Consider the following 57,671-nt stretch of genomic DNA (forward strand, 5'->3'; position numbering starts at 1 on the left):
TGAATATTTCATCAATAATAAATGATTTTCAATCACATTTTTGTCGCCCGAATGATAGGGACCAATCAGCGGATAATAGTACGATGCAATTTCTCTTCGATTATTTGCTCCTACATTATTTGGATTTTTGTTAGCCATTGTCCAGTGATATCCCCATTTTTTATCGGCACTGCTTTCATTGGTTTCAAACCAAGGCATATAATGAACGTAGATTTTGGTGCTGTTTGTTTTTTCAATGGCTACAGGAGCAAGTGTTTCTGGCTCTATAGGCTTATCTGGACCTTTATTATCATCACCGCTGCACCCGGCGGCGATCAAAATATTCACGATCCCGAAAAACAATAAGGTGATAGATCTTTTCATATTAATTAATATTTTTATTTATGCTTTCTGGATGAATTATTTCACGCAGATTTAAAAAGATTTAAGCAGATTCTCGCAGATTTATTATATTAAATTAAATCTGCCAAAATCTGCAGAATCTGCGTGAAATAATTTTTTTATCATCTTGAGAATATTAAAACATGTCAGCCTTCCACGACTAACCAACATGGAAGACTGACATTCAATGACCTAATACCCAGGATTCTGTTTTAGGTTTTTATTTGTTGTTAAAACGGTGCTAGGAATTGGGAAAATCGCTCTGTATTTTTCTGTAGTTCCTTTTTCCCACCATGGCAAGAAGAATGTTCCAAAACGAATATTGTCTGTTCTTCTTCTTCCTTCAAAAGTAAATTCCTTCAATAATTCCTTATCGATAAATGCAAGATCAATAGTTGTTGGCATTTCCTCACCAGCACGTGCTGTAACTTGTTGTAGGAAAGGTTTAGCCAAATCTGGAGAACCCAGACGAACATAACATTCTGCTTGCATCATCAAGATTTCGGCATAACGAATCACCACTAAATCATGATCACGCTCCCAAGTTTCTCCTTCTTTCATTTCATATTTTCCTAAACGAACTCCTTGGTTTTCTTTGGCGTCAGCAACACTATTCACTTCTTCAGTATAAGTTAGTTTTTCACCGTTATCCATAACGATAACTTGTCCTGTAGCTTTGTTAATTTGATCTCCGGCAACCATACATTTTTTTCTTTTATCTGTATCAGCAAAAGTTGAGAATACTCCTGGCTGTGCACACATTCCGTTTGCGCTCCAAGGATAATCGCCAGTTGCAGAAACGGTTAATTTATGCAAATAGTGGCAAGACATTGAATTCATGTAATTTCCAACAGTTCCCGCTTTTGAATCGTAAGGAATTGCAAAAATGATTTCTGGTGATTTTTGATTCTCAGTAGCGAAATTGGCAAAGAAATCTGGCGTTAATGAATAACCCGAAATTTTTTGGCACATATTAATACAATCCTGCCAACGCGCTGTTCCAATAAAAGCTTCAGAATTTAGATATAATCTTGCCAATAAAGAATAGGCGACATTTTTTGTCATTTTAGAATACACCACATTTGCATTTAAATGTGGAAGAGCATCTGTCAATTCTTTTTCGACAAAATCATACACTTGTTTTCTTGTAGAATTTGACGGAAGCGAAGTGTCTTCAAAATTGGTTACAATTGGCACATTTCCGAATAAATCTAAAAGATTATAGTAATAGTAAGCTCTCAAAGCTTTTAATTCGGCATAAATTGGTGCTTTTGAAGTATCAGACAAAGACGATTTATCGATTTGATAAATGATCGAATTGATCTTTGCAATCCCAGTATAATTGTAACGCCAAGCCGAAAGAATCATTCGGTTATCTGCTTTCCAAGTATGTTTCTGTGCATCCTGATATTGACCGCCATCGTACCAGTTTGTCCCTCTGGTAGGAATTGTCGCCTCATCAGAAACTGTTTCAGTTAAAAAGAATACATACTCACAAGTTGGGTAGTTGTTTGATATTCCGTCAGCGAATCCTCGTAGAGAAGAATAAGCCCCTCCAACTAATGCATCAACTTCTTTGGAAGTATTTCCAAAATTTCCATCCTCTACTTTATCATATAAATCTTCACTTAAATCTGTACATGATATCGTAAAAAGCATGCTTATCAATATTGCTGCTGTTATTTTGATTTTCATTTGTTCTATTTTTGAGTTAATTCGCTTAGTTATTTAGCGAGAAATTTAATCCAACAGAAATTGTTGTTGGTCTAGGATAATTGTTATATCTGTCGATACCCGGAGATGCTAAACCTGTTTGATCAATAACACCATTTACTCCATTTTGCGCATTTAAGCCAATTTCTGGATCAACACCTTTGTAACCTGTAATTACAAAAAGATTTTCTCCCATTAAATAAAATCTAAGTTTTGATTTTTGTTGCGTACCAAGAGGCATCGTATAACCAAAAGAAAGTGTTTGAAGTCTGAAGAACGAAGCATCCTCAATCCAGTAATCAGAATATTTAGGCGCTGATGTAATACCGCTTCCCAAGAAATCATCTGGAACATTGTAAGCTGGCAATCTTGTTGGATCATTAAGCATCATATTTGTTGCATTTAATGCTTTTTGGCCAAACATTCCGTAACCGCTGATACCAAGATCAAATTTTCCGTAAGTAAAGTTCATCCCGATTCCTAATGTTAAATCTGGCTGAATATTTCCTAAATCTGTTTTATCAGCATCAACTAAAGCGCTTTCTGGAACGATATCTCCAGCTGCATTGTAGTACTGAATTTTACCAGCTGAATCAAGACCAGCATTTCTGAATCCCCAGAAAGTTCCAACAGGATAACCCTCAGCAATAATTTGAGAATATTGTCCAGACATACCTGCTAAACCGTGTAAAGAACCGCTGTAAATAACATCTGTTTTATACGTTGGGTTTGAAAGTTTTTCGATTTTTTGAACGTTGTGTCCAAGCGTTAAATTAGCATTCCAATTGAATTTTGGTCCTTTGATGATATCGGCATTCAAAGTAAGCTCAACTCCTTTGTTTGACATTTCACCAACGTTTGCCAACATAGTTCCCACTAAATAAGGTGGCTGAGGCACTTCATAAGTGTATAACAAATCTTTTGTTTGTTTAGAATACCACTCAAATGAACCTGAGATTCTGTTGAAAAGCGTAAAATCAAAACCAACATTTATCTGCTCAGTTGATTCCCATTTCAAATCCGGATTTGGATTTTGTTGTGGCGAATAAGCCAAACTCCAAGTTCCTGTAACTGGATCATAGTAACTGTCGTTTCCAACTCCTAAAATAGAAAGCGATTTGTACTCTCCAATTCCATCTTGATTACCCGTTACACCATAACCTACTCTCAATTTCAAATTGTCAAGCCAGCCTTTTGTACCATCCATAAATCCTTCATTTGAAATTTTCCAAGCCACAGAAGCTGATGGGAAAGTTCCCCATTTATTGTTTTCTCCAAAACGGCTTGAACCGTCTCTTCTTACTGTTGCTGTCAGCAAATATTTTCCGTCATAAGAATAATTGGCACGAGCATAAAATGAAACCAAATTTGATTTTCCTTTATACGAATACACATCACCCAAACGATATTTGTAACCTGCACCTAAATTATTGTAGCTAAAAGCATCTGTTACGAAACCACTTCTTTGCGCTCCAAAACCTTCATAGATATTTTCTAAATAAGAATATCCTCCAAGCGCGCTAATATTATGTTTATCAATCACTTTAGTATAATTTACATAAAGTTCGCCTTGCGCATTTGTATACTCTGCGTATGTTCTTTGAGCGTAACCACCTTCTGTAGTTCCTTCTAGAACAGCATAACTTGGTTTGTAAGTACCTCCTTTAACTGCATTATGTTCTAAAGAAATATTAGCAACAGCCAGGAAATCATTTAAAAACTTAACCTCAGTTTTAAAATAGCCTAAAAGTCTGTGTCTTTCATTGTCAACTGTTCTGTTTGTCAAAAGCTCAACTGGATTGTAGTATTGATTGCCTGCTACAGATGAAAATTCTCCTGTTGGTGTATAAACCGGAATTGTTGGATTCAAGTTGTAAGCATATTCAAATATTCTGTAGTCAATTGGGTGCCATTTATCGATATTAGCAAATAATCCCATGTCGAATTTTACATCTTTATTATCTCCAAGATATTGATATGCTGTAACGTTTCCGCTAAGTCTTTCTAAACCAGAATTTTTAATAACTCCTTCATTGTTTAAGTATGAAAGTGAAGTTCTAAAGCCACTGTCAGCTTTACCTGAATTGATAGTTAAAGTGTGAGATTGTGAAATAGCTGTTTGCTCAATTGCTTTTTGCCAATCTGTATTTGCGCCGTAATCAACTGCATCTTTATTTCCTGTAGTACGAACATAATTTCTCCATTGATTTGCTGATAAAAGATCTAAATTATCATTTACATAACCAATACTTGATAAACCACTGTAAGTAACAGAAACACCTTTTGTACCTGATTTTGTTGTAATGATGATAACCCCGTTTGCTCCTCTAGAACCATAAATTGCAGTTGCCGAAGCATCTTTTAAAACATCAACTGTTTTAATATCTGAAGGTTGTACAATGTTGATATCAACACCAGCAATTCCATCAACTACAATTAATGGGTTGTTGCTTGCTGTTAAAGATGTTCCTCCACGAAGTCTTAAAGTAGAACCCGCCGCTGGATCACCAGAAGGACGAATAACATTTAAACCAGCTACTTTTCCTTGCAAAACCTGCTCTGTAGAAGAGATTGTTCCTTTTACTAAATCATCTGCTTTTACAGTTGAAATTGCTCCTGTTAAATCAGCTTTCTTTTGAGTTCCGTAACCAACGGCTACTACTTGAACTTCTGCCAATTGATAACCATCATTTTGCAAACGAACATCAAGATTTTTAGTTGCTGAAGTGATTTGTATTTTCTGATTTGTTGATCCAATAAATGAAACTTCGATCGAACCTCCTACGGCTACCGTCAAAGTGAATTTTCCGTCAAAATCTGTTGTGGTTGCATTTTTTGTACCCACCTCAATTACCGAAGCTCCTGGCAATACAGTGCCTGTATTGTCATACACAGTTCCTGAAATCTGCTTTTTTTCTTGCGCAAACATTCCTGCCGAAAGAAAAAGCATGAAAATCATGAATACTGCAGTTTTAGTAGTCCACATTTGATGCAGGACTATTCTTTTATTTTTACTATTCATATGTAGCTATTTATTATTTTTTATCGGTCATATGTAATTCGCATCTCAAATATTGGTTTTATGACCAACTTTTTGTTTATGCTCATTTCATTAGAATTGATGTTTTAATTTGATAGTGAATTATTTGTCTAAAGTTTTAAGAGGAATATTGGTATCCGAAATTGTTTTGTCTTTGTTGTCTTTTACCAAAACATGAATCTCCGTTAAACCTTGAACACCATTTAGTTCTGAAACTAAATTGACAAATCCCTTTATCTCAGCCGTTCCTCCTGAAAACTCACCAGATATTGTTTTGCTTCCGGCTGTTATAGTGTAAATAAGTTTGTTTACACCCACTTCATTGTTTTTTCTAGACATTCCAAGGAAATCTTTTTGGCTGATAACCGTTGGGAAAAAACTGAAACTTGGCGGTGGTGGTGGAATAAATTCACCAGCGTAAATAATTTGGTCCCCAGAATTAGTTGTCCAATCTTTTGCAACCATCAAGAAAGTGATGTTTTCCATCACAAAACCTGCCGGAGGATTGTAATATTCTTGTGGAATCAAATCCATTCTATAGAAACCATTTCCAAGATCTTTCAATTTTGTTTTTTCAGATACTTCTGGAATCCACGCTTGATATTCCTGCAAAACAGCCCAGTTGTTTAAACCTGAATGAAAATGAACGCTTGGAACACCTGCAAAACCATCTTTTAAATTTGAATTGAATAAAATACTAACCGGTTTATCGATCAAAGGTTTTGTTGGGTACGATCTGATTAATTCATTTGCCGTATAAAAAGAAGAAAAATCAGTGTAAGGCATATTGGCAACATCAGTTTGCTTAGATCCGTTTTTGTTTTTCAAACGAAACCAAAACCCTGCGCTTGCAGCAATTTCTTCTGGAGTTTTAGAGAAATAAAGTGTTGGTGTTAAAGTAAAACTCCAAACTTTATTCCCTTCATATTTAAGTTTTGCAAAATCTGATGAATTTTCCCAGTGGCCAGCATCTGGTTCAGATGGCGACCAAATCCAGATATAAACATCTTCGGTCTCTGCAAACGTAGTTCCCGAAAGATCAAAATACCACGTCACTTTTTCATCATATTTGTAAACTACAGGAAATGATGACATACTGCCTACGGCTCCAGCGGCTTCTTGCGCCTGCGTAAAATTAGGAGCCATCAAAAGGGCAAGTAAAATTGTATATATAAATTTTTTCATATTACTTTTTATTTAATAGCATTTAATTTAAACACATAAGACACGAATGCAGAACCTCCAGAGGAATGCGTTAATTGGAATTCCATTTCATCACTGCTTCCTGGAACTGATGACAATTTTAATTCGTCTGTTTTTTGCGTTTTTTGCGCATCACTAAACAAATAAATTTTTGTTACGCCAAGATTTGTAGGCTGGAAATCTGAGCTTAAAGCCCAATATCCTTTTGGCGCAAATAATGGAGGCACATTTCCTGTTACCTCGTAACTTGTAGGCTGGTTCTTTTCATCTACGTTGAATTTAATTTTAAAATCTTCATAGTTAAAATACGTGCTCAAGTTTTCTTCGCTTGGTTCGATCTTATTTGCTTTTGCAACTTCATCAACCATTTTCAAGTTTGTCAATCCCCAATTTCCATTTACTTTCTCATAAAGGGTAATCGGATCAACGTAGCTTCCGTCGTCTGTATTATCACAGCCAGTGGCCATTAAACCCAAAACAACAGCTAACCAATAAATACTTTTACATCTCATAAATTTGTGGTTTGTTTGTTAGTTTTTCTGTCTCGTTAAAAGACATGACGAAACTAGATGTTAAATAAATCTAAAAAAAAATGTCTGAGAAAAATCAAGATATAATTGAAACATTTTTAAACATAAATAATTAATAATCAGTATTTTAACTATTTTTGATAATTCAAAAAATCAAGATGCTGTTTAGACTAAAACGAACCTAAAAATGATGGTAAATATGACAATATGAAAATTAAATAGTATATTTTTTTCACTATGCATATATATAATTGGTTTTTATTGTATAATTGCAAATAATTTGACAACTTTTAACATTTATGTCTTATTTTTGGATGCTCAACCTAAATTCATAGCTTTGTTTTAACGAAGTTTTAAAGATCTAAAAAGTTGTTTCATAAGCCCGCTCAAGCTTATCCCGAATTAAAAAACGAATTAACTCGAACAAACCAAAAAAAGATTTTTTTACCCTAAACCAACAAAAAACCATGCAAAGAATTTTAATTCTATGTTTTCTTATTGCAGGTTTTTCTCTCGCTGCGAAAGAGACAAATCCTGTTTTAGAAGAATTAGATAAAACGCTTCTCAAAAAAGACGTTTATTTGAAGCAGAAATATCGAAAGATTGAAGCTTTAAAGCGAAACGTTTCAAAATATACCGTGAGCCAAAACAGCGAAGGCCTTTACAATACTTATATGTCACTATTTGATGAATATAAATCGTTTAAATATGACTCGGCTTATTATTATTTGGAAGAAGCAAAAATCAAGGCCATAGTTTTGAAAGATCCAAAATTTTTGGCCAAAAGCCGAATCAAAGAAGGCTTTGTACTTCTTTCTTCTGGATTATTCAAAGAAGCCATTGACACTTTAAATGTTATTGACGATCAAAAATTGGATATAAAAAACAAATTTGAATATTACAACATCAAAGCCCGTGCTTATTATGATTTAGCCGATTATAATAAAGATCAGCGCTTTAATATTCATTATGTGCAACAAGGAAACCACTTCTTGAAAAAAGCTTTGGAATTAATTGGAACCAACAGCAATGAATATTGGGCCGCTGAAAGCTTGAAAAGATTAAAACAGCAAGATTGGCGTGGCGCTGAATTTGCATTTAGTTATTGGATCAATAATTATAACCTTCCGCCAGATTATTATGGAATTGCAACTTCAAGTCTTGGCTATATTTATTCTGAAAGAGGTTATACAAAAAAAGCCATTGAATATTTAGCTTTAGCTGCAATTGCCGATGTGAAAAATGCAACAAAAGAAACCGTTGCACTCCGAAATCTAGCCAATGAACTCTTTAAAATGGGTTATTTGGACAAAGCCAATGAATACATCAATATTGCAATGGATGACGCTACTTTTTACAACGCCAGACATCGCAAAATTGAGATTTCGTCGATTTTGCCTATTATTGAAAAAGCTCAGCTTAATAATGTAAAGGAAAAAAATGACAAACTGGAGCGAATCATTATTTTGCTTACGATTTTGACTTTTATAATTGTATTGTTCTCCATTATCATTTTCAAACAATTAAAAGAAAGAAACAAAGCCCGAAAAATAATGGCTTCTTCCTATGCACAGCTTCAGGAAATGAACGTTAGCTTAAGCGAGGCAAATGCAATTAAAGAAGAATATATTACCTATTTTATCAAAGCGACCTCGGCATTCATTAATAAGATTGATCACATTCAAAAAAGTACGCTTCATAAAATCATCACTAAAAAAACAGATGAAGTTATTGCGAGTTTAAAACGCTATAATGTCAAGGAAGAACGTGAAAATCTGTTCCATCAATTCGATGAAATTTTCTTGAAACTTTTCCCAACTTTTGTGACTGATTTTAATAATTTGTTTCCAAATGATCATAAATGCATCGTCAAAAAAGGCGAACTTTTGAATACTGAATTAAGGATTTTTGCGCTTTACCGATTAGGAATTCAAGACAGTAATCAAATGGCTGAATTCCTTGAACTTTCTGTAGCTACCATTTATACCTACAAAACCAGAATCAAAAGCAAATCAGACTTTAAAGATACTTTTGAAGAAAAGATTATGGCGATAAAAACTATATAAGGTACTAAGGTGCTGAGACTCTAAGAAACTAAGTTTTTTTCACTACCAAAACGACAACAAGTTAGCAAGCTAAATCAGCAATTATACAAATATTTATCAGAGCTCCAGAGGAGCAAAATATTTATAGCACAATTAAAATGAAGTTAATTAAAGCTCCATCGGAGCGAAATATTTAATAAGAACTTTGGGTAAATTATGTCGCTCCGATGTAGCCCTTTTGGATAATGAACGTTTTTCTATAAATATTTCGTCCCTCTGGGACTATTTTTCAATAAAAAAGCGACATCTAAAGTGTCGCTTTCTTTTATCTTGATTCTTTGCTCTAACTTTATTCTGAAGATTCCAACTGCAAAATCATGTTTTGGTAATATTTGCTGAGCGAAAATAATTGTTCCGCAAAAATCATTATTGCAAGCGGAATAAAGAAAAACACCATCAAATTTTCTTCATACAAAAAGAAAGTTGTAATCATGAGAATTCGAGCGTATTCTAAATAATAAATCCATTTGCGTTGTTCTAGCAAAGCACCGCAATTTATTAATGTGATTATGATAACCGACAAAACAAAAACTTTATCGAGCGTATTCAATAAGTCAAAATAATACGTAAAAGCAGTCAAGATTAATGTGCATATTCCGAGTTGGATATAAAGATAATTTCGAAAGCGAAGCCGTTGATTTGGATTACTTTTATCTTGCAGAAAACGCTTTTCTAATATTGGTCGAATGTCTTGATCCATATTTGCCGGACTTCCAAAAACGGCTTTCCATCTTGCTTTGAAACCTTTTGAACGCTTCCATAATTCATAAATCTCAAAATAATAATGAAAGTGTTGCCAAAGAAAACTATAGCTTTTTAATGGATGTGTCAAACCGTATTTGGGTTTTTCTTCTTCTTCTTGGAAAGTTCCAAAAAGACGATCCCAAAACGTGAACATATCACCATAATTTTTGTCCAGATATTTCTCGTCAGAAGCATGATGCACGCCATGAACAGAAGGCGTTACAAAAACATATTCCAGCCATTTTATTCTGCCAATTACCTGTGTATGGGTAAAAAACGAATAAGCTCCGTGCACAATCAACATGGTAATAACCATTCCTGGATGAAAGCCAAAAAAGGGAAGCACACACCAAAAACCAGTTCTGATTATGGCCTGAAAAGTGGTAATTCTGGCGGCGGCTGTAAAGTTGAATTCTTCGCTATGATGATGCACAATATGTGCGGCCCAGAAAAAGTTGACTTCGTGCCCTAATCTATGATACCAATACCAAACAAAATCTGTTGCGAGAATGAGTCCCAGCCAAACAAAAACATTGCTCGGAATATCAAAAAGCTTATAATTATTATAAATGAAATAATACAGCTGATAAAAACTTGCTGCGATAAAGAGATTAATTAAACGCTCTGCAATACCAATACTGATATTAGAAACCGAACTTTCATAATTGAAAATTTCGGGTCTTTTTTTGTGCTGAGCCAGCTTATATTCTAAAAACAAAAACAGAAAAAAAGCAGGCATTGCAAAAGCAAGAAAATTAATGTGTTCCATTTTTTAAATTTCTTTTTATTCTTAAAAAACCAAAATACAATTCGTTATAAAACTAAAGATAAAGGCGTTTTCGTATTTCGATTCATTTTTAGATGATACCAATTGGAAACGACCTTTATCTTTACAACCAAACCATTAATTTTGCTTAAATTTTGGAGCTTCTAACGCTACTTCTTTTACAGACTGCGTGTCAGCAACTTTTTGCAACGCGAGAATGTACGCTGCGATTCTTGGCGTAACATTATGCTTCAATGCCGTTCTAAAAACGGTTTCAAAACCTTTTTCTAAAATATCTTCCAAACGTGTATTGATTTGATGAATTCTCCAAGATTCTAAAAGGGAATTCTGAAGCCATTCAAAATACGAAACTGTAACACCGCCAGCATTGGCTAAAATATCAGGAACTACCAAAACATTGTTTTCATGCAGAATTTTATCAGCATCAGATGAAACTGGTCCATTTGCACCTTCAACAATAATTTTTGCACGAATAGCCGCCGCATTTTGTTGTGTAATTACATCTTCTTTTGCCGCTGGAATCAAAACATCTACATCTAAAAGCAACAATTCTTCATGCTTAATCGCAACCGAATTTGGATATCCTTTTATGCTTTTGTTATTCAGATTATAATACAAAATCAATTCCGGAATATTAATTCCGTCTGGATTATAAAAAGCTTCATTGACATCACTTACAGCCACAATTTTTAATCCTTTTTCGAATAAAAACAAAGCTGAATGCAATCCGACGTTTCCAAAACCTTGAATTGCAACTGTCGATCTAGCTGGTCTCAATTTTAATTTTTGAAGCGCCAATAAAGTGATAATGCTCACACCTCTTCCCGTTGCTTCTACTCTGCCTAAAGATCCTCCTGAATGCAAATGTTTTCCTGTTACTACGGCATGAATCGTTTTGCCGTGAACTATTGAAAATTCATCCATCAACCAGCCCATTTCATCTGGCCCGGTTCCCATGTCTGGAGCTGGAACATCTTTTTCTGGTCCAAAAATATCTGACAACGCTTTGGTATAAGCTCTTGTAATTCTTTCCAATTCGGTTTTAGAAAGCGTTTTTGGATCACAAATAATACCGCCTTTTGCTCCTCCAAAAGGAATTCCCGTTACAGCCGATTTCCAAGTCATCCAGGCTGCTAGAGCTTTCACTTCATCAAGATTTACGGCGGTATCATATCGAATTCCTCCTTTTGAAGGTCCTAATGCCGTATTATGAATTACGCGGTATCCCTCAAAATTCTGCTCTTTTCCATTATCTAAAGTAATCGAAAAATTCACCACAATTTGTTTTTCAGGACGTTGCAGTTTCAGCCTTATTGATTCTTCTAAATTAAGAATATCGGCTGCTATATTAAAACGATCAATCATCGATTGAAACGGATTCTGTTTTATAATTTCTGAACTCATCTTTTTAAGTTTTAAAATGTTAGTTTTTGATTTGGGGCATCAAATTAAATTCTCGTGAAATAAAATCGGCAATAACTGCAGGTACAACACGGAATTTTCATCAAGCAACAATGCATCATAATATTAGTGTTTCGATTTGATCTCATATTTCATGGTTATTACTAGTTCTAAAAAAAAAGCCTTTCATTGGTGCATGAAAGGCTAAAAAAAAAAAATAACTAACAAGTACTTTCTCTATTAACGCCATTTCATCGCATGGTTTGACATGCAGCACATCGTCAAGCTGCACATAAACGGGATGATATTTAGACTATAGTTTTTCATTGTTGAAGCAAATTTATAAATATATTTTATAAATTCTATCGAATTAGTAGAGTTAATTTTAAAAACTTTTGAAAATATTTTTAAAACACTTGTAAATTAAGGATTTACGGATTAAAAAAATATCAGCTTAATTGCGAAAAAACAATAAAAACAATTGCAACTAAAGCCAAAGCAATGCCAATAAAGTTGATTTTTGATAATTTTTCTTTGAAAAAAAGCAGACCAACGAGACTTCCCAAAGCAATTACGCCCATATTCATTCCAGCAAAAACTGTAGATGGATTTTCGGCGAATGCTTTATGTGCTTTTAAATAAAACAATATATTTCCGAAATTGAAAATTCCGACCAAGGCGCCAAAAAGAATATTTTTTGACTGAAGTTTTACCTTTTTTAGAACAACATCATAAACCACAACTAATAAAGAAATAGCCAAAGAAATATCAAAAACCATAAACAAAGAAGTGGTATATGGCAAAGCAGTATAAAGTGCGATTTGTTTAAAAAGGATATCAATTACGCCAAATCCTATAAATACTGCTGTAGGATAAATCCACTTGTTTTCAATATTTGCAGATTGCTTTTTTAAGATGAATAAAAGCGCTACAAACCCAATTATCAATCCGATGACTTTATACGAATTGAATTCTTCTTTAAAAATAAGCCAAGCGGCAATTATTGGGATGAAAAGTGACAAACGCTGCGCTGCATCAGTTTTGACGATTCCCATATGTTTTATGGAAGAAAACAAAAACAAAAAAACAATTGGCAATAAAATTCCAACCACAGCATAAATGTTCCACGGTACATTTGCAGGGATTGCGGTTAAATCTGGACTAAAAGTAAAGTAGCAAAGCAATAATGCAATCACGTAATTGAAAGTAATGATTTGAATAGCATTTGTATTGTATTTACGCGTGATTTTGAAGATTACGCCAACTGTCACACTACACAAGATGCTTAAAACAAGGAATAACATAGGGTTGAATTTTGATTACAAAAGTAGGCTTTTAAAAATAGAAACCCGACAGGTTTTAAAAACCTATCGGGTTTAATAGTTTTAGAAAAATCAATTAATAATTTATAATTAACAATTTACAATTTACTAATATAACTTCCGTACATATCTTTAAACTGATGTCCAGTTGCAAAACGGTCTTTGCTTAGTTTTTTATATTCTACTAAAGCCCATAAAACGAATTCTTTCACAAAATATTGATCTTTTTTATCCAGTTGGGGCTGATATTTCTTAATTAAAACATCTAATGGAGTTACTTCATCTAAAATTTGTTGATATTCCTTGTCTGAAGCATCATCCAATAATTCAAAACCGCTTTCGGCAAAAAACCATTCAATAATATCTGAATAAGGTGTTTTTTCTCCAGGTTTTTCTAATTTTTCAATTTTCGGGAAATATTCAGAAAATAAAGTTCGGATTGCCGAGCCAATTAAATACTGCGCCACAACTGCAGCTCCCTCCTGCTCGCCTTCGTAAACCAACTCAACTTTTCCAGTAATCGCTGGAATTATTCCCATAAAATCTGAAAGTCGTAAAACCGTTTTATCAACTCCCGATTTTAATGCACGTCGTTCCGCAGTGCTGATTAAATTTTCAAAAGCCGTAATACTCATTCTGGCACTCACACCGCTTTTATTGTCGATATATTCACTTTCACGAGCTTCAAAACTAATTTGTTCCAAAATATCTCTGGCTAAACTTGGCACATAGACTACTTCACTTTGGCTTTCGTCCAATTTTGCTTCTTGTTCTGTAATTGTTCTGGCAATTTCAACAGTTTCTGGATAATGCGTCAAAATTTGTGAACCAATTCTATCTTTCAAAGGCGTTACAATACTTCCACGATTGGTATAATCTTCTGGATTTGCAGTAAATACAAACTGCATATCAAGAGGCATTCTCAATTTGAATCCGCGAATTTGAATGTCACCTTCCTGCAGAATATTAAACAATGCAACTTGAATTCTGGCTTGTAAATCAGGTAATTCATTAATTACAAAAATACTGCGGTTTGCTCTTGGAATCATTCCGAAATGAATTACGCGATCATCTGCATATGATAATTTTAAATTCGCCGCTTTAATTGGATCAACATCTCCAATTAAATCAGCAACAGTAACATCTGGAGTTGCTAATTTTTCAAAGAAACGCTCATTTCTGTGCAACCAAGAAATTGGAGTTTCATCGCCTTTTTCATCAATTAAATCTTTAGCAAAACGCGAGATTGGATTTAGCGGATCATCATTAATCTCTGAACCCGTAACAAACGGAATATATTCATCGAGCAATTCGACCATTTTGCGCGCCAAACGTGTTTTTGCCTGACCGCGAAGTCCTAATAAATTAATGTTGTGACGAGAAAGAATCGCGCGTTCTAATTCTGGAATTACTGTGTTTTCGAAACCATGGACACCTTCAAAAACCGGTTTTCCCGATTTGATTTTTTCACGAAGATTATTTCGTAATTCGTCTTTAATACTTGTGCTTTTATATCCAGAGGCTTTTAATTGTCCTAATGTTTTTATAGTAGTTATTTCCATATTGATGATTTAAAAATTGAAAGATTAAATGATTTAAAAATTCAATTTGTTATTGTTTTGTTTTTTTGTAGATGATTCGCGTTGTGTCATTACTTTGTGTTAGGCGCATTAAAATGCGTCTCTACGGCAAAACCTTTGTCCCTTTGAACCTCTGCAACTTTGAACCTATTTAACGAACTCTCTTTTTCCTATTCGTTTCATAATCTTCAAAAATCATTTCGCCGAGACCTTTTAAGCCTGTATAAAATGCTTTTCCTTGATTTGCTTCTGTAAAATGATTCACAAAGCGTTGCAAATACGGATCATTTGCAATCATGAAAGTCGTAATCGGAATATGAAGTTTTCTTGCTTGTTGCGCCTGTGTATAACATTTGTCAACTATATATTCATCAAGTCCGTTGCTGTTCATATAATATGAACCATCGCGCTCGCGGACACAACTTGGTTTTCCGTCAGTAATCATAAAAATCTGCTTGTTGGTATTCCGTTTTCTTCTTAGAATATCCATTGCCAACTGAAGTCCGGCAACCGTATTGGTATGATAAGGTCCAACTTGAAGATATGGCAAATCCTTGATTGGAATTGTCCAAGCGTCATTTCCAAAAACTAAAATATCAAGCGTGTCTTTTGGATAGCGTGTTGTAATCAATTCTGCTAAAGCCATTGCAACTTTTTTTGCAGGCGTAATTCGATCTTCGCCGTATAAAATCATACTGTGGCTGATGTCAATCATCAAAACGGTACTCATTTGCGCCTTGTACTGCGTTTCTTCAACTACCAAATCATTTTCAGTTAGCATAAAACTTTCAACACCATTGTTGATTTGTGCATTTCGAAGGCTTTCTGTCAAAGAAATTCGCTCTAAACCATCTCCAAAATTAAACTCGCGGAATTCTCCCGTATGTTCATCACCATTTCCGGCATGTTTTGTTTTATGATTTCCGTTTCCGGAACGTTTTAAATTTCCAAAAATCTGGTCTAATGCTTGCTGACGAATTGCTCTTTCTGTTTTTGCTGTAATGCCAAAACCGTTCGAGCCGTCTTCTTTTACCTCGTCTTTTATGTAACCTTTCTTTTTTAAATCTTCGATAAAATCATCGATTGTGTAGTTCTCGTCGGTCAGTTTATATTCTTTGTCCAACTCACGAAGCCAGTTGATTGCTTCATCAAAATCCCCTGAAGTATGGGTGATCAGCTCTTTAAAAATGCCAAATAGTTTCTCAAACGGAGACTGAAATGGGGCTTCGTACGACTTAAAATAAAAACCTTTTTTAAATTCGTTTTTCATAATTTTAAAATTACATCTTTTTAGAATTATGAAAAACGAATCGTTTATTAATTTTTAGTTAAAATATCCAACCAAAATCAGCGACTAACAGTGTTAGATATAATAATTATTCAAACTTTCCATCAACATAATACCATGCATCATTTTCAAATTTAAAAGTCGAAAATTCATAGTGCGTCTGCGGCTTTTGATTGGCATCTAAAAAATAAGCTTTGAATTCTACTGTATTTTCAGTAAAACTCAAAATTTCTAATTTTTGCCATTTATTTGCTGTCGCCCATTTCAGAATTTCAGCTTTTGAATACAGTTTTCTTTCAGAAATATAAGTAGTTTCTAAAAGATAATCAGCATTGTGCTTTGCGTATGCAGAATATCGGGAACGCATCAAAGCCAAAGCTGTCGGGGCTTTTTTATTTTGTTGAAGATACAATCCGCAACAGTTTTCAAAAAGCAATCCAGTGTCGCAAAAACATTTATGACTCGTCATCGACTGCTTCTTCTCCATTAATTTTTACATGAAGCTGATTCAGCAAAACTTGATATCTACTGATTTCTCTCACTTCCTCATCTTCTTCAGCAAAATCAATCATTTCGTCTAATGTTTCACTTACCTCAAGCAATTTGTTATTTGCTTCTCTGTCGTTTTTTGCAGCAATCAAATCAATGATTTCTTGAACGTTTGCTTTTAAGGTTTCAAATTTACTATTCATATATTTTATTTTTTCGTCACAAATTGCACAAATTATCGTAAATTTTTAATCTCCATTGAACACAAATTTTAAAATAGAATTCGTGCTAATTCGTGAAATTCATGGAAACTTTATATTTACTCTTTACTTTCGTTGAACTTTTTCATTATTTCTTTGAGCTTTTCTTTGCGCGAAACCTCAGCCTGTTTTGCTTTCGCTTGGGCTTTGTGCAATTTATCGTTGTGCTTTTTGATATTTCTTTCATTATTGCGTCCCATAAATTTCTCTTTTAATTTCTTCTAAACTTTTTTCTGTAAAAATCAATTCGGTTATGATTTGCTTTCTTAAATCATCAATATCATCATAATCGAAATGTTTTGCCCAAGATGTGAGTTGCTGCAGATTCCGAACTTGTTTTAATCTTTTTGTAGTTTCAAAACTTGTTCTTAAAATCGCTTTTCCATCATATTCAGGATTATTTTTATGCTGATAATTGGCAAGATTTTTATCGAAATAAGCTTCAATATAATAAAGCTTTTCCTCGGCATTATCAGGATAAAATTCGCTCCATTTTGCAAAACCAATTTTCGTTTTCGATTCTCCCGAAGCTTCGGGATCAGGATCAAGCGCGATCAAACGCCATTTACTGTTTGCTAATCTTCCCCAATGATTCGAAACTCGATACATGCCTTCTTCAGTATAATAGTAAACACTTCCAGCTTTGCTTTCGAATTGCTTTTTCAATCCTTCAATTTTATCCGGAAGCACTTCATGAAAAGCACAAAATGTATTTTTAAAAGAATTTGGATGTGGCTTAAAATTTTTCTGCATGTGCAAATATACTGAGATTACGGCGAACTCCCTAAACCAAACCTAAAATGCTTACCTTTGCTTCTTCAATTTAAAATAAAAAAATCATGTCTAAAGATGCACAACAAAAAATGCCGCAAAAAGGAGTTTTTACCGGTATTATCGAAAAAGATGAAAACAACAACTACTTCTGTGGAGAATATCTTTTAGACTATAAAATGGTTCAGAGTAATTTTAAAGTTGGCGATTGGGTTACTATTAAATCTGTAATTGAAAATCCAAGCGACATTAGCTTTAAACAATATCCAAAAAAATCCAGAAACTTTGATAAGGCGAATCATAAGCCGGAATAAGTTTTTTTGTTTCAGGTTTCAAGTTTTTTGCCGGGATGGTTAGTTTTAACCGCAAAGAGCGCAATGTTTTACGCAAGGTTCGCAAAGTTTTTTTACAAAGCTTTGCGAACCTTGCGTTTTATAAAACTATTCACATAAAAAAACTTGCGCACTTTGCGGTTAAGTTTTTATATCATTCAGAATTTTTTTAGTTGAAAACAGAAAAGTTAAAAAAAAGTGTACCTTTGCAAAAAATTTGTCGATTTGAACTAATTAATATCGATTTCAAACTAATAGACAAGTAGTTACCTTTTATTTATGAAAAAAATAGTTGAATACCGCAAGTTACTAAACGTAGAAAAAACTGCAGAGCTAAAAGATTTAAAAACAATTTATCGTAATGCGATGAAAGAATCTCATCCTGATAAATTTGTTGGAAACGAAGCAGGTTTAAAAGAGGCAGAAGAAAAAAGTAAAACAATCATTGAAGCTTACCACTTTTTAGTAAGTATTCATCCTGATACTATCAAACTTAATTTACCTGAGTACACAGAAACAATTACAACTTGTTCTATTACAGATTTCAAATTTGTTGAAGGACGTTTGATTATTGATTTTTCTAACGGAAGTGTTTACGAATACATCAGTGTACCAAAAGCAACTTACGTGAAAATGGTAAATGCAGATTCTCCAGCAAGATTTGCAAAAAGACATATCTTAAATGCTTTTACTTGGAGAAAGAAAACAAACCAAGAATAGTTTTTGCATCAAAAATATACCTAGAAGCACTCTTACAAAAGAGTGCTTTTTTTGTGCCTAAAAAATGCTAAATTGTTTATTTTCATTCAAAATAAAGACACAATTCATAGTTCTTAATTACATAAAATCGTCAAAACACTTGATTTTAAAGACTTTAACACCTAAAAAACTATAACAAAATTTTAGGTTACAAAATTCTTGATGTTCTATATTTTTAAATACTTTTGTTGCACAAATCAATTAACTAATTAATTTTTATAATGAAAAAAATATTTTTTTTACTTACAGCTTCTGTAGCAATTATTTCATGCAGCAAAGTTAAAGACGGAGAGTATCTAATTACAGGAACTGCAACTGGAATTGCGAACGGAAAAACAATCATTCTTCAAGGTCAAGATCCAGTAACACATATGACAGTTGCTCTTGATACAGTAAAAGTTGAAAACGGAAAATTTGAAATAAAAGGAAAAGTAACTGAACCAGCTTTCCATACTTTAATTCTTCAAGATGCTAATGCTCCAATTCCATTTATCTTAGAAACAGGAGAAATTGCAATTGCAATTGATAAAGATAGCATCCACAAATCAAAAATCACAGGAACTTACAACAACGAAGAGTTTGTAAAATTCCAAGAGGAACTTAACAAAACTTCTAAAAAATTAGTAGATTTCCAAAAAAACAATACTACTAAAATGCAACAAGCTCAACAAGCTCAAGATACAGCAACTATCAACGGTTTGATGAAACAATACATGGAAATCCAAACAGAGGTTCAAGCAGATACTAAAAAGAAATATATCACTTACGCTGAGTCTCACCCAAAATCATTCATTTCTGCTTTAATCGTAAAAGGAATGTCTGAAGACCCAACTGCAGATGCTAAAAAAGTTGAAAGCATTTATAACTCTTTAGATGAGTCAGTAAAAAACACTACTCCTGGAAAAGAAGCTAAAACAAAAATTGGTCAAGCAAAATTACCAACTGTAGGTGCATCAGCAGCTCCAGTAGGTAGCGCTAAATGAAGAGCAGATTTTTCAGCTCCTAATCCAGAAGGAAAAATGGTTTCGCTTAAAGAAAGTTTAGGCAAAGTAACCATAGTTGATTTCTGGGCTTCATGGTGCGGACCATGCCGCAAAGAAAATCCAAATGTAGTGGCGATTTACAAAGAATTGCATTCAAAAGGATTAAACATTGTTGGTGTTTCATTAGACAAAGAAGCTAGCAAGTGGAAAGAAGCTATCGCAAAAGATGGTTTAACTTGGACGCATGTTTCTAACTTGAAATTTTGGGATGAACCAATTGCTCAGCAATATCATGTTGAGTCAATTCCCGCAACTTTCATTCTTGATGCATCAGGAAAAGTAGTAGCTCAGGATTTAAGAGGTCCAGAATTGAGAGCAAAAATTATAGAGCTTTTGGCTAAATAATTCCAAATATACTGTAATAAAAAAATCTCCCTAGTGGAGATTTTTTTTTGCTCAATCATTAAATTTTAAGACAAATCAATTTCTGCGCAAAGAAAAATTAGATGATTTTTGGAGCAAAATTTATTTTTTTATCAATAAAAACAATAGCTGACGGCTTTTGCAAATAGAAATCCAGAGTAAAAACGAAAAACGCAACGAAAGAATAATCTTATTTTTAAAAATAATCAAACAAAACTTATTCGAAGCCTATTTTTATTTTATTCAATTCCAACGAATTAAAAAACAACTTTAAAATAACTTAAAATTAAGTCGTTTTTTTGTTTGGAAATGTAGAAAGAGTTCCTATCTTTGCCACCGCTTAGAACAACAAAGCACAATAAGCTGAGATCGGGGAGATACTCAAGCGGCCAACGAGGGCAGACTGTAAATCTGCTGTGTGAACTTCGCAGGTTCGAATCCTGCTCTCCCCACAAAAAATCCTAATCATTTGATTAGGATTTTTTTTTGCATTAACGTTAATGAAATTAGTCCCTGATGATTCTTTGAATTAGCACATTTTTTATACTTCTTTTCATATTTTTAAAACCCAATCAAAATATCTATAACAAAGTCGTAGCAAAAATTCTATGCTTGATTTTGGACATGTAAATTATTACATCAATATTTTATCTTATAAAAAAATCAGCGCCAATGTCTTTTATTTTAAAGATTTGACACATTATTATTTTTATACTTTTTACTAATTGGAAACTCCGCTTTAAAATCAATTTTCAAAACCGTTCCATTATTATTCTCTATTTTGAAACTACCATCTATATCATCCGTAAGACCTTTAATCAGACTCATGCCAAATGATTTAGTTTTTTCGTGGATGACGTTAGAACCAATACCAACTCCATTATCAGAAATAATCAATTGATAACGGCTTTCAGCAACACGCTGAAGTGAAATAACGATTACTCCTGATTTGTCATTCGGAAATGCATATTTCAAAGAATTGGTAATCGCTTCATTCAATATAAGACCGATTGGCACTGCTTGCACTACATCCAGTTCCAGCGGATCTATTATTACTTCAAAACGCACTCTTTGTCCTAATGAGAAAGATTCTTTAAGATACCCCACAAGCTCTTTAATATAATGCTGCATGTTGATTGTCGACACATTCTCGGCACTATAAAGTCTTTGGTGAATGAGCGACATGGAATGTATTCTATTTTGGCTGTTTTTTATTGCCGAGAGCGCCTTATCATTATCCAGATATGCTGACTGCGAATTCAAAAGACTTATCACTGTTTGCAGATTGTTTTTTACGCGGTGATGAATCTCCTTCAAAAGCCATTCTTTTTCATCCAATAAATGACTCAAATTGATGTTTTTCTGATTGATTTCCTTTTCTTTCTGTTCCAACTTGGCATTAGTCTTTTGTTTTATACGATACCTATTAAATAAAAGACCAATAACAGCGAGTAGTAAAACTAAGCTCCAAATCGATACTGTATTTAAAAGTTGTGATTTTTGAAGTTCTCTCTCCTGTAATTTGGTTTGATCATTCAATAGTTGTATTTTTTGCTTATTATTTTTCGTTTCATAAGCAATTTTAAGTTCTTCAATCTGTTTATTTTGCGTACTATTAGAAACTGAATCATATATGTTTTTATAATTCTGGAAATGGGCCAATGCTCCTTTATAATTCCCCTTCAGGGAATCTGTTTTTGACAGCAAAATTTGAAACATTTCTGAATTATATGCTTTTTGATGAATCTTGCCCAATAAGAAAACTTTATTAGTATAATACTCGGCAAGCTTAAGGCGATTTGTTTCGGCATAAAACAAAGCCATTTCTGTATATGCAATAGCAACGTCATTAAAGGTATAGGAATCTTTCAGTTGTGTAGCATAGTAATCCATTTCTTTAAAATATTTTTCAGTTTGGATAAAATTTTTCATCCGCATATAACACACAGCTGTCCGATAGGCAAGCATCATTTTGTCAAATGTACCTGTTGGTGGATATTTAGTTTTTATCGAACTAATAAAATCAAGAGCTTCCCTATTCTTTCCCTTATCTGATATGGCATCAATTGCACTAAAAATACTTTGATACCAAAATCCATTATTTAGGACATCCTGACTTACTTCAATACTTTTTTTGAACATTTCCAAGGCTTCCTCATTATACCCCATTGTGTTGTAGACGTCACCAAGCCGCAGATACATAATATCTCCTAAAGTAAAATCTTTTTCATCTTCCATTCTTTTTACACTTTTTAAAGCATAATACAAGGCACTTTTATTGTTGTGTTGATACAATTCTATAAATGCAATAGTATTTTCTGTAAATTGCTGATGAGAGAAACCAATTTTTCTCAAGTCTATCAGATCTTGATAAAATCTTTTTTTTGCTATATTTATTCTTCCTGTCCAAAAATAAATAGTGCTAAGTCTTTGCTCGCTATCAATCCTTTTTTCCTCTAACCCTAATGATGCGTATAAAAAAGCTACTTCTTTAAAAATTTTTTCTTTTTCAGGATCGAAATTGGTTAAAAGATTCCCATAACACTCTAAAGCATAAGCAAGAGTAATCTTATTATTTTCCTTTCGGGATTCATTAATAACTTTTTCAAAGTATTTTTTACCTGTACCTTCATTATTCGCTTGAAAATAATATCTACCAAGCAAAATTTCGCTTTGATGCTGCCATTTTTTTATTTTTAGTTTATTGCTCTGATCAACAGCATCTTTTATATAGAAAAAAGCATTCTGCAGATCTCCAGGTTTGGTTCCAGGCTTAAAGAGATAAAAACTCCCAAGCTGCAGCAATAATTTAATCTTTTCATCATCTTTAGAACTAGCAAGGAGTCTTTTAGCCGAGCTAATATTTCCTTTATCAATTAAGTCCTGACCAATCAAATATGAACCATCATTATAACCTTCATCATAAGCTAAAGAAACAGGCAACTTATAAGCTTTGCTTGCTAACACTACGGAGCTGTCAACATCTATGGCGCCTTGGTTGGTTCCATACAGAAAATTGGCACAGGATTTAATTAAATATCTTCTTTTAGGTAAATCGTACTTACTTACCGTCGGTGACAATTGAGCTGAAGAAGTTATTGAAAAGAAAAATAATAAACAAAGTTGCCTCATATAGTTATGGAATTAATTTCTTTAAATTATAGCGGTTAAATTAATCAAAAAGGTTGTTTACACTGGTTGTAAATATCAGAAATTTTCTCATAAAACCATTTTATTTGTTATAAAACCATCAAATTACCCCCTATACACCGAAACACCTAAACCACTACATACCAACACATTAAAAACAAATCAAATCATCATTGGCTTCATTTCCACTCAATAAAACGATTTAATTTCCATAGTAACATCAAGCTGATACAACTTAAAAAAAATAAAGTATACAAAATGGTTATGAACTTAAAGCACAACTCTCCTATCTCCAAAATAAAAGACCTGCTAATCTTAGATTTGCAGGTCTTTTGTTTTATAACGTCCTTTCTGATATAAAAAGCATTATTTTAGATCGAGTTAATCAACTCCATTCCGGAAACTGAGTTCGATTTAAATCAAGCTTTTCAATCGCTTTCATATCGGCATTATCAAGCTTGAAATTAAATATATCCAGATTTTCTATAATATGTGCTTTTTGTGAAGATCTTGGAATGGCAACAATACCACGCTGTAAATGCCATCTCAGACTTACTTGTGCTGTAGTTTTGCCATACTTTTTAGCAATTTGGGTTAATACTTCATTCGTAAAAAGACCATTGCGTCCTTCTGCAAAAGGTGCCCATGCCTGCATCTGAATATTATGCTGCTTTAATACATTATAATCATTCGTTTGCTGAAAATAAGCATGTGTTTCAATTTGATTTATTACAGGTTTTATCTTCGCATAAGACAAAAGATCTGCCACTTGAGCAGGATCAAAGTTACTTATACCGATAGCTTTAATTTTTCCGGCTTTGTAAAGTTCTTCCATTGCTTTCCAAGATCCTTTCACATCGCCTCTTGGACGGTGTATCAGGTAAAGATCAAGATATTCAAGTCCTAGTTTTCTAAGTGTCTCTTCAAAGCCTTTTTTAGCATTTTCATAGCCAGCATCATCGACCCACAGTTTTGAAGTAACAAAAAGTTTTTTTCGGTCAATACCGCTTTGCTTTATTCCTTTGCCAACCGCTTCTTCATTTCCATATACTTTTGCAGTATCAAGAAGACGATATCCCGCTGCGATAGCATCCGCAACTGATCGCTGGCATACTTCTCCACTGAGTCCGTATGTACCAAATCCTAATATTGGCATTTTCAGACCATTATTTAACTTAATATCTGGAATGCCATTAGTATTTTTATCTGGGACAACATTAGCGAATAATTCAGGCATTCCAAATGCGCCTAAATAAATCCCGGCGGCCGCAAATTTTGCAGTGGTTTGTAAAAATTTACGTCGGTTTATTTCATTTTTTTGGTTTTCAGAATTCATGTTTTTGTTTGTTAGTCAATTTAAAAATCAATTAATAAAAATATGCATTATTTTTAAATAAATTACTCAACTAAAGACCTCATTTAAAAATTATTTAGTATAATTAAAAAAGCCAGAAAAAATTATTTTCTGGCTTTTTAAAACTTTTAAAATGAACTTCAAAACTTATTCTTTCTGATCAACAAAAACGTATAGCTTTTGAATTTTAGCATTTTCAATCACAAACAAATCCATACCACTTACAACAGCCGGTTTTTCTTTTGATCCAAATTGCCAATACAATCGAACTATATTATGATTGGTCTCTACTGATTTTGTAGTGAATTTAAAATCAGGATTTTTGGTTTGAAGCTCTACAATAAATTTGCTTATATCGTCAATTCCTTCAGCAATAAAATGGCGATCTACCATTTCTACATTAGAAGCGTAAACCTGATTTAATAATACTTTACGTTTTGCTTCGTCTTTTTCATTCCAGATTTTAAGGTGGTTTTCGACAACTATTGCATTTTTTTTAGAATCGAAATCTTCAACAGAAGCCTTTTTCAAAGTTGCATTTTTTGGAGACCATAATATCGTTTTTGGATTTGCTTTTTCATACCCTTTCCCGTTTGGATACGAAACCAATTCCATTTTAGAACCCCAAGGCGTTTCAAAATAAACCCAAGTTTCTCCAGCTGTATCCCCAGAAGGTGTTACAAATGGCTCTCCAATTATTTTCACGCTTTTGCTTTTTAAATATTTCACCGCCGCATTAATATCATTTACATAAAAAGCGATGTGAGATGCTCCGATATCATCGGTATTTGGATGCGTTTTGCTTCCTTTATTATCAGCATATTCAAATACTTCAATACTTGCTCCGTTTCCTGCGTTGATCATTTTTATGGTAACGGCACCAGTGTTTGGATTAATATGATTTAATTTTTTCCAATCAGCGTCAAGCGGAATTGGCCCTAATTGTGTTACGGGTGTAAAACCAAGTACATCGTTAAAAAATGTAACCGCTTTATTGAGGTCCGGAACATTGATTCCGACATGATCTATCCCAACAATTCCTGCACTAGTTTGCGCCACTGTTTTTTCTGAAGCAGAAAAGAGGATTAATAAATTGAGCATTGCAGCTGCTGAAGTTTGTACTTTTTTATTTGATTTTTTATGAGTTGTTTTCATGGTTACTTTTATGTTTTTATTATTCAATATTTTTAAAAAATTAATTAGTGTAAGCTGCTACCCATTTTGCTTTAATAGTAGCGCGAGCTTCTATAAATTCTTTATCCGTTCCTTGAGCAATGGCATCAAGAGGGAAACGAAGCGGTCTCTCGCCTTTTTTCATACTTACCAATTCTAGAATACCATTAGCAATAGTTTGCGGATTCATATCAAACTGAGCCATTTTTCCAAATAACGCAGTTCCTAAAGCGTTGAATTTTTCTGTTGCAGCGTCGCCGTATTCTTCAACAATTTCTGCTTTATCAGCGTGAATACCAGCTTTAGAACCGTTATTCATTTCTGTTGGATAAACTCCTGGCTGAATGCTTACGTTTTCTATTCCGTAATCTGCAAGTTCATCTTGCAATCCTTCTGTAAAACTTTCCACCACAAGTTTTGATGCGATATATGGAACCATAAAAGGAAGTGTATGTCCGCTTGCTCCAGTTGTAATATTAATTACGAGTCCGTTTTTTTCTTTTCTCATAGAAGGAAGAACCGCTTGATACATACGAAGTACGCTGTAAACGTTTACATCGAACATTTTACGAACCTGATCAATTGAGTAGCCTTCAAGCAAACCAAAACCACTTACTGCTGCATTGTTAATTAGAACATCGATTTTTCCGTATTTAATTAATACTTTTTCGATCGCTTTATTTACCGATGCATCATCTGTAACATCGATATCTACTACTTCAATATTTTCTATTGCTCCTAATTCTTTTGCGACAGCGGCATTTTTATCATTTGTGTTGCGCATTCCTGCAATTACTGAGTGACCCGCATTTGCTAATGTAATAGCTGTTAATTTTCCAAAGCCTGTACTTGTTCCTGTAATAAAAATTGCTTTTGACATGATTTCTAATATTTAAATGTTTATAATGTTTGTTTCTTTTGAACATTACAAAGTTGCGATGAATGCAAGACCTGCACATTGATTAGAAATAAGTAAAAACTTGATCTAGATCAAGAGTTTGAAGAAGGCATAAAAAAAGGAGCCTTAAAAGCTCCTTAATAGTTTATTTCTTTGCCGTTTGTTTACGAATACGGCTTAATGTTTCTGGTGTCATGCCAAGATACGAGGCAATCATGGTTTGAGGAATTCTAGAAGCAAACCCCGGATATTTGTTTACAAAGTTCAAATACTTTTCTTCTGCAGTAAGAGTGAGTGAAGCCTGAATTCTGTTTTGAGCCGCTATAAAACTTCTTTGCAAAATAGTATTGACCATATTATTAAACGCTGGAATTTCTCTACAGAGCAATTCAAAATTTTCATGAGTAAAAAGCACAAGCTCTGTGTCTTCAATAGCATCAATATTAAAACGAGATGGTTGTTGCATCATTAAGCTTTCACGATCTCCCGTCCACCAATTTTCGATACTAAAACTATTTACATGTTCGCTTCCTTTTTCATCAACTGTATAAGTTCTAACACAGCCTTGCGTGATAAAAGCATCGTATTTCCAAACATCTCCTTCTTGAAGCAGATATTGTCTTTTGCGAAGTTTTTTAATAATGGCAAATGATTGTATTCGTTCTGATTCTGCTTGTGTCAGTTCAGCTTTTTCTTCTAGATACTTTTGGAATATTTCATACATAGCATGTAAAATTATACAAAAGACAACTGAAGAGCAAATTTTTGAAATTTTATAGCCTCAATAAAACACCATTTTTCTCTATAATTTTATAAAGAACCAGCTTTCACAAAAGTTTGCCAGCCTCGCATGGTATCAATAAAGCGTTCGCTAAGTCCACCTTGACGCAGATAATCTGCCATTACAGGTAGCTCTGGACTATCATATAATGGATTTGCTTTTACTTGCAGCGGAAAATCACGTTGTAAAATAGCCCCACGAGCAATAAGCACAAAATCACAACCTTCATCAAGAAGTTCCCCTGCGCGTTGTGCACTCATAATTTTTCCTGCAGCACCTAAACGCACGCCTTTGCGAGGAATTTCAGTAAAAACACTAAGCATAGTTTTTCCTTTAAAAGTACCTTCACGAACTATTTGGGCAGAATCCCAAAGGGCCAAATCTAAATAATCTATTAATTCGCGATCAAAAATAGCCGCAGTAACTTCTCGCAGCTCTTCCAATAGCAATCCATAGCGCTCGATTGACAATCGCCAACCTATTTGAAAATCAGGACCGCAAGCTTTGCGGATTCCTTCGATAACTTCAATGGTAAAACGACCACGATTTTCTAAACTTCCTCCATATTTATCTGTGCGATCATTCAAATTTGGAGACATAAATTCTGAAAGAATCCATCCGAAAGCGCCATGTACCGAAATCCCATTGAATCCCGCCAATTGTGCTCTTTTTCCTGCAACAATAAAACTGTCTCGAATTCTTTCTACTTCTTCAGTTGTAATTGCTTTTATTCCCTCTATTGTTTTACTAGATGCCGGAGCGGGAATTCCTCCAATCAAAGGTTTGGCGCGATGCCCAGCATGATGAAGCTGTACAGCTGATAATGCGCCGCCATCACGAATAACATTTGCTATTTTGGTTAAACCTGGCAAATGATCATCGCTATGAATGCCTAACTGTCGTTCAAAGGCTATACCTCCTGCTTCAACGGTCGCAGCACTGGTTTGAATCAATCCGTATCCGCCTTGAGCAAGTTGTTCCATCCAATATTGGTCGTATATAGATGCAGTACCGTCAAAATTACTTTGCTGACTTGTTAAAGGAGCCAACATAAAACGGTTTCTCATTGCTGGACCATGCAGCATCGTAAGAGGTTTAAATAAATCAGAAACAGACATTAGTTTATTTTTTTAAGTTTACTTAGATTAATAATTGGAGGCAAAATTGCACTGATTATCACTCTTTAAAAATGGATGATTTTTACTTTATAATGGACGTTTTACTATTTAATAGAAAAATTAAAATGAAGAAAAAATTCTCCATTATAAAGTAAATTTCATCCATTCCCTTGCAGTCATTACCGTCAGATCTTTGCCTTGTTAATAAAAATTATTCAAATGAAAAAAACAGCTATTATTATTCTTTCTGATCCAAAAGCAGGTTCAGAGGAAGCGATTGGACGTGTATTTAATGCTTTAGCATCGGCATACGAATTCAAGCACGAAGGCGAAGATGTAAAAATTATTTTTCAAGGAACAGGCATAAGATGGCCAGAACAGCTTGAAAAACCTGAGCATCCTGTTAATGCTCTTTATAAAGAAGTGAAAGATCACGTTCATGGTCTCTCAAAAGGATGCGTTGCTGTATTTGGAACCGAAATATCGGGTTACGATTTATTAAATGAAAATGAAGTTCCAGGAACTCCCGGTTTGCCAACTTTTGTTAATCTTAAAAAAGAAGGTTACGATATTTTGATTTTCTAAATCGGTTCGTTAACTGTCCTCTTGATTGTTTAGAGGACAGTTTTTAAATTTCATTCAACTAAAAAAGGTCATAATAAATGGTGATTTTTTTGAGTAATTTAGCTTTAGATACATTCATCAAATAGACAATTAAATTAAAAATTATGCACGAGGATTTTCAATATTATATGAGTCAATGTTTGGATCTTGCCAAAACGGCTTTAAAAGTCGGCAATCCACCCGTTGGCGCATTGATTGTTTTAGATGAAAAAGTGATTGGAACTGGTGTTGAATCTGGCAAATCAACCGGAGATATTACCAATCACGCCGAGATAATTGCTGTTCGAGATGCCATAAAAAATGGATACTCAGACAAATTGCATCTTGCGCGTATGTACACCACACATGAACCGTGCATAATGTGCTCTTATATGATTCGGCATCACAAAATCTCTGAAATCATTTATGGAACATCAGTTCCTTATGTAGGCGGTTTTACTTCAAAATATAATGTTTTGTCAGCTGAAGATGTACCAAAATGGGGAAACAAACCAAAAATAATCAGCGATGTGTGCGTTGAAGAATGCAACGACCTCAACGCTCAGTTTTTAGAATTATTAAGCAAACTATAGATAATTATGTTATCGCAGTCCGTATATACGCTCGTTAATCAACAAAATGGAAACTTGTCTTTTAAAGTTTTTAAGTTTGACAACAGCAGTTATTTCGATCATATTCAGCGAAATAACTATTTTACTTTAATCATTATTATTTCGGGAGAAGGCTTAGCCAAAGTTGATCTTTGCGAATATTCGTTTAAAGAAAATACGATGTTTGCTTTTTATCCTTATCAACCTTTTATGCTGGCTTCAGAAGGAGTGCTGACTGGTATTGCGATTCAGTTTCATCATGATTTTTTTTGCATATACCGACATCATAAAGAGATTGCATCAAACGGAATTTTGTTCAACAATATTTACCAGCAACCTTTTATTCTTCTTAATCAAATCAATAAGGAAAAGCTGATGAATATTGTAAACGAAATTGTAAACGAATTAAAAATGGAAGCTTTACGAAAAGATGAAGTTCTTGTTTCGTATTTAAAGATATTCCTAGTTCTTGCCACACGAATAAAACTCGACCAGCAATCCATCAAATTGGTAAATACCAATGAAAAGCAGTTGCTGATGATCCAAAATTTAAGAAACGCGATCGAAGATAATTTTAGAACAAAACATTCTGCGAGCGATTATGCAGATATGTTGCACGTAACACCAGTTGTTCTTGCCCGTGCCGCAAAAAATCATTTCAACATGACCCTTTCGGATTTGATCACAGAAAGAATTATTGTCGAAGCCAAAAGAGAATTGTATCTTACAGATAAAACAGTTAAAGAAATTGCCTATGAACTTGGTTACGATGATGAATATTATTTCAGCAGAGTTTTCAAAGGTAAAACTGATATATCTCCGCAATTTTACAGAGACACTATTGGTTTTAATAGAGGAGTGTCGTAATCTAAATTAACTTTAAAAATCTAAAATCTTACAAAGATTCAAAAAAATCAAAAGCTCTTTTTTCAGCATACGAATACATGGAATCCCGAAGCGGAAAAGCACAATGCCCGCCATATTTTGGCGTCTCCAGATAAACATATCTACTATTCTTTGCAATAGTTCTTGGATAACATCTTTCACCCAAAAAAGGATCGTCAAGCGAATTGATAATTAAAACCGGAGTCGTAATATTTGGAAGTGAAAATTCGGGAGAAACGCGCTCATAATAATCTTCTCGACTTGCAAAACCGTGAAGTGGCGCTGTAAAGTATTGATCAACTTCATCAAAAGAAGAAATTTTATCGATTTGATCTCGGTTTACGAAATCAGGAAATTGAGCCGCTTTGTGTTTCAGTTTTCTTTTAATATCAATGGTGAAATTTTTTAAATACACACGGTTAAAACCTTGTTTCAATACTTCTGCACTTGTTGCGATATGGGTTGGCACTGAAATCGAAACCCCAGCTTTTATGCGTTCATCGATTTTTGTCCAGCCTAAATAATTCAGAAGCTGCACTCCACCCATTGAATAGCCGATCAAATAAACTTCTTTAAATCCTTTTTTTAAAGCAAACTGCACAACCTCATCAAGATCGTCGACAGCACCGTGATGATACAATCTTGGCAATCGATTCATTTCACCACCACAAGTTCGATTGTTCCATGCAAAAATTGAAAAACCTTTGTTTTGGAAGTAAGCTGCACAACTATTATTGTAGGTTCTGCGGGAATCGCCTTCTAAGCCATGACACAAAATCACAGCTTTTTTAGAATCATTTATAATGAAATCAATATTGATGAAATCGCCATCCTTCAATTCAAGTTTCTGCCTAGTATATTCGGGAACCTCAAATTTTTTAAACAAAGCGGCATAAATAGTCGAGACATGCCTATTACGATGAATAACAGAAGGTGAATTATATTCTGATTGCTCAATTATTGGCATAATAACAAGTTTTGTGATACTTATTACAAATCTAAGAAATCAATCAATATGTAGTGTAATACTGTCAATTTATATTTTGCTTTTTTGGAAAATAACAATTAAAAGACTTAAAAATAGGAATGTTTACAGTAGAATTTATTTTTTTTCAAAATAAAGATAATTAGAGCCATTGCCATCACGCAATCGAACTTGCGAATTATTAAATTCAAATAATTTCCAGTTCTCATTTAATTTTTTAAGCGGTTCAGAATTAAAATTCACTTTTAGTTCCCTAACATTATTTTGCAAACTAGTTTCCCATTGACCTGTTTCTGAAGCTGATCCTTTTGTAGCGACTACAGTTTGATCACTTTTAAAAACAAATGAATAATCTGTGTACAATGAAGTTTTGTCTGAATCACTAAAAAAGTACGGTATTTTCCAAGTTCCTTTTGTTATAGCCGCAACAAAATCAAGTGTTACGATATTATTTTCAGGACAATAATCAATAGCATATTTGATTGCATTTTCGAAATCTAAATTATTCGAAATTGTTTTTGTTTGATTGTTGTAATCAACTATTGAGATTGGATATTTCAAAGAAATATACTGACTCGCATTTAGATTTTTTATGAAATTAAAAAAAGTCTGATCGCTTATAATTGTTGTTGAACTCGCTATTTGGTTTGAAGTATTGTAAATATTAATGGTGATTGGATAATTAATATTTAAGCCATTAATTTTAGATAAAAGATCAGGATATTGATTCCAATAATCGATTAGTGAATTAAAATCGGCTTCATTTGGAATATTTTTCTCGATGTAATTATAATACACCATTGTCACCGGAAAATTTATTTTTACAATGTCGTCGTCAGAATTGCTTGCATTGATATTATCAATTACTTTTTGATAATCTGCTGCACTGTTTATCGCAATTTGAGTGTTGTTGACTGTTACGGTGTAAGGAGGTTTTATGGTACAATATGTTGAGCCGTCGATTACATTATCCTGAACGGTTGGAACCATTGCAACTCTTTGCAAATACAATGTTAGCGGAGAAGAATTTGTAATTGTTCCCTGCGTATTACTAGTCTGTTCGTCCATTTCATTCTGACATGAAAACAAGAACAAAACAACGACTATTGATAAATATTTTTTAAACGGGAACATACTCATATTTTTACAAATGTAATAAAATTTAAGAAACTGTTTTTCAATAAATTCGGCATTACGGTTTTTCATTTTTCTTTTGTAAAGCTCAAATATTGCTCGAAAATAACATTTTATATATCTATAGAACAATCAGCCTCACTTTTACCCTACTTAATGTAAAAACAAATACTTTTGTACGATACCAAATTGAAATTCTAAATGCCAACTAAAAACGAATCAAACACTTGCGATGAAATTGTTTTCTCGTCTTTCTTTAAAAGCCACATTAAAGCGCTTAGAAATTTTCTTTTTTACAAATTTGGCAATCTCGATCAAGCAGATGATATAGCACAAGAAGCATTTGTAAAACTTTGGCAAAACTGCTCACAGGTACCTCTCGAAAAAGCAAAATCATATCTTTATACGATTGCCAATAATAGCAGTCTCAACCAAATTGCACATCAAAAAGTTGTTTTGAAATATGAAAAGAATTTCACTGGGTTGGATAAAACCAATGAAAGCCCTGAATATCTTTTGGAAGAAAAGCAATTTCAATCCAAACTTTTGAAAGCTATTGAAAACTTGAATGAAAAACAGCGTGTCGCGTTTTTGATGCATCGAATTGATGGAAAAAAGTATAGTGAAATTGCACAGGATTTAAACATCAGCGTAAAAGCGGTCGAAAAACGCATTCATTTAGCTTTATTAAGCTTGCGCAAAGAAATTGATTTATAAAAGTAGGGTAAACTAAGTTCCAATTGTTTTAATTATAGAATACAAGAAAATGAAAAAAAATCGCTTATTAGCAAAATGGCTTAACAATGATTTGTCTGAGGACGAATTAGCAGCATTTGAAGCAAGTCCCGATTTTGAAAAATATCAAAAGATTAAAAATTACACGGATCATTTGGCAATGGATGACTTCGATGAAAGTGCTATGCTTTCTACTATTTTGAAACAGAAAAAAGCAACTCCAAAGGTGGTTCCGTTGTACAAAAAATGGGCTTTTCGAGCGGCAGCAATATTTGTTTTAGCCTTGGGAGTTACGTTTGCATTTAATTTTTTCATACCTGAAACACACGCAGCTGGTTTTGGAGAGAAGACTTCTTTTTCATTACCTGACAATTCTGAAGTAGTACTAAATTCAGGCTCTGAAATAAGTTATAAAAAATGGAACTGGGATAACCACAGAAGTCTTGACCTGAATGGAGAAGCCTATTTTAGAGTTTCCAAAGGAAGACGCTTTGAAGTACACACTCGTTTAGGAAAAGTTACTGTTTTAGGAACACAATTTAATGTCAAAGTCAGAAAAAACAGATTTGATGTGGTTTGTTATGAAGGGCGCGTAAAGGTAAATTACGCAAATTCTCAAATCGTATTGACGCATGGCCAAAGTGTTAGTTTTGAAAATCAAAAACAAACCAATATTAACGTAAATGCGTTGAAACCTGAATGGGTTGACAATCAAATATGTTTTTATAAAGAAAATATTCGAAGCTTGCTAGACGAAGTTGAAAGACAATATAACATCACGATAGAATTAAATACAAAAGACACAACATCTTTATTTACAGGAAAATTACCGGCAAAAGACTTAAATGTAGCTTTGCAAATTATTAGTACGACATATCATTTAGAGGCTAAAAAAGTATCAAGGAATAAAATAATATTTGACGAAAAGTAAATGTTGCTCCCCAAACAATTTCGTTTTTTGTTTTTTCACTTTTTTATGGTCCTCACTCTTTTTGCGCAGGACCAAGGAAAAGTCATGCCCATTAAAAAAATCATATTCGAAATTGAGCAACAACATCAAGTAAGCTTTAATTATACGGAAGACAATATTTCTGGGTTAGAATTAATTCCTCCCAAAAAAACACTTTCGTTAGAGCAAAAACTGGAATATCTTTCTAAAAACACCAATCTTTCTTTTGAAAACATTGGAAACAAATTCATTAATATTTACAAGAAAAATGAAGAACCCCAAATGGTTTGTGGCTATGTTTTTTCTAGTGTTGACAAAAAGCCTATTGAAAATGCCAATATAAATTTGCCAAACAAAACGCAAACGCAAACAGATTCAAACGGTTATTTCGAATTTAAAAAAGAGCAAGTAAATACATTCTTCGTTACTCATATTGGTTTTGGAACCAAAAAAATTACGGCTCCCAATACTAATTCTAAAAATTGTGCTCAAATATTTTTAGACCCTGAAATCACAGAACTTCATGAAATTAAAACCAATGCTATTTTAGCTTCAGGAATTTCGAAAAATGTTGACGGCTCATTTGAAATCAAACCCAAGAAATTTGGAATTCTTCCTGGACTTATCGAACCAGATGCATTGCAAACTATGCAGCAAATTCCAGGTGTAAACAGCATTGATGAAAGTGTTTCGAGCATAAATGTGCGTGGCGGAACGCATGATCAAAATTTGTTTTTGTGGAACGGAATCCGGATGTATCAAACGGGGCATTTTTTTGGATTAATATCTGTTTTTAATCCTAATTTGGCACATACAATTTCTATTTATAAAAACGGAAGTTCTGCTTTTTATGGCGAAAGCGTTTCAAGCGTTGTGGCCATTTCATCAACTCCCGAAACGGCCGAAAAAAACTCTTTTAGCGCCGGAATAAACATGATTAATGCTGATATTTATGCAAAATATAATCTTTCTAAAAAAAGTTATATCGAAATTTCAGCACGCAAATCTATTACTGATTTTGTCGAAACGCCAACCTATAAAGAGTATTTCAACAAAGTATTTCAAAACACTACCATTACTGATTTTTCAGATAAACAAAACGTCGATTATCGGAGCGATAAGAAATTTGGTTTTTATGATGCAACGCTAAAATACGCTCAAAAAATAGGCGAAAAAGATCAAATCATTCTGGATTTAATTACGATTAAAGATAATTTGGAAGTTTTTCAAAGTGCCACTGTATATGATATTTTCAGATCAGAAAACAACACTTTGAGACAGCAAAATTATGGAGGAAATCTGGCTTGGAAACGAAACTGGAACCGCTTTAATACGACTAAAATTAATGTCTATAATTCGGCTTACGAACTTTTGGCCGATCAAAAAACAACTTTTGGAAATCAAATTGTCATTCAGGAAAACAAGGTCAATAATAACGGAATCAATTTAGAGAACAATCACATCATCAGTTCCAAATTCATTTTAAATGATGGCTATCAGTTTAACGAAATTGGCGTTACAAATCTAGAGGATGTTACCAATCCCGATTTCTATCGAAAAGTGAAAGATGTTTTGAGAACGCACGCCTTAATTTTGGAAGGAAAATATAATGACACACTTTCAAGAGTCTATTTTAAAGCAGGAGCCCGACTTAATTATATTGAAAAATTCAAGAAATTTATTGCTGAACCTCGAATTCAGTTTGGTTACGGCATTACAAGAGATCTAAATTTAGAATTGCTAGGTGAATTGAAAAGTCAAAATTCGCAACAAATCATTGACTTGCAGAAAGATTATTTTGGCATTGAAAAAAGGCGTTGGATTATTTCCAACGACTCAACAATTCCAATTCAAAAAAGCAAGCAGCTGTCTTTGAACTTATCTTACGAAAAAAAAGGCTGGCTGTTTGATATTGAAAATTTTTACAAAAGAGTTTCTGGAATTACAACTTCCAGCCAAGGTTTTCAGAATCAATTGGAATTTGTAAAAACGACTGGCGATTATGAAATTTGGGGAGCCGAAATGCTTGTTCAGAAAAAAATGAATCACTTTTTGACTTGGTTGAGTTATACCTATAATCACAATAACTATCATTTTGCCACTTATGAATATCCTGTTTTTCCAAACAATTTTGAAGTCATGCATACGGCAACTTGGGCAGGAATTTATGAGAAAAACAATTTTAAAATCGCGTTAGGCACAAAATGGACTTCGGGTCGACCAAAAACTTCACCAGACGATTCTCAAATTGACAACAATAATCCTGTATTGATCTATAATAGGCCAAATAATACAAATTTGCACACTTTTGCGCAGGTGAATTTTTCCTCAACTTATAAATGGGAAACTGAAAAAGGAATTCAGTACAAATTAGGGATTTCAATTTTAAATATTTTAAATAGAAAAAACGAAATCAGCGAATATTATAGAATAAGTTCGCTGACAAATTCTATTGAAGAAGTAGAAACTTTTTCACTTCAAAGAACTCCAAATGTGAGCTTTAGAGTTTCATTTTAATCTTCTTCCTACTTGTTTCGTTTAGAAACTATGTATTTTTTTACTTTTTTTTCAAAAAATATCAATTCTTAAGGTAGGGTAAATTACCTCGATACTGTTTTACTATTGAATCTTATCAAAATAGTAAAATATGAGCCCTTTAAAAAACTTGAAATTATATCCGCTTGGCTATTTTTTCTGCGACAGTTCATAACTCCAAACCATTGAACAAAATGTCCTTTAAAATCAAGCCCAAACCTTGATGTTAAAAATTTAAACCAAAAAGACTTTACGGTTTTGTAAAGTACAATTTTTCCATTTTAACATAACTTAAATCAAAACAGCAATGAAATTAAAATCAATTAAATTCGCGACAACTATACTTGCAATCTCAACATTTTTTTTAAGCTGCAGCAGTGATAATGGCAATGATACCACTACGCCTACTCCAACGCCTATTCCCGAAACAAAAACAGAAATCAATCTTTCAACAAGCACTTCACTCGGATCTTATCTTTCAGATAAAAGTGGCAGATCATTATATTTTTTCGCAACTGATGCAAATGGACAATCTTCATGCACGGGAGGATGCGAAGCATTTTGGCCTGTATTTTTTGTAGATAATTTAACCACAGATAAATTAGGAGCTGGATTAACATTATCTGATTTTGCAACCATAACTACTACTTCGGGCAAAAAACAATTAACCTACAAAGGTTGGCCTTTATACTATTATGCACCAATGTCTACAGGTGGTGCATATGGCGGTGCCGGTACAAACACACCAGAAGATCCTGGAAAAACATCTGGCGACGGAGTTGATGGCACTTGGTTCATAGCAAAACCCGATTATTCGATCATGATTGTGAGAAGCCAGCTTGTTGGGCACGACGGAAAAAATTACAAATCAGATTATACTGTAGGCGACGGCGCAACAACTTATTTTACAGATGCCAAAGGATTGACATTGTATACTTTTAAAAACGACAATTTCAAGAAAAATAATTTCACAAAACAAGATTTTTCAAATAATGCGGTATGGCCAATTTATGAAACCGACAAGATTGTTGTTCCTTCTATTCTTGATAAATCAAAATTCAGCTCGATTACTGTTTTTGGAAAAGTACAACTGACTTATAATGGTTGGCCTCTGTATTACTTTGGACAAGATGCTGGCGTGAGAGGCGCTAATAAAGGAATTAGTTTTCCAAGCCCAGGAATTTGGCCTGTTCCAGTAAAAGACATACCGCTTGCGATATAAATCATCAAAACGAGAAATGAAAAGAAAAATCAAAATAATCATCTCGATAGTTTTAGTAATTGGGCTAATTGCTTTTTTCGGCTATAACTATGTTATGCATGGCGGTGCTCGGAATTTGGCAAATGAAAAAACAGATTTCACTGTTTCCTCAGCATCCATTACAGCCGAATTTACATCAGATTTAGAAGCCGCTAACAAAAAATACCTTGAAAATGCAGTAGCAATAAAAGGAAAAATTACGGCTATAAATGCAAAAGAAGTGATTCTAGACGGAACCATTATCTGCAATTTTAAAAATCAAGATTTAGCTATTAAAGAAGGGCAAATCGCGACTGTAAAAGGAAGAATTATTGGATATGATGATTTGATGGGCGAAATAAAACTAGATCAATGTTTTATAATTAAAAATTAATTAAATGAACGTAAAATTATTTTTATCCCTGGCATTTTTTCTTTCAGTCATCGGCCAAATATCGGCGCAAGATGATTTGCTGAAAGAATTGGATACAATAAAACCAAAGGAAAAACAGACTGAAACCTTAGCTTTTAAAGGTCTGCAAATATGCAACATGCAATCCACAAAATTGACAGCAAAAGGCGAATGGTATGTTTTGATTTCACATCGTTTTGGCGATTTGACTCAAGGTTTTGAGAATTTCTTTGGCTTAGATGATGCTTACACTAAACTGGGAGCGATTTACGGTGTTACAGATTGGCTTTCAGTTGGAGCGTCAAGACAAACTAATAACAAAATTTATGAATTGACATTAAAATACAGATTAAAAACACAAGAAATCGATGGCTTTCCTGTGACCATTGTAGGTTATAACACGATGGATATCAATACCAATTTAAGTACGGATCAATATCCGTACTTAAAATTCAACAATCGATTGGCTTTTACGACACAATTATTAGTATCGAGACAGTTTTCTGATAAAATTTCACTTGAAGTAAACCCGATTTACATTCATAAAAATCTATATGACGAGACTACGGAACAAAAAGATCAATTTGTGGTTGGACTTGGCGGACGATATAAATTCACAAAACGATTGAGCATGAATCTTGAATATGCGCCCCGAATAAATGCTCCAGAAAACGATGTGTATCACAACTTGGTTTCATTAGGATTGGATATCGATACTGGTGGACATATTTTTCAAATGGTGTTCTCAAACTGCCAGACTATGAATGATGTCTATGTATTTTCTAATGCAACTGGAAAATGGAATGGCGGAAGTATTTACTTCGGATTTAATCTCTACAGAGTTTTTTAAAATTAATACGAAATTCTATGAAAAAAATAAAAATTTGTCTCACAGCAATCTCCAGTGTATTCATTATCTCTTGTGAATCTAATACTTACAGCGAAATAAGTCCGCCGGCTGGAAACCCAACTTATGTAGCAAACATAGAACATATTATGGAACACAATTGTCTAAGTTGTCATTCTGGAACAGCTTCTCAATATCCTAATCTAGAAACCTACGAAGGAGTAAAAAATGCATGTACCAATGCTAATTTAATCTGCAGAATAGAATCTGAATCTTGTGGACAAAGAATGCCTTTAGGAGGAAGTTTGCCTCAAAGCGATATTGATATGATAAAACTTTGGGCAACAAACGGATTTATAAAAGAATAAATTATTACGATGAAAAAAATAGCATTTTTGGCATTATTGCTTTTTGTGGGAAACTCGGTTTTCTCACAGAAAATCATGACACGAACCGGGCAAGTAAAATTTGAAGCTTCAGTGCCTTCTTTCGAGGCTGTTGCCGCCACAAACAATTCGGTTTCAGCAATTCTTGACAAGTCAACTGGCGAATTTGCAGTTTTGGCATTGATAAAAGCTTTCAAATTTGAAATTCCGTTGATGGAAGAACATTTTAATGAAAATTATATGGAATCTTCAATCTATCCAAAAGCCACATTTAAAGGTAAAATCATAGATTTTGATGCTTCTAAATTAAGCGTCTCAAAAAAATATGATGTCGAAGGTGATCTGACTATACATGGCGTTACAAAGAAGATTAAAACTAAAGTCAGTTTAGCCTTAAAAGATGGAAAATTATATCTCTCCAACAATTTTACTGTCAAAGCTCAGGATTTTAATATCAAAATACCGAGTGTTGTAAAAAGCAAAGTTTCAGAAGATGTAAAGATTGCCCTGAATTTTATCCTTGATGAAAAATAATCTTTTGTAATCCTAAAATTATACAATTATGAAATCTCTATTCAATTTTTCGGCACTCTTATTGTTGCTATTTATTGGAGTTTCTTGCTCTAGTAATGACGACAATTCTAGTCCGTCACCTATTATTGTAACATTCAATGCGACTTTGAGTGGTGCAAGTGAAGTTCCTTCAAATGCTTCAACAGCAACAGGAGCAGCAACTTTGAGTTATAATAAAACCACAAAAATCTTTACGGTTACTGTGACGTATTCTGGTTTAACGCCAACTATGGGACACATACATATGGGCGCTGCAGGTACAAATGGTCCTGTAATATTTCCATTCTCTAGTTTGGCATCACCTATTAGCTATACTAGCGCTGCATTGACTGCAGCTCAAGAAACAGATCTTATGGCTAATAATTATTATGTCAATCTGCATTCTGATGCTTTTTCTGGAGGTGAAATAAGAGGACAACTCGTTACTGCTAATCCAGCCGGAAGTCCTGCTGGTGGCGGAGGTGGTGGAGGCTACTAACGTTTTTTATTAAATTTATGTTGATTACAAAAAGCCTTACTGTTTAGATAGTAAGGCTTTTGTATTTTTAAGGAGTTTTTTATTTCTTCTTCTTACATAAAAGATGCTATTTTATCCGTGTTTTTAAAATCTTTATCCTCGGAAATTTCATTTATAAAGAAACTTAATTTTTTCAAATCAAATTGTCTTGGAAAGATATAATTATTGATCGCAATTGTGGGAGTAAATATGATGTCGTTTTCTGAATTTGAATGAAATTGAGCGTTTAAGATTTCGTCTGATTTTATTTCGTTTGATTGTGAAATTGTGCTTTCACATAATTTCTTTTCATCTTTATATTCAAACCAATTATGCAATTCTTTCTTAAAAACTTCTTGTCCTTTATCAAGATAAAAAGCCACTAATTGCTGATGTATTTTTTTTGACTTTTTATAACCATACTCATTATTGTTAAAATTAAAACGAATATCTAAACATACTTTATCGAAATGTTTTTCCAATATTCTCTCTAAAATAAAATAGCTTTCTTTGCAAGCACTACTAAATGGATTAATAACCATTATAATTTTTAATGAAGCATTTATTATATTGCCCAACTGTATAGTTGATGATTGAGGCAGATTATTTTCGATAAAATTAGAAGTTAACAAAGTATCTTTAAAAGCTTGATAATTATGAAGCTTTTTATTTTTCTTTGATTGTTTAAAATTCAATTTTATAAGTATTTTTTTTAAAAAACTTTTTACTTCTAGTTCCGAATTTTCTATCAAAATTATCAGGCCATTACAACGAGATTCTAATTCTTTTTTCGAAATTTTATTTTTATTTTTACCACTATAACAAATATAATTCCCCTTCTTTTCTTCGATAACGTAGTACCGATTATTATTACTCTCATCGCTAAGTACTGTCATAAAACGACTTGGCAATGAATCTATTTGTTGCAAATCTATACGAAAAGCGCCGTTATCTATATTAAAAAAATTCAAAGTGTCTGTAATTGACAATAAGGAAGGGTATGCTGGATGTTCTTGAATCTGTAACTCAAATTCATTTAGGTCAATAAAAATTCTTTCTTTTTCTAAATATTTATATATATAATAGAATTCTTTATCCATATTAAATCAAGGTCTTATTTTTTTTTTCTTAGAACGTTTTTCTTTAAAACAGTCCATTTATCTATTTTTTGTACTTCTTTGTGTATGAAATAATTTTTAATAAAAGCATCATCAGCTTTATTGGTAATAAATAAACCATTTTCATCACGATCTTTTATTTCCTTTATTTTAGAACTGTATTCAAGTCGTCTTTTATACTGCCTTTTTTCTAGATCTCCATGCCAAATATGATATAGATCACCTTCAACAAATCCGATTTTTCCCTCCGTAATTTTATGAAAAGAAAAACTCCATAAAACTTCTTCTGAAACATTATTACTAGAAATTTCATTGGAATTGAATAGTAATCCAGCGGCAGCATGAGCAATAATATAATCAGCACCACCAATTAAAGCCTTATCAAATAATGGCACAGCGTCTAAAATTTCTCTTTGCGCTCCCCAAGCAAAACCTACGTGACCATGCTTATTATAATTTTCATTTTTCCAATATTGTGTTGTTGCAAAATTCGCACTAAAACTTCTCCACACCTTTTTATTTATAGCATTTGGCAAATAAGATTCTCTAATTTTATCCATAGCAAAAGAAGGTCTTATCTCATCTTTTTCGAGAAAAACCGCGTATTCAAATGGCTGTATTATTGTCTTGGTTTGTAATTGTTTTACTCCATCAATTATCCAGTTTTCATTCGTGAAAACAACATCAGCATCCAACCAAAAAACATATTTGTACTTTGGTGGCAAATCAGAAATAATTTTATTTAATAGGGACTCTTTATGCCAAAGTAAATTCTCGGTATATATCCTTTTTATATTTTCATTTTCTTCAAGCTGTGGTTCCGAATTACCAATTACGCATTCAATAATTGCGTGGTCTAAATGTTTTATACTTTCATAAAATATTTCGAAAGCTTTTATTCTGTAAGGGGAATTTTGAGGATTAAAAAAACAAGAAATTATAATTGCCTCAGGATGCATTTTATACTTATTTTTAAAAACAGATTTTCTTTTAAGCGAATTGAACATACTTTAAATTTTAATGACACAATTATTTATTTCAACGATAAAACCCCTTACCTAGAATGGTAAATTTTTGTTTTACTTATATAGTATTTATTTGGAATTTTTTTAGTTTTTTTTGTCGTATTGTATTCTTTTTTAAACCAAAATAAATGATACAATAAACCTTCAAATTGATTTTTATAATAAATTCTTCCATTGTCAAAAATTATTTTTCCTATTAGTCCTTCGAAAAGAATAAAATCAAAATGAGCCTTAATCTCTCGTTCCTGGTCGGCTTTTTTTATAAGATGGGTGAAACTTTCAATTTCTGTATCAAGGTCAAATATTGATGCTCCTGCGGTTAATTCATCCCAAACAAAACTGCATTCATCAAAACAATAATGTTTAGAATTAGAAAGCACTTTTTTATAATCCTTGCTTCTCATAAAAAATGTATTCATGACTTTATTATTTTTATATAAGGCAAAACATCCTGTAGTATAATCATGCCTGACACTTATAAAATCAAATTCTTCCAGCATTTCATCGGTAATAAAATCACGCACATTTCCGTAGATAATATCCAAATCACTTTGCCCCCAAAAATCATATCCTTGCACAATTTCTGGAAATAAAAAACCATACGCAGGTTTAAAATCACACAGTTTATATGGATAATCAATGTTTACGGCAAATCCCAATTTTTCAGAAGCTGCTTTTTTTATATATTCTAATTTTCTATTTATAATGATTAGATTTTTTGGTTTATTTGGAATCTCCTCAATATTATCTGTGATGATATAAAAATCAATCGTTGGATTAAATGAACACGAATGTACATAATAGGGAAAATACCATGGATATTGACCATACCAGCACGTAACCACAGCAATAGATTTTAGTTTATTCATATTTCAATCAGTTATATATCATTGTGTTTGTTCCGAAGACATCTTTTTTTCGACAAGAGCTGGTCTGTTAAAAATGTCTCTGAATTGATACAACAATCTTTCTGTTAATCTTAAGTCTTCAGTAATAATTTCAGCGCTTCCTTCCATTTCTTGTGTGAAAGGAAGTTTTTTATGATAGGAAGTTTCTAAACCATTTGGCAATGCTACATCGATTAGAATGTTTCCATCTTTATCAGGAATTAGAGAAATATTTTTTACTTCTCCTTTAATTTTACCAAATTCATTACTTGGGTAATTAACCAACCTTACAATGATTTTTTGCCCAACTTTTATTTTACCCGAATTCAAAGCTGGAGATTTTACTTTTCCGATAATATCATTTTTTGCATCTGGAATAATTGAAAACACATTATCACCAGCATTAATTGTTTGATTTTCATTCCAAACTTGCAAAAAAGTAATTACACCACTTATTGAAGATTTTAAGGTATATGCTAATTCCCAATCTTTTATCACTTTTTTAAGCTGATAAAAAGACTGTGCCATACTTCGCCCTAAATTCATCTCTTCTTTAGTACTAGTGATTTCTGTAACCAAACCCAATTTTGTGTTAGTAATGTAACTTGACTTTAATTGGGAAATAGTTGATAGAAGTCCTTTATAACTTTTTTGGGCTTGTAAATAACCTAGTTTTTTAGACTCCATTTCTTGTGCAGAAATAATGCCTTTATTAAATAAGGTTTCAAAGCGACTTATCTCATTTTTTTGAAGTTGAAGTTCGCTCTCATTAATTTCTTTTTGGTCTTGCAAAATTTCAAGTCTTTCCTTAATTTGTTTTTTTTCAGAAATTTGTGCTTGGCTCTCGACTTCAAAAGGTTTTAAATTTTTATTTAATTTTTCCTCTTCATAATCTTTTTGAAAAATTCCAAAAGCACTTTCAATTTCTCCAAGCTGCAAATTCTTTAATAAAGCAAATGGAAATGTCTTATCTGAATCATTGATATTATAATTGTCGACAATATTTTTTAATAAAAAAACATCTTTATAGTTAGCTGTATTTTCAATGACGGCAAGCGTGGTATTTTTTGAAACAATAGCTTTGTTTTTCACAAGAATAGCCTCAATTCTTCCCGTTGATCTTGAGACAATTTTTTCTGGTGGAAAATTAGTCGTTATTATGATTTTAGTATTTACTATGTCTGGATATTTAACACCCCAGGAAACTAGAAACAACATCATAATAATCACAAAAATGAAAACCGTTCCCCATCGTATCATCCAATGTGGCACTCTATGGAGAATTTCCTGGACTTCTTCACTTCGAAGTTCAAATTCGGTTGACTTTATTTTTAGATTTTTCGTCATTTTTTATTTCTTAAAACAGCTTAATTTCCTAATTGCAATTGATTGTGTACTAATTCAAAATAACTTCCTTTTCGCTTTACCAATTCAGTATGGTTGCCAATCTCAACAATTTTTCCTTTACCCAAAACAACAATCTGATCTGCATTCATAACTGTGCTCAAACGATGAGCAATAACAACAACCGTTTTATCTTTAAAAAAAACATCTAATTTTCTCATGATTTCTTTTTCATTATTGGCATCCAAAGCAGAAGTAGCTTCGTCAAACAGCAACATTTCAGGATTTTTATAAACCGCTCTGGCAATTAATAGTCGTTGTTTTTGACCGGTACTCATTCCAACACCTTCTGAACCTATTTTAGTATTATATCCTAAGGGCAATCCTGAAATATAATCTTGAATATTTGCAACATCTGTCGCATAAACTAAGCGCTCTTTATCTATTTTATCTACTCCTATTGCAATATTATTTGCAATGGTATCATTAAAAATAAATCCTTCCTGCATGACAGCGCCAATATTATCACGCCAGGATTTTTGATAAATATCTTTCAATTGTGTATTGCCTACTTTAATTTCACCCTCAGAAGGTTCATAAAATTTAAGCAAGAGTTTCATTAAAGTAGTTTTACCACTGCCGCTTACTCCCACAATCGCTGTAACTTTATGTGCCGGTATTGTTAAATTCAATTTATCAATCACTGAATCATCCGAGCCTGGATAGCGATACGAAAGATTTTTAATCTCAATTGCTGTATCTTTTGGAATTTCATGAGTTTGAAAAGGTTCTTGTTGTGTTTCATCTTCTTTATTATAAATTTCCGATAATCGCGATAATGATATTTTGGCATCCTGCAACTCACGAACAAAATTAATAAGCTGAGAAATAGGTCCATTTAAGCTTCCTGCGATAGAATTTATTGCCATCATCATACCTAGAGTAATTTGGCCATCTATGACTAATTTTGCAGATATAAAAGAAATAAATATGTTTTTTAACTGATCTATAACCGAAGAACCAATTGTTTGAGTTTGTTCCAGAATCAATCCTTTTATAGAGACTTTAAACAACCGAGCCTGTATATATTCCCATCCCCACCTTTTTTGCTTTTCGGCATTATGCAATTTAATTTCCTGCATTCCATTAATCAACTCCATTACTTTACTCTGTTCTTTGCTTACTTCAGAAAAACGTTTATAATCTAAAACTTCACGCTGCCTTAAAAACAAAGCAATCCAGCCAAAATACAATAGACTTCCGGTAAAAAACACAAAGAAAATTTGAAGATTATAATAAGCCAAAACACCTCCCATAATAAACATATTGATAAACGAAAAAAGCACGTTCAGAGATGAAGTCGTCAAAATTCGTTCTATACGGCGATGATCATTAATTCGCTGCATAATATCTCCGGTCATTCGAACATCAAAGAACGCAATCGGAAGATTCATCAATTTAATGAAGAAATCAGAGATTAAAGAAATATTAATTCGAGTAGAAAGATGCAACATTATCCAACTCCTAATTAATTCTAAACCTGTTTTTCCAATAAAAAGAAACAATTGAGCAAACAGAACCAAATAAACAAATTGAATATTTTGATTCTGAATCCCAATATCCACAATACTTTGTGTAAGAAAAGGAAAAATTAGTTGTAATAAACTCCCAGCTAGCAATCCAATACTTAATTGAAACAAAAACGATTTATATCGTAATATATATTGCGACAACAAACCAAATCCTAAACCTTTCTTTTCTTCGATCTCAAATTCTGAATTGAAAAAACGGGGAGTGGTTTCCAATAACAAAGCAATACCATCTTTTGTTTCTACATCAGCATTATTTCCAATCCAAAATCTAATAAATTCTTTTTCACCGTAATCAATCAATCCAAAAGCAGGATCAGAGATATAATACCTGCCTTTTTTTATTTTATACAATACTACATAATGTCCTTTGTTCCAGAACAAAATACAAGGCAAAGAAAGTTCATCTATTCTTCCTAAATTAAGTTTTATTCCCAGAGTCCTAAAACCAATTTTCTCTGCAGCATCACTTAACAACATCATATTACTTCCTTGGCGAGTAGTTTCGCTAAAATCGCGTAACTGCTGAATATTAAAACTCTTACCATAGAATTTGGATATGATTTTTATACATGCAGGGCCACAATCTTTAGAATCAGATTGTCTGTAATTAGGAAATTTTTTCAACTTTTAAATTTGTAAATTAATGTTTATGTAACAATACCCGGTATTTTTTCTCGCCTAGGTATTGCGTTTTTCTTTCTCAGAAGTTATATAGTGTCAATGATAGCCCTCTCTGTTATTTGATTTTCTACAAAAAATTCATCTTCTAGAATTTCATTGATGAAAAATTCAAGATTCTCTCTATTATAATACTTTGGATATTGATAGCCATTTACGAAAATGACCGGAGTAAAATTTAAATTATTATTTTTGCACCACTGATTTTGCTGTTTATATATCAAATCAATTTTATAGCTTTCGAAAGACTGCCCATATTTTATTATCCAATCGTTCAAATTTTTATTTTCAAACCAATAATTTAACGCTTCAAGAAAAGAATATTCTCCTTTTTCTAAATAAATTGAGATTATACTTCTAAAAAAAACTTTTGCATCTTCATCCAAATTTTCTATATCTACGTTAAAAATTATTTTAACTTTTAGATCATTTTTGTATGCAATTAAAATTTCCTCTATGCTTTTGTGTACTTCTTTACAATGTCCACAAAAGGGGCTTATAATAATAGCTATTTCAGTTTCACTTTTTTGATTACCTAAAACAATAGAACTATTTGGTAAATCAAAATTATTGTTTGATATCAGCGAATTTTTAAAAATTTCATAATTACGCATAAATCGATTTCCCTTTAACTGAAATTCTTTTAATTCTTTTTGTTTTGTTAATATTGATTTTAATGATTTCCAAATCAATACTGTAGCAAAAAAAACAAATCCAAAAAGAACAATTGATTTTAAAGAAACCTTGAAACTACTTCTTTGAATAGAAACTAAAATTATTAATTCCAAAATCAAGATGGTAATAATTGCCAAACAGATAGGACACCATTTTTTTTCTATAAATTTTTGATAATAAATGGACAATATTATCATTGGAATAACACTAAAAAGTATTATTTTTTGTAGAATGAAAAATTCATCTATACTATTTGACAAAACGAACAAAAAAAGTGAAATCAGCTGTGTGGTGTAAAATACAATGCTTAAACTACTTAAATCCAAAAAAGCAAAAATTTTCCATTTTTTTGAACTAATAATGTCTGCACAACTTGCAGATGAGGAAATATTGCAAAAACTATCTATTAGTCCACTTCTGACTTCAAATAAATCCTGTAACGCCACAATAGAAAATAAAATACCTATTATTGGAAAAACTAAAAAAAAATTACTGATCGCATTCTTTTCAAACATAGTGATTACCATCAAAAATAGTATTAAGCAAAATGATGATAATATCCAGAATGAATTGTTTTTCTTAAATTTTTTTATATTTTCACTTCCTTCTTTTTCAATCAAAAATACAATCCCATTCCATCTTGATTCTAATTCTGATCTTGTTATTTCATAAGTTGTACCATCTTTTGAACAAAAGTAACTTCCGTTCTTTTGTTCAACAAAATAAAACTCAATATCAAGAGACGGACCGCTATTTTTTTCTATTAAATGAGCAATAAAACGTTTTGAAATTAATTCTATCTCTGATATATTAACTTTCAAGAATGCATTTTGAATATTGAAAAAAGTTAAAGTATCGGCTATTGCCAAAATCGAAGGATAATCGGGATGAGATTGAATTTGAAATAAAAATTCAACTTTGTCTACTTTTATGTTTTCTTTTTCTAAATAATGAAAAAGATAATTAAAATTTTGTGCCATAAATTTGGAATATTACTATAATATTTCTTTACATCAAGGAAGTTTCTAATTCTTTACATCTACCAGCAACTTTAGAAATTGCATATTTTCGTTCTACCCATATGCGCTGAAATAATCCTATTAACAAATCTTACAATAATTTTATTTTGATGTCTCAATTGTTAATTCATACTTTAGTTCTTTAAAACTATTGACCACTTTTGAAATCTTTCCGTCTTTACCTAATATGATATAGGTCGGAAAAAAAATTATTCCCAGTGTATCGTTAACATATTTTCGTTGATTAGCAAAAACTGGATATTTTAATGGATTTTTTTTTATAAATTCTTTTATTTCCGTATTTTGATCTAGAGCAAAACTCATAAATATTAAATCCTTATTTTTTTCATAACTTTTGATCATCTCATTCATAGGTGAGATCTCTGAAATGCATTTTGGACAGGCGAGAAACCAAAATTTAATTACAATAATTTTGTTTTTTATTGAATTTGCGTCGTATTTTTTGTTTTCTAAATCCACAAAATTAAAATGAGGCAAATTTCTACCTTCTTTAGAAAAATTTCCTAATTCAATTTTTGCGTTATTCATTAAAACATAACTAATTTCTATAGTTTTCCATTTCTTGATTAAATAAGTTTTATAAATTTCTTCATCTTTCTCCGAATAAATTTTTAATGGTAAGTAATGCCCTGTCTCCATTTTTTTTAAAAATGTTTTCTTATCAATTAAATTTTCATTTTCATCCAAAGCAATAAAATCTCTTGAAAAAAAAATATATTTATTATTATAGGCAAAAAAACTGTCTAAGCTACTAGTTATTTCCGATGGGTTTCCAATTTGACTAGTATAATTAGAATTGCAAGAAATTAAAAAATAAAAACTTGCTACGACTATTGCTATATTTACTTTCATATTTAAATAAAAAATAGAAACTACTTTAAAATAAAGTAGTTTCCTGTATTATTAATTTTAGCAAGATCTCACTTCATACCCTGTACTACATGTTGGGACTCCTGTACTAGCAACGCATGTACCACAATTAGTATCGTTTGTTGCTTTACCAATTAAACAACAACGTACTTCACGTGGATTATCGTCTCCACTTCCTGCCATAATAGAACGCATTTCATTTCTCGAAAGTTTACCTTGAACGTTTGCAAGACTAATTTTTTGTGTCTTCATAAATTAGATTTTAATGTTAATTAATTATTTTAAAATAGAATCATTCTTTGGCTTTTGAATTACGTGCACTTAATTCAGAGACAAAAAAGTCTTAACAAATCTGATAGATATGTAGAAAATTTCCTATGCTAAATACAGCATAAAATATGCTTGAAATCACATTGAAATAAAAAATTCCTAATATTTGCTTACATCAAAATCAAAAGCAAAGTTCTTTTGATGGGTTTTTGTAGTGTTTTTAAGATAGAAATTTGAAGAAATTCTTTTTAATACTAGAATCTTAGCTACAATTTAATTTTTAGACATATCCTTAGTATGAATAAAGTAAATTAATCAAAGCCAAAAAAATTGTTATTTATCCATTATCTAAAAATTACTTGAAAATGAATTTTTAATTGTTATTCTGACATTAAATTATTGATCTGCATTTTTAGAGATTTATTCTCTTGTTCGAGCTTTTCAATATATTTTTTCATAATAAGAAGTGAAAATTCAAAATGTTCAAAATATTCATGATTTAAATTCTCTAAATTTTTCTTTGATTGATCGTTTGCTATAAATATTCCATCATGGGATTCGTATATTGTTTGAAGATTGGTATCTAAAATTTTTGCAAGTTCATCCCACTCATTTTTCGTTATTTTAGTGATTCCAGATTCTCTCCGGCTGTATTGTGATTGTGTAATTCCTAAAAGATAAGCTACTTCCTCTTGAGTTTTATTCTTTTCGATTCGCTTATTTATGAGTTTTCGTTTCATCATATAATAAATTGATTCCTAGGATAATTGATTAGATAAAAAAAACGAGTTAACTATATAAATTAACTCGTTTCTTGTTTTAGCTTTCTTTGGGGCATCAAGCTATTTTTTTATTTTATATCTCAAATTTCACTTTGAGGAAAAAATTAAATTTTGCTTTCATCATCAACAGCATCTTGCCACTTATCCCAAACTTTAACAGCTTCATTATAGCCATCATAACCATAGTTTTGGCTTAATTGACCTTTAATGTTTGGCTCGATAGCAAGTCTATATGGAATTGGCCAATAATTATTACGTTTATCCATAGTATAGAACTTCACACCTGGCTTAAGAGCAATACCGTTTGGATATTTGTTGTAAAGCGTGTAATGAACAATACGCTGCCACCAATAACTTCCTCCTGTTGCATCTTTACCAGATTGTTTATCCCAATTCGTTTTACTGTAAGTATTACCCCATTCATCTGGTTTTCCGCTCATAGCTAAACAGTGTGAAATACGTTTCAACTCAACATTTCTCCATTCTTCCATATAAAGCTCTCTACCTCTTTCTGCACAAATATCACCAATAGTTACAGTTGTGTACATTTGTGATGCTTTTGCTCTTGCTCTTACAACATTCACATCTTGAGCTGCTCCAGTTGCATTACCTTGATAAAAACGAGCTTCTGCACGCAATAAATATGTTTCAGCTAGACGATAGATGTACAAATGCGCACTTGCTCCTGCAGTAGCTCCCTGAAAATCATTTGCTGCTTGATTAGCTTCGGCTACAACATCATGATAAAAGATTTTATAATGTGGGAAATCATACCAATCACGAATAGAATCTTGTGCCAACAATTTTCCGGTTGCGTCTTTCATTCTAAAATTTTGTCCAGCCCATGTAGCACTACCTCCTGCTCCGGGTGCATATTTAAGGTCTTCCATATTCACCCAGTTACCAACAGTACTGTTATGTCTAAGATCTACTTTATCCTCAACACCATTTACAACCCACATAGGATGCTGTGAATAGTAAGAACCACTGATAGTACCAATACCACGTCCTATTGCTCTTTGGTAATCATATTTTGCATTATAATTTGTTTTGTCTGTCAATGGAAAACGTGGCGCTGCAGTTTTACCATCAGGAGTAATCAAATTCGCGTCATTCCAGTTAGGGCCAAAAATCCTCATTGAAGCAAACGCTAAGAATGATTGCGCTCCTCCATTTGGTGCAACTAATATTGCTTCAGTATTAGAAGAAATTACTTTGTTCTCAGGTCTGTGCAAATCCCAAATTACGTTTCTTGTTATCGGCCATGCAGTAGGATTCCCTCCTGGATCAAAGATTCCTAGATTTCCTTGTACCAAAGAATAACCTGATTGATTTATCAAAATATTGGCTTGAGCTTCAGCATCAGCAAATCTTCCAGATGCCAAATAACACTTAATTAGCAATTGACGACAAGCACCTTTACTAACCATACCAATATATCCTATTTTCGACTGCTCTGGCACCCATTGTACCGCTTTCTCCATATCAGCGGTAATCATTTCGATAATCGCTTCTTTTTTAGTAGAATAATAACTCTGTTTCGGAACTGATAAAATCTTAGTAATCAACGGAATATCTCCAAATTCATACACTAAATTCAAATAACGATAAGCTCTGTGAAAATAAGCCTGTCCGATATATTTATTTTTAACCTCTTCAGACAAACTTTTTACACCTCCAATATATGTTAATACGGTATTAGCATTCTTAATACCTGTATAAGCTTCCGTCCAAAGGAATCCAAGATAAATCGATTCACCACTTGGATCTCTACGAAACACATCTGTACCAGCACTAGGAACTATAGTTGCAGCATAATCCGCAATATTACTTCCTGTATCCGTTTTACCGTATTGTGCCATATCAGAGAAAAGATATTCTGTACCGATAGGTACACTTACACCAGAAAAATTGTAATGAATATAATTATTGCGCAACTGTTTATCACACTGTGCCAATGTAGCCTGCAAACCAGCTTCAGTAGTAAACGTAGTTTCTGGGTCATAAAACGAAAGCGGATCAGCATCTAGAAAATCTTTCGAACAAGAACTAGTCATCACTGCTAATAGAGCAAAAGGCACCAGTCTTGTAATTTTATTTTTAATATATTTTTTCATTGTTGAATAATTTTAAAGTTGGAAATTAAATCCTAAATTAAACTGTCTTGTAGCCAATCCTCCTGTTTCTGGATCTCCAAAATACTTCCATTCTTTAGAAGCCGACCATGTTGCAGCATTTTGAACCGAAGCATAAATTTTAATATTTTTGATATGAGCACGATCTAAAAGATCTCTTGGAAGTGTATATGCTATCGAAATGTTATCTAAACGTACAAAACTACGATCATACAATCTTCCTGGGGCAACTGGAGTTCCAGCAGGTCCCTTAGCGTCAAGACGAGCCCATTCGTTTGTTGGATTGTCAAGCGTCCAATATGGATTTACATATGGGTTAAAGTTAAATTTGTACAAACTACTATCGTTGAAAGTATTCATATAAATTGAACTAAGTGATTTTCCTCCCGCATAAGAATACATGCTAATACCCAAATCCCAATTCTTATAAATCTTAAAGTCATTACGCAATGTCCATTGTACTGGAGGATTTGTATTTCCTAGAAACTGCTTGTCTTTTTCATTATAAACTGCTTTTTTGTAAGCTACACCATCTGCATCTACCGCATCTATATCATCTGCTGTATAGCTGTTTTGAACTTTTGGATCTCCAGGACGCTGTCCGTATCTCTGAGCTTCTTTCCATTCATCTTTTTGCCAAATACCAGTTACTTTATAATCCCAAATTTGAGAAATTGGTCTGCCAATAAACCATCCATTGCTTGAATCATCACCTTCTTTTTTCCCAATAACATTTCCACTGGCATCTTTAATGTCTACCATATTACCGTATAATGAAATAATTTTATTTTCGTTATAAGAGATACCCAATGTAGTACGCCATTCAAAGTTTGGTGTTTTCATATTAAGTGTGTTGACACTTAATTCAAAACCTTTATTTTGAACTTCACCAAGGTTGGTTGCAATTGATGAAAATCCAGTGAAACCAGGCAATGATTGACTCATAATCATATCATGGGTAGCTGTTTTATAAAGATCTAATGTAGCCGTTATGCGATCGTGCAAGAAACCTAAATCAAGACCAATATTTGTTGATGTTGTTTTTTCCCATTGCAAATTTGGGTTTGACATACGATCAAGTGATAAATACCTCATTTCAAGCGCTTTTCCTGAAGGATCTAAATAACCCATTGTTCCATTGTTTACTAAGTTTGCCAAAGAAATGTACGGATCTGCAAGCGATCTGTTACCATTTTTACCCCAAGACAAACGTAATTTACCAGTACTCATCGCGTCCCATTTAAACCAATTTTCATTTTTGAAGGTCCATGCAACACCAAAAGAAGGGAAAACTGCGTACGGATCTGAAGCTCCAAATGCTGAATAGCCATCACGACGAACAGTCGCCGTAAACATATAACGATTATCAAACGAATAGAAAAGTCTTGCCATCAATGCATCTGCCGTTTCATGTGTATCGTTAGATCTAAGCACACTATTTGCTAATGTTGCGGTATTAACATTGTGAAACCCTAAAGCATCAGAAGGTTGAATATTATTAGCATCCATTCCATCTGACCAGAAACGACGTTCTTCAGCTTCTTGAACAAAAGTTGCAATGATGTGATGCTTTTCAGCAATAGTGTAATCCCATGCTAAAGTATTATTCAGGTTATAATCAAACCTCATTTCATTATTTCTAACTGCTCCAGTAGTTGCTGGTGCCCAGTTTGGATTTTGTGTCGATCTGAAATCACGTCTGTGATAAAATTGATAACGAGGAGCAATGTTAAATGAATATGTAATCCCTAAAGGTAATGTAACTTTTGTATTGAAAACTGAATTCAATGTCACATATCCTCTTTCCTGCTCAATAAATTGACGCTCGTAGTAATAGTTATAATTTTGTCCTGAAACGTTTTTCCCCATTGGTTGTCTCTCATAGTTGCCATTTGCATCAATAAAAGTTCCATATGGGCTAGTTCTCATCATATTATTTTGACCAGACTCCGTACCTAAAGAAGGTGTAATATCTCCATCTGTACGATCTTGGAAATTAACGTTTGCACTAAAGTCAAGCCAATCTGTAATTTTAGCATCCACCTTCATATTAGAACGAGCTGATTTATAATCATTTCCAACAATAGCTCCCTCTGAAGTTAAATAACCAAAAGACATGTAATAATTAACCTTGTCGCTTGCACCAGAAACACTTAAATTATTGTCATGGTTAATCCCTGTTCTGAAAGAACTATTACTCCAATCGTGTGTTTTGTCAGCTAAGAAATTAGCCATTAATGAAGGATCAAAATTCAATCCTAAACGTGTTCCCCATACTTCTTTATTGCTTTTTCCTGCTGTTTGAGTAGCTGGCTGGTACGCTAACCATTGTGCTTCAGTAATACCCCATTTCGCTAAATCATTTGGATTTGAAAAATATCCAGGTTTGCCATTAGCAACCGTTCCTGCTATCCATGCTTCATATTGCTTAGTTGTTGTGTTTACACCATAAGTTTGGGCAGTTTCCCAATCTTCACGGTATTTTAAGTATCCTTCTGGAGAATACACACCGCGATAAGCACTTTTATTACTGATTGTTGTGTTTGTAGTAAAACTAACAATAGGTTTACCCGTTTTTCCTTTTTTAGTTGAAATCAAAATAACTCCCGCCGCCGCTCTCGATCCATATACAGATGCAGCCGAAGCATCTTTTAAGATATCAAGTTGCTGAATATCATCAGGATTGATTTCTGATAACTCGCCATAAAACTGCATTCCATCTAAAATAATAAGAGGTGAATTATGAGGGCCTCCTACTTTTGTATCTGAATTACCAGTATACACAGAAGTCTGTCCACGAATTTGGATGCTTCCTCCTCCTTTTGCTGAAGGGTCATAACCAACTCTTACACCCGGAGTACCTCTTAAGATATCCTGAACTGTTTGTGGGTTTTGATTTGCAAGTTTATCTGGTGTTACCTGAACAACTGCTCCCGTTAAATCCTTTTTCTTCATTTTACCATAACCTACTACTACAACCTCCTCTAATGAAGTAGTCGCTTTTTTCATTTTTACAGTAATTGAAGCTTCTCCTTTTACAGCAACTTCAGCGGTAACATATCCTAAATAAGATACAACGATCACTGCATTATCGTTATCTACCTTTAAAGTAAATTTTCCGTCAAAATCTGTTGAAGTACCGTTTTTACTTCCTTTTTCTAAAACTGAAACTCCCGGCATCGGCATACCGCTTTCATCAATAACTAGTCCTTTGATGCTTTTTTGTGGAACTGCATCGTAAGACCCTGTTGTACTTTTAGAACTAACGGCGTAACCTTGAACTTGAGATAAAGAAAACAATACACAAAGCATCAACATTTTCTTTTTCAAATTAAATCCAGATACACCATTAGGACTTTTTTTAATCCTAATAAAATTTGTCATTTTTGGTTAGTAATTTGTTGGTTAATTAATTAGTTAGTTTGAAAAAATCATTATTGCAATAAGCGAATCGCAAGAATGATTTTACAGAGGCAAATTTGACTAATTAATGGTTTTCACAGGGAGCAATAAAATCCGATTTTGGGTATACTAAAGTCTTGTGGATGGATTTTACCCGTGTTTTGTAACCAAAAAATGACATTATTTCAAAAAACTAACAGAAAAATTAAATAACCTATAATTATTACTTTGACAATTTGTGGTTTCAGGTTTCAGGTTTCAGGTTTCTAAAATCACTAATCGTTATTTGTTGTAAATCATAAAACAAAAAAAAATCCAAATCCCAGTTTAGTGGAATTTGGATTTTGTCCCGAAGCTTCGGGATTGAAATTTAAAAATTTAGTCTAGAACAAAACTTACGCTTACATTCGCTGTAATTTCGATTTCTCCGATTGCTAAAGTTTCATTTGAAGCTCCCATTGAATCTGCTGATTCTTTCATTCTCATTGCAGCATACACTGGTTGCGGATGATAAACTTGCGAATTATCAGAAATTGTAAAAGCTTTCCCGATTTTTTGACCTAAAACTGATACATAATCTTCTGCTTTTGCTTTGGCATCTTTCATCGCTAATTTTCTTGCTTCGGCTTGTAATTGTGCTTCTTTAGACGATTCAAAAGAAACTCGATCAATTCTGTTTATTCCTTGCTGTACCAAACCTTCCATTAGCTCATCATATTTAGATAAATCTTTTACGACGATTTCTACAGTTTGTGTAGCATTGTAACTCGTTTTCTTTTTCTCATAATCATATTGAGGATTCAAGGCAACTTGTTTTGTTTTAAAATCAGCCGTCGGGATATTCATCTTTTTGATGAATTTTAAAACCGCATCCATT

General features: G+C 32.9%; 50 protein-coding genes, 1 tRNA gene and 1 pseudogene (2 of these 52 only partly in view). 18 read left to right on the forward strand and 34 right to left on the reverse strand.

Annotated elements, in window-relative coordinates; genetic code table 11:
- The 5 genes from EYY60_RS08430 to EYY60_RS08450 form a co-directional block, all read right to left on the reverse strand.
- Positions 1-363 carry the beginning of a glycoside hydrolase family 71/99-like protein gene (locus EYY60_RS08430; RefSeq protein WP_132988945.1) on the reverse strand. The gene continues 885 nt to the left of window position 1, outside the view, so 363 of the gene's 1,248 nt are visible here — the first part of the coding sequence; it begins with the start codon at positions 361-363; the stop codon falls past the left edge of the window.
- A gap of 210 nt (positions 364-573) precedes the next feature.
- Positions 574-2,076 (reverse strand): RagB/SusD family nutrient uptake outer membrane protein, encoded by a 1,503-nt coding sequence (locus tag EYY60_RS08435; RefSeq protein WP_132988946.1) that lies wholly within the window; start codon positions 2,074-2,076, stop codon positions 574-576.
- 25 nt (positions 2,077-2,101) lie between these two features.
- Positions 2,102-5,116: a SusC/RagA family TonB-linked outer membrane protein gene (locus tag EYY60_RS08440; protein ID WP_208749457.1), complete on the reverse strand. Its 3,015-nt coding sequence runs from the start codon at positions 5,114-5,116 to the stop codon at positions 2,102-2,104.
- 120 nt (positions 5,117-5,236) lie between these two features.
- Entirely contained in the window at positions 5,237-6,319 is a 1,083-nt protein-coding gene (locus tag EYY60_RS08445; RefSeq protein ID WP_132988947.1) for a hypothetical protein, read from the reverse strand.
- A gap of 8 nt (positions 6,320-6,327) precedes the next feature.
- The gene (locus EYY60_RS08450) at positions 6,328-6,849 is read right to left on the reverse strand and encodes a DUF5004 domain-containing protein (RefSeq protein WP_132988948.1); all 522 of its coding nucleotides are present in this window, start codon (positions 6,847-6,849) and stop codon (positions 6,328-6,330) included.
- 485 nt (positions 6,850-7,334) lie between these two features.
- On the opposite strand from EYY60_RS08450, the gene EYY60_RS08455 reads away from it, so the two are divergent.
- Positions 7,335-8,933, forward strand: a complete 1,599-nt coding sequence (locus tag EYY60_RS08455; RefSeq protein ID WP_132988949.1) for a DUF6377 domain-containing protein — start codon at positions 7,335-7,337, stop codon at positions 8,931-8,933.
- Between the two features lie 328 nt (positions 8,934-9,261).
- On the opposite strand, the gene EYY60_RS08460 is transcribed toward EYY60_RS08455, so the two are convergent.
- The 9 genes from EYY60_RS08460 to EYY60_RS08495 form a co-directional block, all read right to left on the reverse strand.
- Entirely contained in the window at positions 9,262-10,485 is a 1,224-nt protein-coding gene (locus EYY60_RS08460) for a sterol desaturase family protein (protein ID WP_132988950.1), read from the reverse strand.
- A gap of 135 nt (positions 10,486-10,620) precedes the next feature.
- Complete coding sequence (locus EYY60_RS08465; RefSeq protein ID WP_235832308.1) at positions 10,621-11,907, reverse strand: Glu/Leu/Phe/Val family dehydrogenase; 1,287 nt, start codon at positions 11,905-11,907, stop codon at positions 10,621-10,623.
- 446 nt (positions 11,908-12,353) lie between these two features.
- On the reverse strand, positions 12,354-13,208 hold the full coding sequence (locus EYY60_RS08470) for a DMT family transporter (RefSeq protein ID WP_132988951.1): 855 nt from the start codon (positions 13,206-13,208) through the stop codon (positions 12,354-12,356).
- 116 nt (positions 13,209-13,324) lie between these two features.
- The gene (locus EYY60_RS08475; RefSeq protein ID WP_132988952.1) at positions 13,325-14,788 is read right to left on the reverse strand and encodes an AAA family ATPase; all 1,464 of its coding nucleotides are present in this window, start codon (positions 14,786-14,788) and stop codon (positions 13,325-13,327) included.
- 169 nt (positions 14,789-14,957) lie between these two features.
- On the reverse strand, positions 14,958-16,076 hold the full coding sequence (locus tag EYY60_RS08480; RefSeq protein ID WP_132988953.1) for a vWA domain-containing protein: 1,119 nt from the start codon (positions 16,074-16,076) through the stop codon (positions 14,958-14,960).
- Positions 16,077-16,182: 106 nt separating this feature from the next.
- A complete protein-coding gene (locus tag EYY60_RS08485; protein ID WP_132989029.1) occupies positions 16,183-16,563 on the reverse strand; it encodes a YchJ family protein in 381 nt (126 codons plus the stop codon).
- Positions 16,550-16,786, reverse strand: a complete 237-nt coding sequence (locus tag EYY60_RS08490; protein ID WP_132988954.1) for a hypothetical protein — start codon at positions 16,784-16,786, stop codon at positions 16,550-16,552. The genes EYY60_RS08485 and EYY60_RS08490 overlap by 14 nt, the downstream gene beginning before the upstream one ends.
- Positions 16,787-16,902: 116 nt before the next feature.
- Entirely contained in the window at positions 16,903-17,043 is a 141-nt protein-coding gene (locus tag EYY60_RS22280) for a hypothetical protein (protein ID WP_162847864.1), read from the reverse strand.
- The gene (locus EYY60_RS08495; RefSeq protein WP_132988955.1) at positions 17,030-17,596 is read right to left on the reverse strand and encodes a hypothetical protein; all 567 of its coding nucleotides are present in this window, start codon (positions 17,594-17,596) and stop codon (positions 17,030-17,032) included. Before EYY60_RS08495 ends, EYY60_RS22280 begins: the two co-directional genes overlap by 14 nt.
- Before the next feature lie 86 nt (positions 17,597-17,682).
- On the opposite strand from EYY60_RS08495, the gene EYY60_RS08500 reads away from it, so the two are divergent.
- From EYY60_RS08500 to EYY60_RS08520, 5 genes and pseudogenes are all read left to right on the forward strand, one after another.
- Positions 17,683-17,928 (forward strand): hypothetical protein, encoded by a 246-nt coding sequence (locus EYY60_RS08500; protein WP_132988956.1) that lies wholly within the window; start codon positions 17,683-17,685, stop codon positions 17,926-17,928.
- A gap of 297 nt (positions 17,929-18,225) precedes the next feature.
- A complete protein-coding gene (locus EYY60_RS08505; protein WP_026730047.1) occupies positions 18,226-18,666 on the forward strand; it encodes a KTSC domain-containing protein in 441 nt (146 codons plus the stop codon).
- Positions 18,667-18,926: 260 nt separating this feature from the next.
- Positions 18,927-19,688, forward strand: a complete 762-nt coding sequence (locus EYY60_RS08510) for a DUF4369 domain-containing protein (RefSeq protein WP_132988957.1) — start codon at positions 18,927-18,929, stop codon at positions 19,686-19,688.
- A gap of 18 nt (positions 19,689-19,706) precedes the next feature.
- Positions 19,707-20,093, forward strand: a pseudogene (locus tag EYY60_RS08515) (peroxiredoxin family protein); the annotation flags it as partial.
- A 389-nt stretch (positions 20,094-20,482) separates the two neighbouring features.
- Positions 20,483-20,563, forward strand: a tRNA-Tyr gene (locus tag EYY60_RS08520).
- Positions 20,564-20,795: 232 nt separating this feature from the next.
- On the opposite strand, the gene EYY60_RS08525 is transcribed toward EYY60_RS08520, so the two are convergent.
- From EYY60_RS08525 to EYY60_RS08550, 6 genes are all read right to left on the reverse strand, one after another.
- Positions 20,796-23,243, reverse strand: a complete 2,448-nt coding sequence (locus EYY60_RS08525; RefSeq protein ID WP_132988959.1) for a sensor histidine kinase — start codon at positions 23,241-23,243, stop codon at positions 20,796-20,798.
- Positions 23,244-23,646: 403 nt separating this feature from the next.
- Positions 23,647-24,597, reverse strand: coding sequence for an aldo/keto reductase (locus tag EYY60_RS08530; RefSeq protein ID WP_132988960.1), 951 nt, complete (start codon positions 24,595-24,597; stop codon positions 23,647-23,649).
- A 165-nt stretch (positions 24,598-24,762) separates the two neighbouring features.
- Positions 24,763-25,770 (reverse strand): VOC family protein, encoded by a 1,008-nt coding sequence (locus EYY60_RS08535; protein ID WP_132988961.1) that lies wholly within the window; start codon positions 25,768-25,770, stop codon positions 24,763-24,765.
- Between the two features lie 40 nt (positions 25,771-25,810).
- A complete protein-coding gene (locus EYY60_RS08540) occupies positions 25,811-26,668 on the reverse strand; it encodes an SDR family oxidoreductase (protein WP_132988962.1) in 858 nt (285 codons plus the stop codon).
- Between the two features lie 163 nt (positions 26,669-26,831).
- Complete coding sequence (locus tag EYY60_RS08545; protein WP_132988963.1) at positions 26,832-27,410, reverse strand: Crp/Fnr family transcriptional regulator; 579 nt, start codon at positions 27,408-27,410, stop codon at positions 26,832-26,834.
- An 86-nt stretch (positions 27,411-27,496) separates the two neighbouring features.
- Positions 27,497-28,585, reverse strand: coding sequence for an NADH:flavin oxidoreductase (locus EYY60_RS08550; RefSeq protein WP_132988964.1), 1,089 nt, complete (start codon positions 28,583-28,585; stop codon positions 27,497-27,499).
- A 219-nt stretch (positions 28,586-28,804) separates the two neighbouring features.
- Here EYY60_RS08550 and EYY60_RS08555 point away from each other — a divergent pair, with 219 nt between their 5' ends.
- From EYY60_RS08555 to EYY60_RS08565, 3 genes are all read left to right on the forward strand, one after another.
- Complete coding sequence (locus EYY60_RS08555; RefSeq protein WP_132988965.1) at positions 28,805-29,170, forward strand: DsrE family protein; 366 nt, start codon at positions 28,805-28,807, stop codon at positions 29,168-29,170.
- A 143-nt stretch (positions 29,171-29,313) separates the two neighbouring features.
- The gene (locus tag EYY60_RS08560; protein WP_132988966.1) at positions 29,314-29,781 is read left to right on the forward strand and encodes a nucleoside deaminase; all 468 of its coding nucleotides are present in this window, start codon (positions 29,314-29,316) and stop codon (positions 29,779-29,781) included.
- Between the two features lie 6 nt (positions 29,782-29,787).
- The gene (locus EYY60_RS08565; RefSeq protein ID WP_132988967.1) at positions 29,788-30,666 is read left to right on the forward strand and encodes a helix-turn-helix domain-containing protein; all 879 of its coding nucleotides are present in this window, start codon (positions 29,788-29,790) and stop codon (positions 30,664-30,666) included.
- Between the two features lie 28 nt (positions 30,667-30,694).
- On the opposite strand, the gene EYY60_RS08570 is transcribed toward EYY60_RS08565, so the two are convergent.
- Together EYY60_RS08570 and EYY60_RS08575 are read right to left on the reverse strand one after the other, a co-directional pair.
- A complete protein-coding gene (locus EYY60_RS08570) occupies positions 30,695-31,651 on the reverse strand; it encodes a YheT family hydrolase (RefSeq protein ID WP_132988968.1) in 957 nt (318 codons plus the stop codon).
- A gap of 135 nt (positions 31,652-31,786) precedes the next feature.
- The gene (locus EYY60_RS08575; RefSeq protein ID WP_235832309.1) at positions 31,787-32,875 is read right to left on the reverse strand and encodes a hypothetical protein; all 1,089 of its coding nucleotides are present in this window, start codon (positions 32,873-32,875) and stop codon (positions 31,787-31,789) included.
- Positions 32,876-33,004: 129 nt separating this feature from the next.
- On the opposite strand from EYY60_RS08575, the gene EYY60_RS08580 reads away from it, so the two are divergent.
- The 9 genes from EYY60_RS08580 to EYY60_RS08620 all read left to right on the forward strand — a co-directional run bounded on the left by EYY60_RS08580 (position 33,005) and on the right by EYY60_RS08620 (position 40,958).
- Complete coding sequence (locus tag EYY60_RS08580) at positions 33,005-33,520, forward strand: RNA polymerase sigma factor (RefSeq protein WP_132988969.1); 516 nt, start codon at positions 33,005-33,007, stop codon at positions 33,518-33,520.
- A gap of 49 nt (positions 33,521-33,569) precedes the next feature.
- A complete protein-coding gene (locus EYY60_RS08585; protein WP_132988970.1) occupies positions 33,570-34,469 on the forward strand; it encodes a FecR family protein in 900 nt (299 codons plus the stop codon).
- Positions 34,470-34,553: 84 nt separating this feature from the next.
- Positions 34,554-37,004: a TonB-dependent receptor gene (locus EYY60_RS08590; RefSeq protein ID WP_235832310.1), complete on the forward strand. Its 2,451-nt coding sequence runs from the start codon at positions 34,554-34,556 to the stop codon at positions 37,002-37,004.
- A gap of 325 nt (positions 37,005-37,329) precedes the next feature.
- The gene (locus EYY60_RS08595) at positions 37,330-38,244 is read left to right on the forward strand and encodes a COG4315 family predicted lipoprotein (RefSeq protein ID WP_132988972.1); all 915 of its coding nucleotides are present in this window, start codon (positions 37,330-37,332) and stop codon (positions 38,242-38,244) included.
- 16 nt (positions 38,245-38,260) lie between these two features.
- Positions 38,261-38,656 carry an OB-fold protein gene (locus tag EYY60_RS08600; RefSeq protein WP_132988973.1) on the forward strand — a complete coding sequence of 132 codons (396 nt, stop codon included), beginning with the start codon at positions 38,261-38,263 and terminating at the stop codon, positions 38,654-38,656.
- Between the two features lie 4 nt (positions 38,657-38,660).
- The gene (locus tag EYY60_RS08605) at positions 38,661-39,524 is read left to right on the forward strand and encodes a DUF5777 family beta-barrel protein (protein WP_132988974.1); all 864 of its coding nucleotides are present in this window, start codon (positions 38,661-38,663) and stop codon (positions 39,522-39,524) included.
- A gap of 17 nt (positions 39,525-39,541) precedes the next feature.
- Positions 39,542-39,889, forward strand: a complete 348-nt coding sequence (locus EYY60_RS08610; RefSeq protein ID WP_132988975.1) for a c-type cytochrome — start codon at positions 39,542-39,544, stop codon at positions 39,887-39,889.
- A gap of 9 nt (positions 39,890-39,898) precedes the next feature.
- Positions 39,899-40,441, forward strand: coding sequence for a YceI family protein (locus EYY60_RS08615; protein WP_132988976.1), 543 nt, complete (start codon positions 39,899-39,901; stop codon positions 40,439-40,441).
- A gap of 28 nt (positions 40,442-40,469) precedes the next feature.
- Positions 40,470-40,958, forward strand: a complete 489-nt coding sequence (locus tag EYY60_RS08620; protein WP_132988977.1) for a CHRD domain-containing protein — start codon at positions 40,470-40,472, stop codon at positions 40,956-40,958.
- A gap of 92 nt (positions 40,959-41,050) precedes the next feature.
- On the opposite strand, the gene EYY60_RS08625 is transcribed toward EYY60_RS08620, so the two are convergent.
- From EYY60_RS08625 to EYY60_RS08680, 12 genes are all read right to left on the reverse strand, one after another.
- Positions 41,051-42,076, reverse strand: a complete 1,026-nt coding sequence (locus EYY60_RS08625; RefSeq protein WP_132988978.1) for a hypothetical protein — start codon at positions 42,074-42,076, stop codon at positions 41,051-41,053.
- A 14-nt stretch (positions 42,077-42,090) separates the two neighbouring features.
- Positions 42,091-42,789 carry a hypothetical protein gene (locus tag EYY60_RS08630; protein WP_132988979.1) on the reverse strand — a complete coding sequence of 233 codons (699 nt, stop codon included), beginning with the start codon at positions 42,787-42,789 and terminating at the stop codon, positions 42,091-42,093.
- A gap of 359 nt (positions 42,790-43,148) precedes the next feature.
- Positions 43,149-43,988, reverse strand: a complete 840-nt coding sequence (locus EYY60_RS08635; RefSeq protein ID WP_132988980.1) for a DUF6625 family protein — start codon at positions 43,986-43,988, stop codon at positions 43,149-43,151.
- A gap of 18 nt (positions 43,989-44,006) precedes the next feature.
- Positions 44,007-45,353, reverse strand: coding sequence for an HlyD family secretion protein (locus tag EYY60_RS08640; protein WP_132988981.1), 1,347 nt, complete (start codon positions 45,351-45,353; stop codon positions 44,007-44,009).
- A 20-nt stretch (positions 45,354-45,373) separates the two neighbouring features.
- Positions 45,374-47,566 (reverse strand): peptidase domain-containing ABC transporter, encoded by a 2,193-nt coding sequence (locus EYY60_RS08645; protein ID WP_132988982.1) that lies wholly within the window; start codon positions 47,564-47,566, stop codon positions 45,374-45,376.
- A gap of 83 nt (positions 47,567-47,649) precedes the next feature.
- Positions 47,650-49,275, reverse strand: coding sequence for a vitamin K epoxide reductase family protein (locus tag EYY60_RS08650; protein ID WP_132988983.1), 1,626 nt, complete (start codon positions 49,273-49,275; stop codon positions 47,650-47,652).
- A gap of 141 nt (positions 49,276-49,416) precedes the next feature.
- A complete protein-coding gene (locus EYY60_RS08655; protein WP_132988984.1) occupies positions 49,417-50,187 on the reverse strand; it encodes a TlpA family protein disulfide reductase in 771 nt (256 codons plus the stop codon).
- Positions 50,188-50,244: 57 nt separating this feature from the next.
- Positions 50,245-50,457: a hypothetical protein gene (locus EYY60_RS08660; protein WP_132988985.1), complete on the reverse strand. Its 213-nt coding sequence runs from the start codon at positions 50,455-50,457 to the stop codon at positions 50,245-50,247.
- A 398-nt stretch (positions 50,458-50,855) separates the two neighbouring features.
- Positions 50,856-51,218: a helix-turn-helix domain-containing protein gene (locus EYY60_RS08665; protein WP_132988986.1), complete on the reverse strand. Its 363-nt coding sequence runs from the start codon at positions 51,216-51,218 to the stop codon at positions 50,856-50,858.
- A 143-nt stretch (positions 51,219-51,361) separates the two neighbouring features.
- Positions 51,362-53,374, reverse strand: a complete 2,013-nt coding sequence (locus EYY60_RS08670) for a RagB/SusD family nutrient uptake outer membrane protein (RefSeq protein WP_132988987.1) — start codon at positions 53,372-53,374, stop codon at positions 51,362-51,364.
- A 12-nt stretch (positions 53,375-53,386) separates the two neighbouring features.
- Complete coding sequence (locus EYY60_RS08675; protein ID WP_132988988.1) at positions 53,387-56,776, reverse strand: SusC/RagA family TonB-linked outer membrane protein; 3,390 nt, start codon at positions 56,774-56,776, stop codon at positions 53,387-53,389.
- A 396-nt stretch (positions 56,777-57,172) separates the two neighbouring features.
- Positions 57,173-57,671, reverse strand: partial view of an SIMPL domain-containing protein gene (locus EYY60_RS08680; RefSeq protein WP_132988989.1) — the 3' portion only. The gene runs 194 nt beyond the window's last position; 499 of the gene's 693 nt are visible here — the last part of the coding sequence; the start codon falls outside the window, past its right edge; its stop codon occupies positions 57,173-57,175.

Source organism: Flavobacterium zhairuonense (genome assembly GCF_004352915.1).
In the GTDB taxonomy this organism is placed as follows: domain Bacteria; phylum Bacteroidota; class Bacteroidia; order Flavobacteriales; family Flavobacteriaceae; genus Flavobacterium; species Flavobacterium zhairuonense.

Coding starts and splice junctions, on each gene's coding strand:
- EYY60_RS08435 (WP_132988946.1), bottom strand. CDS start 2,076: ATGAAAATCAAAATAACAGCAGCAATATTGATAAGCATGCTTTTTACG.
- EYY60_RS08440 (WP_208749457.1), bottom strand. CDS start 5,116: ATGAATAGTAAAAATAAAAGAATAGTCCTGCATCAAATGTGGACTACT.
- EYY60_RS08445 (WP_132988947.1), bottom strand. CDS start 6,319: ATGAAAAAATTTATATATACAATTTTACTTGCCCTTTTGATGGCTCCT.
- EYY60_RS08450 (WP_132988948.1), bottom strand. CDS start 6,849: ATGAGATGTAAAAGTATTTATTGGTTAGCTGTTGTTTTGGGTTTAATG.
- EYY60_RS08455 (WP_132988949.1), top strand. CDS start 7,335: ATGCAAAGAATTTTAATTCTATGTTTTCTTATTGCAGGTTTTTCTCTC.
- EYY60_RS08460 (WP_132988950.1), bottom strand. CDS start 10,485: ATGGAACACATTAATTTTCTTGCTTTTGCAATGCCTGCTTTTTTTCTG.
- EYY60_RS08465 (WP_235832308.1), bottom strand. CDS start 11,907: ATGAGTTCAGAAATTATAAAACAGAATCCGTTTCAATCGATGATTGAT.
- EYY60_RS08470 (WP_132988951.1), bottom strand. CDS start 13,208: ATGTTATTCCTTGTTTTAAGCATCTTGTGTAGTGTGACAGTTGGCGTA.
- EYY60_RS08475 (WP_132988952.1), bottom strand. CDS start 14,788: ATGGAAATAACTACTATAAAAACATTAGGACAATTAAAAGCCTCTGGA.
- EYY60_RS08480 (WP_132988953.1), bottom strand. CDS start 16,076: ATGAAAAACGAATTTAAAAAAGGTTTTTATTTTAAGTCGTACGAAGCC.
- EYY60_RS08485 (WP_132989029.1), bottom strand. CDS start 16,563: ATGACGAGTCATAAATGTTTTTGCGACACTGGATTGCTTTTTGAAAAC.
- EYY60_RS08490 (WP_132988954.1), bottom strand. CDS start 16,786: ATGAATAGTAAATTTGAAACCTTAAAAGCAAACGTTCAAGAAATCATT.
- EYY60_RS22280 (WP_162847864.1), bottom strand. CDS start 17,043: ATGGGACGCAATAATGAAAGAAATATCAAAAAGCACAACGATAAATTG.
- EYY60_RS08495 (WP_132988955.1), bottom strand. CDS start 17,596: ATGCAGAAAAATTTTAAGCCACATCCAAATTCTTTTAAAAATACATTT.
- EYY60_RS08500 (WP_132988956.1), top strand. CDS start 17,683: ATGTCTAAAGATGCACAACAAAAAATGCCGCAAAAAGGAGTTTTTACC.
- EYY60_RS08505 (WP_026730047.1), top strand. CDS start 18,226: ATGAAAAAAATAGTTGAATACCGCAAGTTACTAAACGTAGAAAAAACT.
- EYY60_RS08510 (WP_132988957.1), top strand. CDS start 18,927: ATGAAAAAAATATTTTTTTTACTTACAGCTTCTGTAGCAATTATTTCA.
- EYY60_RS08525 (WP_132988959.1), bottom strand. CDS start 23,243: ATGAGGCAACTTTGTTTATTATTTTTCTTTTCAATAACTTCTTCAGCT.
- EYY60_RS08530 (WP_132988960.1), bottom strand. CDS start 24,597: ATGAATTCTGAAAACCAAAAAAATGAAATAAACCGACGTAAATTTTTA.
- EYY60_RS08535 (WP_132988961.1), bottom strand. CDS start 25,770: ATGAAAACAACTCATAAAAAATCAAATAAAAAAGTACAAACTTCAGCA.
- EYY60_RS08540 (WP_132988962.1), bottom strand. CDS start 26,668: ATGTCAAAAGCAATTTTTATTACAGGAACAAGTACAGGCTTTGGAAAA.
- EYY60_RS08545 (WP_132988963.1), bottom strand. CDS start 27,410: ATGTATGAAATATTCCAAAAGTATCTAGAAGAAAAAGCTGAACTGACA.
- EYY60_RS08550 (WP_132988964.1), bottom strand. CDS start 28,585: ATGTCTGTTTCTGATTTATTTAAACCTCTTACGATGCTGCATGGTCCA.
- EYY60_RS08555 (WP_132988965.1), top strand. CDS start 28,805: ATGAAAAAAACAGCTATTATTATTCTTTCTGATCCAAAAGCAGGTTCA.
- EYY60_RS08560 (WP_132988966.1), top strand. CDS start 29,314: ATGCACGAGGATTTTCAATATTATATGAGTCAATGTTTGGATCTTGCC.
- EYY60_RS08565 (WP_132988967.1), top strand. CDS start 29,788: ATGTTATCGCAGTCCGTATATACGCTCGTTAATCAACAAAATGGAAAC.
- EYY60_RS08570 (WP_132988968.1), bottom strand. CDS start 31,651: ATGCCAATAATTGAGCAATCAGAATATAATTCACCTTCTGTTATTCAT.
- EYY60_RS08575 (WP_235832309.1), bottom strand. CDS start 32,875: ATGAAAAACCGTAATGCCGAATTTATTGAAAAACAGTTTCTTAAATTT.
- EYY60_RS08580 (WP_132988969.1), top strand. CDS start 33,005: ATGCCAACTAAAAACGAATCAAACACTTGCGATGAAATTGTTTTCTCG.
- EYY60_RS08585 (WP_132988970.1), top strand. CDS start 33,570: ATGAAAAAAAATCGCTTATTAGCAAAATGGCTTAACAATGATTTGTCT.
- EYY60_RS08590 (WP_235832310.1), top strand. CDS start 34,554: ATGCCCATTAAAAAAATCATATTCGAAATTGAGCAACAACATCAAGTA.
- EYY60_RS08595 (WP_132988972.1), top strand. CDS start 37,330: ATGAAATTAAAATCAATTAAATTCGCGACAACTATACTTGCAATCTCA.
- EYY60_RS08600 (WP_132988973.1), top strand. CDS start 38,261: ATGAAAAGAAAAATCAAAATAATCATCTCGATAGTTTTAGTAATTGGG.
- EYY60_RS08605 (WP_132988974.1), top strand. CDS start 38,661: ATGAACGTAAAATTATTTTTATCCCTGGCATTTTTTCTTTCAGTCATC.
- EYY60_RS08610 (WP_132988975.1), top strand. CDS start 39,542: ATGAAAAAAATAAAAATTTGTCTCACAGCAATCTCCAGTGTATTCATT.
- EYY60_RS08615 (WP_132988976.1), top strand. CDS start 39,899: ATGAAAAAAATAGCATTTTTGGCATTATTGCTTTTTGTGGGAAACTCG.
- EYY60_RS08620 (WP_132988977.1), top strand. CDS start 40,470: ATGAAATCTCTATTCAATTTTTCGGCACTCTTATTGTTGCTATTTATT.
- EYY60_RS08625 (WP_132988978.1), bottom strand. CDS start 42,076: ATGGATAAAGAATTCTATTATATATATAAATATTTAGAAAAAGAAAGA.
- EYY60_RS08635 (WP_132988980.1), bottom strand. CDS start 43,988: ATGAATAAACTAAAATCTATTGCTGTGGTTACGTGCTGGTATGGTCAA.
- EYY60_RS08640 (WP_132988981.1), bottom strand. CDS start 45,353: ATGACGAAAAATCTAAAAATAAAGTCAACCGAATTTGAACTTCGAAGT.
- EYY60_RS08650 (WP_132988983.1), bottom strand. CDS start 49,275: ATGGCACAAAATTTTAATTATCTTTTTCATTATTTAGAAAAAGAAAAC.
- EYY60_RS08655 (WP_132988984.1), bottom strand. CDS start 50,187: ATGAAAGTAAATATAGCAATAGTCGTAGCAAGTTTTTATTTTTTAATT.
- EYY60_RS08660 (WP_132988985.1), bottom strand. CDS start 50,457: ATGAAGACACAAAAAATTAGTCTTGCAAACGTTCAAGGTAAACTTTCG.
- EYY60_RS08665 (WP_132988986.1), bottom strand. CDS start 51,218: ATGATGAAACGAAAACTCATAAATAAGCGAATCGAAAAGAATAAAACT.
- EYY60_RS08670 (WP_132988987.1), bottom strand. CDS start 53,374: ATGAAAAAATATATTAAAAATAAAATTACAAGACTGGTGCCTTTTGCT.
- EYY60_RS08675 (WP_132988988.1), bottom strand. CDS start 56,776: ATGACAAATTTTATTAGGATTAAAAAAAGTCCTAATGGTGTATCTGGA.